The organism is Leptolyngbya sp. PL-A3, from assembly GCF_039962325.1.
Lineage (GTDB): Bacteria > Cyanobacteriota > Cyanobacteriia > Elainellales > Elainellaceae > Vacuolonema.
In genome coordinates this window covers 1-57,671 of record NZ_JAMPLB010000033.1, presented here as the reverse complement: position 1 = coordinate 57,671, position 57,671 = coordinate 1, and the positions used below count along the sequence as shown (strand labels likewise).

The 57,671-nt window shown below is 47.0% G+C and carries 48 protein-coding genes and 3 pseudogenes (1 of these 51 running past the window's edge); 21 read left to right on the top strand and 30 right to left on the bottom strand.

What is annotated here, in order from left to right:
* Both NDI52_RS21940 and NDI52_RS21935 read right to left on the bottom strand, forming a co-directional pair.
* Positions 1–974, bottom strand: the beginning of a protein-coding gene (locus NDI52_RS21940) for an AAA family ATPase (RefSeq protein WP_348256518.1). It extends 5,143 nt beyond the left edge of the window; only the first 974 of its 6,117 coding nucleotides appear in the window; the start codon lies at positions 972–974; its stop codon lies beyond the left edge, outside the window.
* Between the two features lie 575 nt (positions 975–1,549).
* Positions 1,550–1,813 (bottom strand): pentapeptide repeat-containing protein, encoded by a 264-nt coding sequence (locus tag NDI52_RS21935; protein ID WP_242035579.1) that lies wholly within the window; start codon positions 1,811–1,813, stop codon positions 1,550–1,552.
* A gap of 268 nt (positions 1,814–2,081) precedes the next feature.
* Here NDI52_RS21935 and NDI52_RS21930 point away from each other — a divergent pair, with 268 nt between their 5' ends.
* The 6 genes from NDI52_RS21930 (at position 2,082) to NDI52_RS21905 (ending at position 9,533) form a co-directional block, all read left to right on the top strand.
* Positions 2,082–2,381: an RNA-binding protein gene (locus NDI52_RS21930; RefSeq protein WP_190774374.1), complete on the top strand. Its 300-nt coding sequence runs from the start codon at positions 2,082–2,084 to the stop codon at positions 2,379–2,381.
* A gap of 171 nt (positions 2,382–2,552) precedes the next feature.
* Positions 2,553–2,747 carry a 30S ribosomal protein S21 gene (gene rpsU, locus NDI52_RS21925; protein ID WP_190774375.1) on the top strand — a complete coding sequence of 65 codons (195 nt, stop codon included), beginning with the start codon at positions 2,553–2,555 and terminating at the stop codon, positions 2,745–2,747.
* Positions 2,748–2,913: 166 nt separating this feature from the next.
* Positions 2,914–3,222, top strand: a complete 309-nt coding sequence (locus NDI52_RS21920; protein ID WP_190774380.1) for a pentapeptide repeat-containing protein — start codon at positions 2,914–2,916, stop codon at positions 3,220–3,222.
* Between the two features lie 431 nt (positions 3,223–3,653).
* Positions 3,654–4,514 carry a fatty acid desaturase gene (locus tag NDI52_RS21915; RefSeq protein ID WP_190774376.1) on the top strand — a complete coding sequence of 287 codons (861 nt, stop codon included), beginning with the start codon at positions 3,654–3,656 and terminating at the stop codon, positions 4,512–4,514.
* A 1,724-nt stretch (positions 4,515–6,238) separates the two neighbouring features.
* Positions 6,239–6,487 carry a helix-turn-helix domain-containing protein gene (locus NDI52_RS21910; RefSeq protein WP_190773870.1) on the top strand — a complete coding sequence of 83 codons (249 nt, stop codon included), beginning with the start codon at positions 6,239–6,241 and terminating at the stop codon, positions 6,485–6,487.
* A complete protein-coding gene (locus NDI52_RS21905) occupies positions 6,480–9,533 on the top strand; it encodes an ATP-binding protein (RefSeq protein WP_190773871.1) in 3,054 nt (1,017 codons plus the stop codon). The genes NDI52_RS21910 and NDI52_RS21905 overlap by 8 nt, the downstream gene beginning before the upstream one ends.
* Before the next feature lie 377 nt (positions 9,534–9,910).
* Here NDI52_RS21905 and NDI52_RS21900 read toward each other — a convergent pair whose 3' ends face one another.
* The 6 genes from NDI52_RS21900 to NDI52_RS21875 all read right to left on the bottom strand — a co-directional run bounded on the left by NDI52_RS21900 (position 9,911) and on the right by NDI52_RS21875 (position 14,007).
* Positions 9,911–10,309 (bottom strand): hypothetical protein, encoded by a 399-nt coding sequence (locus tag NDI52_RS21900; RefSeq protein ID WP_190775306.1) that lies wholly within the window; start codon positions 10,307–10,309, stop codon positions 9,911–9,913.
* 136 nt (positions 10,310–10,445) lie between these two features.
* Positions 10,446–11,150, bottom strand: coding sequence for a Crp/Fnr family transcriptional regulator (locus tag NDI52_RS21895; protein ID WP_190775305.1), 705 nt, complete (start codon positions 11,148–11,150; stop codon positions 10,446–10,448).
* Positions 11,151–11,204: 54 nt separating this feature from the next.
* Entirely contained in the window at positions 11,205–11,906 is a 702-nt protein-coding gene (locus NDI52_RS21890; protein WP_190775304.1) for a Crp/Fnr family transcriptional regulator, read from the bottom strand.
* 85 nt (positions 11,907–11,991) lie between these two features.
* Entirely contained in the window at positions 11,992–12,417 is a 426-nt protein-coding gene (locus tag NDI52_RS21885; protein ID WP_190775303.1) for a response regulator, read from the bottom strand.
* Between the two features lie 380 nt (positions 12,418–12,797).
* A complete protein-coding gene (locus tag NDI52_RS21880) occupies positions 12,798–13,211 on the bottom strand; it encodes a hypothetical protein (RefSeq protein ID WP_190775302.1) in 414 nt (137 codons plus the stop codon).
* Positions 13,212–13,293: 82 nt separating this feature from the next.
* Positions 13,294–14,007, bottom strand: a complete 714-nt coding sequence (locus tag NDI52_RS21875; RefSeq protein WP_190775301.1) for a Crp/Fnr family transcriptional regulator — start codon at positions 14,005–14,007, stop codon at positions 13,294–13,296.
* Positions 14,008–14,332: 325 nt separating this feature from the next.
* Between NDI52_RS21875 and NDI52_RS21870 the strand changes: the two genes are divergently transcribed.
* Positions 14,333–15,235, top strand: coding sequence for a protein-glutamate O-methyltransferase CheR (locus NDI52_RS21870; protein ID WP_190775300.1), 903 nt, complete (start codon positions 14,333–14,335; stop codon positions 15,233–15,235).
* A gap of 317 nt (positions 15,236–15,552) precedes the next feature.
* A complete protein-coding gene (locus tag NDI52_RS21865; RefSeq protein WP_190775299.1) occupies positions 15,553–16,533 on the top strand; it encodes an aldo/keto reductase in 981 nt (326 codons plus the stop codon).
* A gap of 239 nt (positions 16,534–16,772) precedes the next feature.
* Here the strand turns inward: NDI52_RS21865 and NDI52_RS21860 are convergent, their stop codons facing one another.
* Positions 16,773–17,057: an HNH endonuclease gene (locus NDI52_RS21860; protein WP_190775298.1), complete on the bottom strand. Its 285-nt coding sequence runs from the start codon at positions 17,055–17,057 to the stop codon at positions 16,773–16,775.
* Between the two features lie 465 nt (positions 17,058–17,522).
* Between NDI52_RS21860 and NDI52_RS21855 the strand changes: the two genes are divergently transcribed.
* The 3 genes from NDI52_RS21855 to NDI52_RS21845 are packed head-to-tail and all read left to right on the top strand — an operon-like array spanning position 17,523 to position 19,284.
* Complete coding sequence (locus NDI52_RS21855; RefSeq protein ID WP_190775297.1) at positions 17,523–18,848, top strand: NAD(P)/FAD-dependent oxidoreductase; 1,326 nt, start codon at positions 17,523–17,525, stop codon at positions 18,846–18,848.
* Between the two features lie 50 nt (positions 18,849–18,898).
* Positions 18,899–19,120 (top strand): hypothetical protein, encoded by a 222-nt coding sequence (locus NDI52_RS21850; RefSeq protein WP_190775296.1) that lies wholly within the window; start codon positions 18,899–18,901, stop codon positions 19,118–19,120.
* A gap of 20 nt (positions 19,121–19,140) precedes the next feature.
* Positions 19,141–19,284 carry a hypothetical protein gene (locus NDI52_RS21845; protein WP_190775295.1) on the top strand — a complete coding sequence of 48 codons (144 nt, stop codon included), beginning with the start codon at positions 19,141–19,143 and terminating at the stop codon, positions 19,282–19,284.
* A 126-nt stretch (positions 19,285–19,410) separates the two neighbouring features.
* Here NDI52_RS21845 and NDI52_RS21840 read toward each other — a convergent pair whose 3' ends face one another.
* From NDI52_RS21840 to NDI52_RS21820, 5 genes and pseudogenes are all read right to left on the bottom strand, one after another.
* Entirely contained in the window at positions 19,411–21,783 is a 2,373-nt protein-coding gene (locus tag NDI52_RS21840; protein WP_348256517.1) for a DUF3604 domain-containing protein, read from the bottom strand.
* A 21-nt stretch (positions 21,784–21,804) separates the two neighbouring features.
* Positions 21,805–22,671, bottom strand: a complete 867-nt coding sequence (gene cysW / locus NDI52_RS21835; protein WP_190775293.1) for a sulfate ABC transporter permease subunit CysW — start codon at positions 22,669–22,671, stop codon at positions 21,805–21,807.
* Positions 22,661–23,527: a sulfate ABC transporter permease subunit CysT gene (cysT, locus tag NDI52_RS21830; RefSeq protein WP_347279993.1), complete on the bottom strand. Its 867-nt coding sequence runs from the start codon at positions 23,525–23,527 to the stop codon at positions 22,661–22,663. The genes cysW and cysT overlap by 11 nt, the downstream gene beginning before the upstream one ends.
* A 4-nt stretch (positions 23,528–23,531) precedes the next feature.
* On the bottom strand, positions 23,532–24,665 hold the full coding sequence (locus NDI52_RS21825) for a sulfate ABC transporter substrate-binding protein (RefSeq protein WP_242035572.1): 1,134 nt from the start codon (positions 24,663–24,665) through the stop codon (positions 23,532–23,534).
* Between the two features lie 767 nt (positions 24,666–25,432).
* Positions 25,433–25,615: pseudogene (locus tag NDI52_RS21820) on the bottom strand (biotin/lipoyl-binding protein); the annotation flags it as partial.
* A gap of 15 nt (positions 25,616–25,630) precedes the next feature.
* Between NDI52_RS21820 and NDI52_RS21815 the strand changes: the two are divergent.
* The gene (locus NDI52_RS21815) at positions 25,631–25,690 is read left to right on the top strand and encodes a hypothetical protein (protein WP_347279994.1); all 60 of its coding nucleotides are present in this window, start codon (positions 25,631–25,633) and stop codon (positions 25,688–25,690) included.
* 628 nt (positions 25,691–26,318) lie between these two features.
* Here NDI52_RS21815 and NDI52_RS21810 read toward each other — a convergent pair.
* Both NDI52_RS21810 and nudC read right to left on the bottom strand, forming a co-directional pair.
* Positions 26,319–27,551 (bottom strand): aminotransferase class V-fold PLP-dependent enzyme, encoded by a 1,233-nt coding sequence (locus NDI52_RS21810; protein WP_190775292.1) that lies wholly within the window; start codon positions 27,549–27,551, stop codon positions 26,319–26,321.
* A gap of 180 nt (positions 27,552–27,731) precedes the next feature.
* Positions 27,732–28,547, bottom strand: a complete 816-nt coding sequence (gene nudC / locus NDI52_RS21805) for an NAD(+) diphosphatase (protein ID WP_190775291.1) — start codon at positions 28,545–28,547, stop codon at positions 27,732–27,734.
* A gap of 162 nt (positions 28,548–28,709) precedes the next feature.
* On the opposite strand from nudC, the gene NDI52_RS21800 reads away from it, so the two are divergent.
* A complete protein-coding gene (locus tag NDI52_RS21800) occupies positions 28,710–29,105 on the top strand; it encodes a barstar family protein (RefSeq protein ID WP_190775290.1) in 396 nt (131 codons plus the stop codon).
* On the opposite strand, the gene NDI52_RS21795 is transcribed toward NDI52_RS21800, so the two are convergent.
* The 9 genes from NDI52_RS21795 to NDI52_RS21755 form a co-directional block, all read right to left on the bottom strand.
* The gene (locus NDI52_RS21795; RefSeq protein ID WP_190775289.1) at positions 29,106–30,509 is read right to left on the bottom strand and encodes a cytochrome P450; all 1,404 of its coding nucleotides are present in this window, start codon (positions 30,507–30,509) and stop codon (positions 29,106–29,108) included.
* Positions 30,510–30,800: 291 nt separating this feature from the next.
* A complete protein-coding gene (locus tag NDI52_RS21790; protein WP_190775288.1) occupies positions 30,801–31,103 on the bottom strand; it encodes a hypothetical protein in 303 nt (100 codons plus the stop codon).
* A 281-nt stretch (positions 31,104–31,384) separates the two neighbouring features.
* Positions 31,385–34,177: a hybrid sensor histidine kinase/response regulator gene (locus NDI52_RS21785; protein WP_199307568.1), complete on the bottom strand. Its 2,793-nt coding sequence runs from the start codon at positions 34,175–34,177 to the stop codon at positions 31,385–31,387.
* A 358-nt stretch (positions 34,178–34,535) separates the two neighbouring features.
* The gene (locus tag NDI52_RS21780; protein WP_199307569.1) at positions 34,536–40,793 is read right to left on the bottom strand and encodes a non-ribosomal peptide synthetase; all 6,258 of its coding nucleotides are present in this window, start codon (positions 40,791–40,793) and stop codon (positions 34,536–34,538) included.
* 467 nt (positions 40,794–41,260) lie between these two features.
* Positions 41,261–42,571, bottom strand: a complete 1,311-nt coding sequence (locus tag NDI52_RS21775; protein WP_190775287.1) for a response regulator — start codon at positions 42,569–42,571, stop codon at positions 41,261–41,263.
* 451 nt (positions 42,572–43,022) lie between these two features.
* The gene (locus NDI52_RS21770; protein WP_190789186.1) at positions 43,023–43,841 is read right to left on the bottom strand and encodes an ABC transporter ATP-binding protein; all 819 of its coding nucleotides are present in this window, start codon (positions 43,839–43,841) and stop codon (positions 43,023–43,025) included.
* Positions 43,831–44,886 carry an ABC transporter substrate-binding protein gene (locus tag NDI52_RS21765; protein WP_190775285.1) on the bottom strand — a complete coding sequence of 352 codons (1,056 nt, stop codon included), beginning with the start codon at positions 44,884–44,886 and terminating at the stop codon, positions 43,831–43,833. Before NDI52_RS21765 ends, NDI52_RS21770 begins: the two co-directional genes overlap by 11 nt.
* Before the next feature lie 171 nt (positions 44,887–45,057).
* A complete protein-coding gene (locus NDI52_RS21760) occupies positions 45,058–45,894 on the bottom strand; it encodes an ABC transporter permease subunit (RefSeq protein WP_190775284.1) in 837 nt (278 codons plus the stop codon).
* Between the two features lie 482 nt (positions 45,895–46,376).
* On the bottom strand, positions 46,377–46,718 hold the full coding sequence (locus NDI52_RS21755; protein WP_347279995.1) for a flavin reductase: 342 nt from the start codon (positions 46,716–46,718) through the stop codon (positions 46,377–46,379).
* A 177-nt stretch (positions 46,719–46,895) separates the two neighbouring features.
* On the opposite strand from NDI52_RS21755, the gene nudK reads away from it, so the two are divergent.
* The 3 genes from nudK to NDI52_RS21740 all read left to right on the top strand — a co-directional run bounded on the left by nudK (position 46,896) and on the right by NDI52_RS21740 (position 50,815).
* Positions 46,896–47,477 (top strand): GDP-mannose pyrophosphatase NudK, encoded by a 582-nt coding sequence (gene nudK / locus NDI52_RS21750; RefSeq protein WP_190775282.1) that lies wholly within the window; start codon positions 46,896–46,898, stop codon positions 47,475–47,477.
* A 541-nt stretch (positions 47,478–48,018) separates the two neighbouring features.
* Positions 48,019–48,519: a crossover junction endodeoxyribonuclease RuvC gene (locus NDI52_RS21745; protein ID WP_190775281.1), complete on the top strand. Its 501-nt coding sequence runs from the start codon at positions 48,019–48,021 to the stop codon at positions 48,517–48,519.
* Between the two features lie 484 nt (positions 48,520–49,003).
* A complete protein-coding gene (locus NDI52_RS21740) occupies positions 49,004–50,815 on the top strand; it encodes an ABC transporter ATP-binding protein (protein ID WP_242035574.1) in 1,812 nt (603 codons plus the stop codon).
* Between the two features lie 226 nt (positions 50,816–51,041).
* Here the strand turns inward: NDI52_RS21740 and NDI52_RS21735 are convergent, their stop codons facing one another.
* The 5 genes and pseudogenes from NDI52_RS21735 to NDI52_RS21715 form a co-directional block, all read right to left on the bottom strand.
* Positions 51,042–52,001 carry a hypothetical protein gene (locus NDI52_RS21735; RefSeq protein WP_190775279.1) on the bottom strand — a complete coding sequence of 320 codons (960 nt, stop codon included), beginning with the start codon at positions 51,999–52,001 and terminating at the stop codon, positions 51,042–51,044.
* Positions 52,002–52,121: 120 nt separating this feature from the next.
* Positions 52,122–52,484: a hypothetical protein gene (locus tag NDI52_RS21730; protein WP_190775278.1), complete on the bottom strand. Its 363-nt coding sequence runs from the start codon at positions 52,482–52,484 to the stop codon at positions 52,122–52,124.
* A gap of 176 nt (positions 52,485–52,660) precedes the next feature.
* Complete coding sequence (locus NDI52_RS21725; RefSeq protein ID WP_190775277.1) at positions 52,661–53,041, bottom strand: hypothetical protein; 381 nt, start codon at positions 53,039–53,041, stop codon at positions 52,661–52,663.
* Between the two features lie 108 nt (positions 53,042–53,149).
* A pseudogene (locus NDI52_RS21720) lies at positions 53,150–53,251 on the bottom strand (DUF1634 domain-containing protein); the annotation flags it as partial.
* A gap of 203 nt (positions 53,252–53,454) precedes the next feature.
* Positions 53,455–53,991, bottom strand: coding sequence for a hypothetical protein (locus tag NDI52_RS21715; RefSeq protein ID WP_190775276.1), 537 nt, complete (start codon positions 53,989–53,991; stop codon positions 53,455–53,457).
* Positions 53,992–54,699: 708 nt separating this feature from the next.
* Between NDI52_RS21715 and NDI52_RS21710 the strand changes: the two genes are divergently transcribed.
* The 5 genes and pseudogenes from NDI52_RS21710 to NDI52_RS21690 form a co-directional block, all read left to right on the top strand.
* Entirely contained in the window at positions 54,700–54,852 is a 153-nt protein-coding gene (locus NDI52_RS21710) for a hypothetical protein (RefSeq protein ID WP_190789187.1), read from the top strand.
* Positions 54,853–55,157: 305 nt separating this feature from the next.
* Positions 55,158–55,322 carry a hypothetical protein gene (locus tag NDI52_RS21705; protein ID WP_190775275.1) on the top strand — a complete coding sequence of 55 codons (165 nt, stop codon included), beginning with the start codon at positions 55,158–55,160 and terminating at the stop codon, positions 55,320–55,322.
* Positions 55,323–55,579: 257 nt separating this feature from the next.
* A complete protein-coding gene (locus tag NDI52_RS21700; protein ID WP_242035575.1) occupies positions 55,580–56,107 on the top strand; it encodes a DoxX family protein in 528 nt (175 codons plus the stop codon).
* A 578-nt stretch (positions 56,108–56,685) separates the two neighbouring features.
* Entirely contained in the window at positions 56,686–57,144 is a 459-nt protein-coding gene (locus NDI52_RS21695; RefSeq protein ID WP_190775274.1) for a hypothetical protein, read from the top strand.
* A gap of 405 nt (positions 57,145–57,549) precedes the next feature.
* A pseudogene (locus tag NDI52_RS21690) lies at positions 57,550–57,671 on the top strand (photosystem II q(b) protein); the annotation flags it as partial.

The following is a 57,671-nucleotide window of genomic DNA, read 5'->3' as shown; positions in this document are numbered from 1 at the left end:
TCCCGTCTACCAGTTCTGACATGATCGAATGTTGTCATGAGTAAACGAGCTTGTCGATCGCGCCCATACAACTTGTCCGGAATCGAAAACTGGCTAAATGAATCAAGCTCTCCAATACTGAAGTGTGAAATTGTACTTGAGGATTGCAGCATCTCTAGACAAATTTCTAAGTCAGCCTTCAGCCCTAGTGCACTTTGATAACGGTCTTCAGCTGTCTTAGCGAGTAATTTCATAACAATTGCAGACACCGCCTCTGGAATGTCTGGCCGAACCAGATCAGGTGGGATAGGCGTCTTAGCAATGTGGCAATGAATAATTTCCAGGGCATCCGTTGCTTGGAATGGCAACTGCCCAGTTAACATCTCATAAAATACTACGCCAAGGGAATAGAGGTCTGTGCGGGAGTCAATTGAGCGGTTCATTCTCCCAGTCTGTTCTGGAGAGATATAGGAGAGCGTGCCTTCAAAAATATTGATAGTACTAGCAGGTGAATCTTCTCTTGATAGATAGGCCGAGATACCAAAATCAATCAACCTGATTTCACCTGTTTTATTAACGAGAATGGTATATGTTTTAATATCTTTATGAATAATATCTTGCTGATGAAGTTGCACTAGAACAGAAGATAGGCGGATCGCAATTTGTAAAAAATTGTTTAGGTTAAATTGTTGTGCTGCGATCGCCTCAGCCAGTGATACTCCATCAAAGCCAGAGAGAATAAGAGCTAACCCGTTCAGATCGCTTTCTAGAGCAATCGGTTTAACAACTTCTTCGATTGCCAAGCCCTGCAGAATTTCATATTCGTGTCTAAGACCAGCCAGTTGCTCAACGGTTGGATATTCAGCTTTCAGCGTTTTAATAATGACCGATGTTGGTTTCAGGCTATCTTTCGATGCCTTAGCTCGGTAAATACAGGTGGCAGGCCCTTCATAAAGAACTTCAAGCAAAGTGTAGCCAGCGATCATAGTACTCATTTGCTTTCCTGTGCTTGTCCTATGGGTGGACGAGCAATACTCGACCTCATATTTATCTTAGGTATTAACAAGAAGTTTGATGTGTAGTTGGGTCCAACTTGAAGCAATCCTTGAGGAAGCTATCCTTTTTTTGAGAAGAGCAACAGTTTTAGATGTAGATGTTTATGATCAGTTACATCTCTTTTAAAGACTAAACTTTTATACAAAGTTTTTCTATATATTGTTACTGAAAATCTGATTGCAGTACTCATACTTTAGAGAACTAATTTCCCGTGAGTTTTGTGTATAAAACCTAACAATAGTGTTCTAAATACATGGATGGGGTGTGGTGAAAGAGGCATGAATTGCCTCTTTCACCACACCCCATCCATGTGCTGGAAACATGACCCACTAAACCATAGGAGATTTACCTTTTAAATTTCTTTAGCAAAAAGCAAGAACTCTTGAAATAATGCTGACACAGGGGAATTGGTATCAAATCGTAGCTTATTGAATAGGGGGATGAAATGAAATGCCAAAGTAGCGGTTGGCGCTCCATTTCATCCCCCTATTCAGCACCTGAATCGTTATTCCACTCAATCGTGAATTGTTCCATCGGGCATCTTTGCCCCCTTTAAGTTAGCAGAGCTTAAATCGACTCCCTCCAAATTTGCCCAACTTAAGTCCGCTCCCCTTAAATCTGCCCAGTCTAAGTTTGCCTCACGTAGGTCTGCCCAACGTAAGTTTGCATGGCGTAAATTGGCTCTTAAAAAATTTGCCCCCTTCAGGTCAACGCAACTAAGGTGTGCTGAGCAAAGGTCGATATTACAAAAATCACGTTTCCCTGCTGCTAACAGCATTTGGAATTCAGTTATATCCATATGCCTATTCTGGCTTATTTCTTCTAATTATCTGATTATAGTGTTCCTTAATGATTTATGAATGATTTATGGAATCGGCTGTGGGCGTTGAGCCTGGCTGTTTCTGCCTTAACTTCATAACCTATATAAGATTGCAATATATCTAATTTATGTTAGGGTATAGGCAAGTCTTACTTTCGGCCGTGTAATTCGTCTCACAAGCGTTTCTCCGAATCTAATTCTCTACACCTAGTTTTGGAGAAAACGGATGTCAGTCTACGTTGGGAACTTATCCTACCAAGTTACACAAGATGATTTGACGCAGGCGTTTGCCGAGTATGGAACCGTCAAGCGTGTTCAACTGCCCATGGATCGCGAAACCGGAAAGATGCGCGGCTTTGCGTTTGTTGAAATGGGAACCGATGCTGAAGAAACCGTCGCCATTGAAGCACTGGATGGTGCTGAGTGGATGGGGCGTGACCTTAAGGTCAACAAAGCAAAACCTCGTGAGGAAAGAAGTCCTTCCGGTGGTAACTGGTCGAACAAGAAAACTTCATCCTGGCATTAATCAGATTGTCACTCCTGAGATTCTGAGGTTTTTTGAAACGTTTATTTTGTTAGCTTCAGATTAGCTATGTAAATGATTTCATTTCTACCTCTAAAGGTTGTTAAAGGGCTGCTGCGCGGTAGTTGTAGCCCTTTTTATCTCACTCTAATTATCTAATTTCAAGGAGACTAGATGGCTCAAATCATTCCGGGTGAGAACGAAGGAATTGAGTCAGCATTGCGTCGATTCAAGCGAGTTGTTTCCAACGCAGGCATCTTCCCAGACATGCGAAAAAATCGCCACTTCGAAACACCGCTTCAAAAGCAGAAGCGTAAGGCGTTAGCTAAACATAAGCAACGTAAAAGTAGAAGAAAGTTTCATTATTGAGTGCTAAATGTTGAGGTGCGATCGCATCTCCCACTCTGAACCTCTTGCAAGACATGGAATCAGCATTAAAGAGGCCTTTTGTCTAAGCCATTTAACGCTTGCCTGTTATTTGTATTCTGAAGTTTGTCCTATCACCTATACGGTTCTCCAAATGCTCTTAATAGCAATGAATACCAACGAACTCTGTAGCCGCTATGCAGCTGGGCAACGGGACTTTAGGAATCTGAATCTGATGGCAGCCAATCTGAGAAACTTAAACCTGGTTGGTGTCAACTTCAGTGGTGCTAATTTAACCAAGGCGAATCTTACACGAACAAATTTGAGCCACGCAAATTTGACAGGTGCAGTTTTGACAGGTGCAATTTTGAATGAGACAAATTTGGCTAAAGCTAATTTGACAGATGCTAATCTCACCGATACAAACTTAGCTGAAGCTAATCTGCAAGGTTCCTTCAAAAGGCAGCCCAAAAGTTGATAGTTATTGAAATTTATCTACGTAGGTAGGCAAAATTACTAAAGAATAGAATATTGTGCCGCCTACACAGTGGGCGGCATAATATTTTGAATTATTTTGAATTTAAGAATGAATTGAGTTACTTACACACCTATACCAGTTCTTTGTAATACGGCACAGAATAAAGAGCATCCGTAATAAAATCCGTTCAAAGAATTGATTTTCGTGGAGTGAGTGTTTTGCCTAAGACATGTGCAGGCAGGATGTTCACTCTACAAAGTCGATCTTGTGCAAATTCAAATAGGATTGGTGTCACATCTAACTAATGTTAGAAGCTGATTCATCCTTTGTAAAGATTGCACTGCTAAGACATTATCGAGTACGGTTTCAGGGGAAAAACACACTCCTGAAGAATACTCCGGTAAACTAAAAATGTGTTCGATAGGAATTTCATGACTTCTAATATGCTTCAAGCTGACCTTAAAGAGAGGCAATCGCTCGTATTAAATTGGACGAGCGTCACGTTTTTTGCCGCCATTCATGTCCTTGCTCTATTAGCGCCCTGGTTCTTCTCTTGGTCAGCTTTGGGAGTAGCCCTCTTCCTTCACTGGTTACTTGGCAGTATTGGTATTTGTTTGGGCTATCATCGCTTACTGACCCATCGCAGTTTTCAGGTACCTAAAGGCTTGGAATATGCGATCGCCATTATAGGTGCCCTTGCCCTGGAAGGTGGCCCGATCTTCTGGGTCGCAGGACATCGCAGGCACCACTTATATGCTGAAGATATTGATAAAGATCCCTACTCAGCAAAGCGTGGTTTCTGGTGGAGCCACATGGCCTGGCTGTTTTACAAACGGCCAGAGTTCTTTGAATATGAGCACTACCGACAATTTGCACCGGATTTAGCACGGGATCCATTCTATCGTTGGTTAGGCCGCTATTTCCTACTCCTCCAAATTCCCTTAGGAATTGTGCTGTATCTACTGGGGGGATGGTCGTTTGTGGTCTACGGAATCTTTGTAAAAGCGGTTCTTGTCTGGCATAGCACCTGGCTTATTAACTCGGCAACCCACATCATGGGCTACCGCACCCATCATTCGGATGACAACTCCGCTAACCTCTGGTGGGCCGCACTGCTGACTTATGGCGAGGGATGGCACAACAATCATCATGCCTATCCCAATGTGGCACAAGCTGGTTGGAAATGGTGGGAGATTGATATGACCTGGTGGGTAATTCTCGCCCTCAAAAATCTGGGTTTAGCTCAAAAAGTTGTTCTTCCACCAGCAGCCCATCCCAATAAAGCAAACTAAAGGTGAATGGCACTGAAATAAGCGAAATCTGAGTACCCAGAGCCCCGGTTCTTTAGAAAAACCGGGGCTCTGAATCTTTTACGTCAGTGCCAATCAACCTTTAGATTGAAAGGGTGTCGTGCAAAGCGTGGCACCCTTTTATTAATTGCAGGCTCCCTATGGGAGAGGGGAGAGATCGTTAACGTTATTTAACTTCAGTTCGGGATAAGCTGAGGTGCTCATTTTGGCGTGCACTTTGCGCACGCCAAAATGAGTGTTTTCGAGTGCCGCGCATTGCGCGGCACTCGAAAACACCCTTAACCCGAACTCAGGTTATTTAGAACTTGATTTATAAAAAATTTTACTGAAACATACACGGAAATGTGCACAAAAGAAACACTGTATGCAACTCATATTGAACAGATATAAACAGAATTCGGCACTACCGTGACGAATAGAAATCCATTACGGGTTGAAGGAGTAGTGCGATCGCCCCTACGAGTACAAACGATAGTGTGATTCACAAAAAAGTTAGATTTAACTGTATAGTAATGCCCTACAAGAAAAATTACTTTTACTTATATTTCTCACTTTAGAGCGGAGAAATAGCAGAATTATAGTAGATGCGAAAATACCAATTTATTTATGGCTTTGAGATGAATCATTAGACCTGTTTTATCGCAATGTGCAAGTGCGTTAAGTACAGCAACGGTAGTGTGGGGTACGAAATGCCCCACACTACCCTACTTAATCAGCACGCACGGCCCTATAGGCCTGTAGATGGTTATTCTGAAAGTGCAAACTACTCTTTCCACAATCATCTACAGGTTCAGGATAGAACTGGTTTTTAAGAGTCATTACTAGTATCGTCAAGATTACGGCAACAGCTAGAACTCATGCACATTTGATCTTTTTGCAATGCGTTCTTAAGAGAAGCTATCTGTGTTTTCATGCTCTGTAGCAATACCTTGATCTGGCGTAGTAATCTAGCCCGCTCCTCAACTAATGATTCAAAATGTTCAGGTTCTTCCATAGCTTCTCCAATGTTGGGTAACACACAAAAGGCTGCTTGATGAGATTTACATTCCTGGTACGAGTTTCACTATTTCTCAGCGATCACAAGTGCCAAGAACTTTGGAGACCCACCCTACCAGTGATGACTCACGCCCTTAGCCTAAAAGTCCAGGCTCATCTTTTCCTCTAACTTTTGAGGCATATCAAGTGGAGGTACAAAATTATTGGTAGTGCCTCAATCCTTTGTAATGCTTCATCTCGCTTGGATTTTGGATGTAGTAGGCAATCATTAAAGACTCCTATCTTTTCAGTATGAATTGCGGATCTTTTCGATATCAATACTCTAGACAGTTTTTCTGAAACCCTTGATTTTGCGTGCGCGAAGCGCACGCAAAATCAAGGGTTTCAGAAAAACTGTCCGAACTAATGCGATATGAATTGTCTGCCTTTCGGCTCTAAAGAGGTCGTTAAGTGACTGCGACTTTATGGCCTTACGTTCTCTGCTTAGAACAGTTTAGTTTTTGAAAAACCTCGCGCCGTGCGGCTTTTCAAAAACTAAATGTCCTGGTTCTGATGCTGGGCTCTGGCAAAGCGAGCAGGCCAGCGTTTCGTCTTAGATGGGGCTTGTATAAAAAGCAAGATTTCTCTTTGGCAAGCAACAAAATCTTCCTTAGGGGGGGAGGTGGGGTTATCCCTTATGTCCTAATGTGATTCAAGCGTTCGCAATCACTATGTCTTCCCTAAAAACCTTACCCATCTCAGATGTCATTCACCAGCTTCGACAGCACTTTAACTTATCTCAGGAAAAATTTGCGGCGAAGTTAGGTGTCTCCTTTAAAACGGTGAATCGCTGGGAGAACGGGCGTAGTGTACCCTCACCCATGGCCATGAAATTAATTGAAGAGTTGTTGGAATCAACGGAGGGATCGAAAAAATCCTGGTTGACGCAGGACTCCCTGGAGGGAGAACGGGATGTCTGAAAAGTCGTCTCGTATAAGCCTAAACGATGTTTTGATTACGGAGGTATTACATCAAAGGTTGCCCCGCACCCCAAATCTACAAGCTGAGACCCAAGCCCTTCATCTAGTAGCTCGGCAACTGGCCGAACAGTCCCAAGCCCTGCTTAACACGCTGGTGACTGTAGCAAAAGACCTATGCCAAGCCGGAACTGCCGGAGTTAGCCTGCTAGAAGTGACTCCCGACGGGAAGGAAATCTTTCGCTGGAATGCGATCGCCGGAGCCTTAGCTGACCATGTGGGAGCGTCCACGCCGAAGAACTTTAGCCCCTGTGGTACCTGTTTAGACCGCCAGGCACCTCAGCTTTATTCGTACCCTGAGCGGTACTTCACCTACCTTCAGAACGCGAAACCCGCTATTGTTGAAGGTCTGGTCATTCCGCTGATGGGTACGGCTCAGCCCCTGGGCACCATTTGGGTCGTATCCCACGATGAAACACGGCAGTTTGATCCAGAAGATGTGCGGATCATGACCAGTCTCGCTGATTTTACCGCAGCGGCTCTGCAAAGTATTCACCTGCGTCAAACAGCTGAGGTTGCGTTGCAGCGAGAGCAAGCAGCTCGTCAGGAAGCGGAGGCCAACCGTCAGGCATTTAACGAATCGGCACAACGGGCCATCGAGATTCTGGAAAGTATTACGGATGCCTTTGTCTGTGTGGATCATGAGTGGCGAGTTACCTACGTCAATCATGAAGCTGCTCAACTGAACGACCTGCAAGCCGAGGAACTGATTGGGAAAACTCAGCAGGAAATGGGACCCTGGGCGATCGCCACCGTCATTGAGGAAACCCATCGTCGCATTACCGCAGAATCAGGAGCGATCCGTTTTGAAGGGTTTGATCAACCCTCCAAACGATGGTTAGAGATTCATGCTTATCCCTGTAAGGTGGGATGCAGCATTTATTTTCGAGACATCACAGAGCGCAAACGCGACAAAGCCAAGCGTCAGCAAGTAGAAGCTGCTTTGTACGAGAGCGAATCTCGCTTTCGTTTGATTGTTGAAAGTGCGAAAGATTATGCCATCTTTACCCTCGATCTCGACGGCGTAATCACCAGCTGGAACCCTGGAGCTGAACGCTTATTGGGTTACAAAGAGGCAGAAATCATCGGTCAGCCCGGCTACACCATTTTTACCCCCGAAGACAGAAAAAATGGCCAGGACAAGAAAGAGTTAGAAATTGCGCTGACCCAGGGACGGGCTGAAGATGACCGCTGGCACCTGCGCAAAGATGGTAGCCGCTTTTTTGCCAGCGGTTATATGATGCAACTGCACGATGAAGCCGGCAACCTTCAGGGGTTAGTGAAGATTCTACGCGATATAACCGAGACCCATCAGGCTGCTGAGCGAGAGCAGTTTTTGTCTCAGGCAAGTGCCGTATTAGCTGGAACCCTGGATTACAAAAACACGTTGTTTAACATTGCACAACTGGCTGTGCCATTTCTGGCCGACTTTTGTTTCTTTGATATCCTCAACAATTATCAGCAAATTGAACGAGTAGCCTGGCATCACGGGGATCCGGCAAAGCGGGACTGGTTTGAGGAATTGCAGCGCTATACCCCTCCCGCAGACCAGGGGAGCCATCCCATTACCCATGTTCTGGCTACAGGCAAGGCTAACCTTGTTCCTCTTGTTACTGAGGAATGGAAGCAAACCGTTACGCTGAATGCCGAGCATCTGCAATTGATCCAGGAGTGTCAGGTGCGATCGCTCATCACCGTGCCGCTCATTGCCCACGGGCGAACCCTTGGAGCGTTAACTGTTTGCTTAACCGCAGATTCCAATCGCTACTACACGACAACGGAGCTGGATCTGGTAGAAGAGTTGGGGCACCGCGCTGCGCTTGCCCTGGATAACGCTCGGCTGTACCAGCAAGCGCAGGAAGCCAATCGGATGAAGGATGAATTTATGGCGGTGCTCTCCCATGAGTTGCGATCGCCCCTCAACCCGATTCTGGGCTGGATTCAGCTGATTCAGAAAGGGACGCTGAATGCCGAGAAAACTGCCAAAGCCTGGGCAACCATTGAGCGCAATGCCAGGCTACAAGCCCAACTGATTGAAGATCTGCTCGATATCTCCCGCATTTTACGAGGCAAACTCAAGCTGAATGTGGAGCAGGTGAATTTGGCAGCAACCGTTCATGCCGCAATTGAAACAGTACAGTTGGCGGCTCAGGCCAAATCTATTGTGATAGAGTCAATGCTCGATGCCCATGTCGGCTTGGTTTTGGGAGATACGACGCGATTACAGCAAGTGGTTTGGAATCTCCTCTCCAATGCGATCAAGTTTACGCCGGAACGAGGACGAGTCGAGATCCGGCTGGAGCAAATGGCTAGCCAGGTCCAGATTACGGTGAGTGACACCGGTATTGGTATTTCCTCCAACTTTTTACCGCATGTGTTCGATTACTTCCGGCAATCGGACAGTGCTACCACACGCCGCTTTGGGGGCCTGGGATTAGGGTTGGCGATTGTACGTCAATTGGTGGAAGCTCATGGTGGAACGGTATGGGCAGAAAGCCCCGGCGAGGGCCAGGGAGCAACGTTTACGGTCAGGTTGCCGCTAACGCTGGGTCAAGAAAGCTGGCAGCAAGACGTCCAGGGTTCAGGAGAGCCATTCAATTTACAAGGCATTCGCATCTTATTGATTGATAACGAGCTAGATGCCTTGGAGTATTCGGCGTTTGTGCTGGAGCAAGCAGGAGCAACTGTCATCTCAGCGACGTCTGCGACTGAAGCGTTGGAGTTATTTGCCCAAACTCAACCCAATGTGCTGGTGAGTGATATTGGGATGCCCGATCAGGATGGCTATATGCTGATACAGCAGGTGCGATCGCTCCCGCCCGAACAGGGAGGACAGGTTCCGGCGATCGCCCTCACCGCTTATGCGGGGGAGAATAACCGTCAACAGGCGATCACGGCAGGGTTTCAGCGGCATCTTGCCAAACCTGTTAGCCCGGAAGTATTCGTTGAGACGGTTGTTGCTCTGGTTAAGCCAAACCAATTTCCATAATCTCAGCTTGCTGCAAACTGAAATGCCTATCAGCAATTTTCAGTATGGGCATCAAAGCCAAGAGTTCACGCCCTACGGGCGTGAACTCTTGGCTTTGATGCCCGAAGACCGCGCGCCAAAAGCGCGCGGTCTTCGGGCCTGATTTCAAAATGAGAATTGCTGAGTGCCTATTTTTTTGTGCGCTTGGCGTATGCAAAAATAGTAAGCTCAAACCTTTGTAGGGGAGGTTGCATGTATCACATGCAACCTCCCCTACAAGGATTCTTGAATGCGTAGGTCTTACAGAGCTTTGCACATTGATTCAGTATGGTGGTGTGGGGGACGAAGTGCCCCACACCACCATACTGAATACACTTGCACATTGCTATAAAACGGTATTAGACTCGGCAAAGCTTTTGAATCATCAGTTTCAACTGTTGTCCATCCTCCAGATAAGACACATACGCATGATCACCCAGGTGAACATCCTGTCCTTCAAGATCTGCACCGTACTGCTCAGCGATGATCAAAATGGGCGTGAGGCCGTCTAGATCCGTGTACTGACGAATGTTTCGACCGATCGCCATCACTTCATCAAGCGATTGCTCTGTTTGATTCAGCAAAATCAAGTTAAAACGTTCTTGTCCTCCTCGTAGGCGTTGTATGGCATCCGTTTCGTCGATAGCAACGATGACTTGATAGCCCCAACGTTGCAGGTTATCCTTCAGCAGCGGGCGCGTGTCGTCATCCGGTTCAACGACGAAAATACGAGATGATGGTATACGTGGCGAGTTCATAGTTTCAGGTCAGCAGCGCAGTGTATTGTCAGGCAGGGTGCGTTTCACTTCGACGGTCGGTTGTTATGGAGAGGGCGCAGACCCCCTTCATAACAACCGACCACAAGCTTAGACCACTACTGTAAGACACAATGGGTTACCCTTTGTTATTTCCAAGCAAGCGATCATACTCTGCTCGGATTCGATGAAAGCATTCACAGGCTGAAGCTTCTAGTCCTGCCTGATTGAGAATCTTGATGTCTCCCCGACAATATTGAATCAGTTTACGCTCCTGCAACTTCTGGGCCGTTTGTGTCACCCCGGCTCGCCGCACCCCCAGCATGGTGGACATAAACTCCTGAGTTAGAGGCAGATGATCCGATTGAAGTCGGTCTTGCGCTTCAAGCAGCCAGCGTGGCAGACGTTGCTCTAGTGTGTGAAGCGAGTTGCATGCGGCTATTTGAGAGACTTGCGCCAGAAACGCTTGCGTGTAGCGTAACAACACATCATGCAGCTCCTCATTGCTCCGGAACTCCTGCCGCATGATCTGGGCATCAATTCTCATAGCTCTGCCTGCAGCCTGGACAGAGTGCTCTGTTTGGTCCATGACATGGTTGCCCAGGATAGCTGTAATCCCCAGCAGTTCCCGGTTGCCCACCATTCCCACCTCGGCTGTGGCACCATCTTGCATGGTCAGGGTGACAGAAAAAAGGCAATCGATTGGGAAATAGAGGTAAACCAGAGCATCACCAGGGCTATGGAGAATCGCACCCTGCTTAAAATCAAGCAGAGTAAGATGGGGAGCAAGGCGATCGCGCGATTCCTGAGAGAGCGCAGCCAATATTCGATTGCCGGGCATCATAAGAGCTTCCACGTTTTTGAGAGAGGCCCTCCATAGAACAAATCTCAAAATGAGTTAAGTGTCGTTTCCCAGTAAGCGGTCATATTCTGCTTTGATTCGTTTAAAGCATTCACAGGCTGACGCTTCTAACCCAGCCTGGTTGAGAATCTGGACATTTCCCCGACGATACTGGATCAGTTTTCGTTCTTGTAGCTTTTGAGCCGCTTGCGTGACGCCTGCCCGCCGCACCCCCAGCATGGTTGCGATAAATTCCTGGGTTAGAGCCAAATGATTAGAATGAACCCGCTCTTGAGTTTCTAGTAACCAGTGTGGCAGACGTTGTTCTAGCGTGTGGAGGGAGTTGCAAGCTGCCGTTTGAGTAACTTGTGCCAAGAATGCCTGCGTATATCGTAACATTACATCATGTAATTCACCATGACGCTCAAACTCCTGCCGCACGATCCGGGCATCAATTTTCATTGCTCTGCCTGCAACCTGGACGACGTATTCGGTTTGGGTCGTTGCACTACCACCTAGGATGGCATTGATCCCCAGCACTTCCCGGTTGCCGACCATGCCAACTTCCGCGGTTGACCCGTCTTGCATGGTCAGGGTGATCGAGATGAGGCAGTTAATCGGAAAATAAACATAGACTAACGGCTCTCCCGGTCGGTGGAGAACGAGGCCTTGTTCCAGGTTGACATGAACAAGGTGAGGCTCAAGTCTCTGGAGTACAGCAGGAGACAGGCTAGCCAGTATTTGATTTTCAGCAGTCATACGAGCCTCAGAAAAATAACTAGAGAGGCTCTTCGTAGAACACATCTCACGGCCCCAAGTCTAATAAGAAGTAAGAATACGTTTACTAATAAGGGCTCATCGCCAATTCTTGAGTCTGCCTGGTCAGGCAAGCGACTGTTTCAAGTAATTCGTCAATATTGAAGGGTTTAGACAAGTGACGACAAAACCCAGCAGCGAGGGCCTGGTCACGCTCGCTCTTGTTGGCACATACCGTCAGGGCGATCGCCGGGATCGGAGTACCACGTTCGGTTTCAAGAGCTTTCACCTTGCTCATGAGGGAATATCCATCTTCGCCGGGTAAGACAAGCTCACTGATGAGAAGATCAGGGCAGCTTTTTTGCATAATTTCAAGGCAGTCGCTGGCGCAAGTTGCTGCGATCGCCTCAACTCCATACCCTTCAAGCAGAACTGTCAGTAACTCGCTGGAATCAGCGTTACCGTCTACCACAAGCACCCGCAGACCTTTCCTCAATGAGGTTGAATTGTACATATCAGGAAAAGCCCTCCATACGAAGACAACACAATGGAGGTAGATAAAGATCTACGTTCCTGCACATTTAAGGACAGACGATCCATTCTGACCTTTTCACCATAAGTCGGTCTTAAGACTGAGGTCGGTACGGTTACGTACCTTGGACACAAAATATAGCTGCATCTATTGCCAAACTTCTTCTGCATGAATCAATGCGCGGCTTTGCCGGACAACGATTGATGCGGGAAGTTTGATGAAGAGATGTTGGGTGGAAGACTACAAACTCCCTTTCAACAGTAACACCACCTGAGGTCGGGTTAGGGGCTTTTTCGAGGGGCATGCATTGCATGCCCCTCGAAAAAGCCCCTTTTGGCTTATTTCAGATTGAGGTGAATACCCTATGGGACCGGACAGAGCAGGTATAGTAGCTCCTTCAGCTGTTGCCCATCCTCCAGGTAGGCGACATACTCGTAGTCTCCCATCTGAACATCCTGTCCTTCCAAGTCGTCTCCATAGCACTCTGCCATCACGACAACCGGGATGGAAGGTGGCAACCCTGCATGCTGACAGATATCCCGTCCTATGGCTACAAGTTCTGCAACGGAGTGTCCAACTTGATTCATGAGCAGAAGATCAAACGGTTCGCCTTTTCCCTGGACACGTTGCATGGCGTCCGTTTCACTCAGTGCCACAATTAAGGTGTACCCCCAACTGTGAAGGTTATCCATGAGAGAGGGACGCACTTTGTCATCTGGCTCCACCAGCAGAATAGTGGGTTGTATTAGCGCATCCTCGATCATTTCCCGTTTCATTCTCTTCTAAAGGGCATTAAAAAGATTGTTTGTCCTGTGTCACGCACGAAAAACAGTCTTTTCAGCTAAAGCTTAAGCACGTTTAGGATACTTTCTTATCCGGGGCTCCCAGCAAACGCTTATATTCATCTTTAACGGTATGAAAACACTCACAGGCAAAGGCTTCTAACCCAGGTTGATCCAAAATATGGATGTGGCCCCGATTGTAGTGAATTAACTTCCTCTCCTGAAGCTTTTGAGCTGTTTGAGTGACTCCAGCACGGCGTACCCCTAGCATGTCAGCCATAAACTCTTGCGTCAGTTCCAGTTCGTCTGTCTCAACCCGACTATGCACCTCCAACAGCCAGCGAGCTAACCGCTGATCTATCTTATGGAGACTATTGCAGGCCGTGGTTTGTGAAATTTGAGCCAGCAGGGCCTGGGTGTAGCGCAGCATTACAGCGCGTAGTTCCTTATTATGATCGAACTCTTCCCGCAGGATCTGAGCATCGATCTTCATAGCGCTACCTGGAATTTGCACAATGTAGGTCGTTTGGGTGGTTTCCCTGCCCCCCATAAAGGCATTCACACCAATGACTTCTTGTTTACCCACTAGCCCTGTTTCAGCTGTTGTGCCATCTCGCATCGTAATGGTGATTGACAGAACACAATCGAGCGGAAAATAAAGGTTTTCAATCTCATCCCCTGGATTGTGCAGACGCTCGCCGCGCTCCAAGGAAATCCGTTTCAGGGCTGGCCTGAGCTTTTCAGACAGGTTTGGAGGAAAGGCATTAAGCAAGTCATTCTGGGGAGCCATAGCACGGATTGCAAGCTATGGCCGCAGTCTACCGGATAATACGTAAAAGGGTCTCATACACAAGTCATAAAGTTACTCAAGTCTAGGGTGTACTTTCAAAGCCCCGTTTCTGAGTGGAGTTAGGGTAGGGGATGTAGAACTGCAGTTCTACATCCCCTACCCTAACTCCACTCAGAATTACCTCAAAGCTTTTCGGAAAGGCGGTTTCACGCATCGCTTGAGCGCTCTTATGTACGGAACAGGACAGACCGCTTCATTGAATAACGTCTATTTATAGAGAAGGGAATTGATTGGGTTAAGTAGGTGTCTGGCTGAGTTCTGTTTCATGCTTGATTTCCCTTCTGCTAATACTTCTACACCATTGCTAGAAGCCACTGAATTAGAGCATTTGCTAGGTCATCTCAAGCAAGCCTCGCAAATTGACCTGACGGGCTATAAGCGTTCTAGCCTCCTGCGGCGAACTCAAATGCGGATGCAGCGCATTGGCGTGAAGAATTATCAGAACTATCTTGATCACTTGCAGCAGCAACCGGATGAAGTTCAGCATCTTTTAGATACTATTCTGATTAACTACACGTATTTCTTTCGGGACCCCTTTGTTTGGAATTACTTAGCCAATCACCTCATTCCGCAGATTGTTGCGAATAAAGCACCAGATCAGCTAATCCGGGTTTGGAGTGCAGGGTGTGCGTCCGGCGAGGAGACGTATTCGCTGGCAATGATGCTAATAGAAATACTGGGGGTAGAACAATTTCAGCAACGGGTACGAATTTGGGGAACTGATGCGGATCCAGATGCTATTCTGCAAGCCCGTCAGGGTTACTATCTGGATCACGGGATAGAAGCAGTTCCGGAAGTTCTAAGAGAGAAGTATTTTGAGCGTAGGGGCGATCGCCACTACTGGCGGTCAGATTTCCGTCGCTCTATTACCTTTCAGCTCCACAACTTAATTCAAGAACCTCCCCTACCCAACATTGATTTGCTCGTCTGCCGCAATACACTTATGTATTTCACGCCGGAAACCCAACTCCGGACACTGATTCGCTTTCATTTCGGTTTGGAGCAGAGCGGTTATCTTCTGTTGGGACAGTCGGAGAACCTGGTAACGTGTTCTCACGCTGCGTTATTTACCTCAATTGATAAGCAAGTCAACGTATTTACAAAAGTGCTAGATGCTCATCGGGATAGACGTTTACTCCCCTTGGCTTTTACTCCTTTAAGTCTGTAGTCATATTTCAAACCTGCGGATATATGGAAAAGGCGCACGAAGTGCGCCTTTTCCATATATCCATAGACCCAGATTGAATAGCCTGAGTTCGGGTTAAGGACGTTTTCAAGTGCCGCGCAACGCGCGGCACTTGAGGTGCTCATTTTGGCGTGCGCGAAGCGCACGCCAAAATGAGCACCTCAGCTTATCCCAAACTGAGGTTGAATACTGACTGCAAAGGTGATTTAGAGAATGGCAGACCTGCAGTCGGCAATCCAAAGACACGAAGTTCTGTCGGGCGGCTACAGTGTTGATATTCTCTTCGGGCAGCATCCTTTATGAAATACATCCGGCTGGGCAGCACTGGACTGAAGGTTTCCCGCATTTGCTTAGGGACGATGACCTATGGCAACCCCAAATGGCGCGAATGGGTTTTGTCAGAAGATGAAAGCCGACCTTTTATTGTGCGATCGCTAGAAGCTGGCATCAATTTCTTTGACACGGCAGACATCTATTCTAAAGGTGAGAGTGAAGCCGTTCTAGGACGCGCGCTAAAGGATTTTGCCAAACGCGAGCAAGTGGTGATCGCAACGAAGGTCTTTAACCGCATGAGTAATGACCCAAATGATCGCGGCCTATCGCGCAAACATATCTTTGATAGTATCGATGCTTCTTTGCAACGGTTACAAACCGATTATGTAGACCTCTACCAGATTCATCGTTGGGATAATGAAACGCCTATTGCGGAAACGCTGGAAGCTCTACACGATCTGGTGAAAGCAGGCAAAGTCCGATATATCGGAGCATCCAGCATGTATGCCTGGCAATTTGCGAAAGCGTTGTATCTGGCAGATTTGCACGGCTGGACTCGCTTTGTTTCAATGCAAAATCACTACAACCTGGTCTACCGGGAGGAAGAACGAGAGATGCTGCCACTGTGCCGGGAAGAAGGGATTGGAGTAATTCCCTGGAGCCCACTGGCACGAGGATTTTTGGCAGGCAATCGGCAGAAGGAAACCAAGGGAGACACCGTTCGAGCAAAGACCGATGATTTTGCCCATCAGCTTTACTATCAAGATTCTGATTTTCAGGTTGTCGATCGCGTGGTTGAGCTAGCCCAACAGCGTGGCGTGGCTCCCGCTCAAATTGCTCTAGCATGGCTGCTCCATCAACCTACAGTCACGGCTCCTATTATCGGAGCGAGCAAGATGAATCACTTAGAAGATGCCTTGTCAGCCTTGAAAATTGAGTTAACTGAAGCAGAATGTCAACGGCTAGAGGAGCCATACCAACCCCATCCGGTGTTGGGGCATCGCTGATTTCTGGCTTATTTCTGCTAAAGAAAGACATTAATGTAGTGATGCGGTGTAACGTACCGCATTACTGCATAGTATGGTTCTTTAATGAGAGATTACAGTATTGTGGCGATCGCTCTACCCACGCACTCAAAGCAGCCTTTCTAAAGCAATTGGGTGAGTTGAAGCCGCGAAACTCACAACTTCAGTTCACCGCGACAGATTGCCAATCTGGAACTGGTTTCAACTGCTTTCGACGAGTTTTACCGCTTTCGGTCGATTTTGACTCGTTTATTAGGGTCTTGCTTGTGAACCCAGGCTAAGAATTTTTGCAGCTGCGGGTCTTGTTGTAGCTTTTTCAGCGTGTTTAAGTGCAACGCCAAGTGGGAATTGTCGTAAAAAGTATGGATTTGACGGTGGCAGGCAGCGCAGATTTGAATGGTAGGGCTAGGGTCGAGACCCTTACGTTTGGTCTTTTGACGGGGAATCAGGTGGTGCTCTGTGAGAGTAGGCATCTCTCGGTGGCAGAGTTCGCAGGCTTGCGGCATCGCTTAGAAATAGGTAAGTAAGGGAATAAGTTTAAATAGATGAGGCAGTTTAGAATAAACGCTCATTCTTTATTGAATAGTGGTTATTTGTCCCTAAAAGTCTAAACCGTTGAATTTATCAATTCTAGAAAATGAGACACTCCATTCGTTTTTTCATTTCCTACACCAAATTTTTTAAGCACGCACTAAGTTATTCCTTTGGGATGAATCTTTTCTAAAGCGAATAGATTACGGATATTGTGTGTAAATATTGGGCGGAGGCTCGCATACACTAAAAGTAACAGCAACTGACCCAGAGGTTAATTCTGGCACAGAAAAATCATATTTCTATTGTTAACATCATGTGGGATAACAGTTTCCAAATCGATTTAAGAGTTTTGTAAAAGCTGTTACAAAGTAAGAGATGAATTGTCTGTAAAAACTAAATTTGCTCTCAATAATCCTATTGATAGATGGATGCCTGAAATGGAACAGTTGGTGACCTCAAATGCAGACCGTAATTCCGCTCCTCACCGCGTTGTGATTGTTGGAGGTGGATTTGGTGGCTTATATGCTGCTAAGGCACTGGGGCGTTCTAAGCAGATTGAGATTACGTTGATCGACAAACGCAACTTCCATCTTTTTCAACCGTTACTTTACCAGGTTGCCACAGGAAAACTTGCACCTGGAGACATTTCATCTCCCCTACGGGCGATCCTCAGCCATTATCGGAATGTCAAAGTGCTGATGGACGAAGTAATAGACATTAAACCTGAGCAGCATCAGGTCGTTTTACCAACCAGAACCTTGCCTTATGACACCTTAATTGTCGCAACAGGTGTCAGTCACCATTATTTTGGTCAGGATCAATGGGCAGAGGTAGCACCTGGGCTCAAGACCGTTGAAGATGCGATCGAAATGCGGCGACGGATTTTTCGAGCATTTGAGTTTGCTGAAAAAGAAACTGACCCAGAAAAGCGTCAGGCCTGGTTAACATTTGTCGTCGTGGGGGCGGGTCCTACCGGTGTAGAGCTAGCTGGAGCCTTGGGAGATTTAGCGCACCACGCGTTAAAACATGACTTTCGCAGCATTGATACAAGGGAAACTCGAATCTTCCTGCTGGAAGGTGTTGATCGGGTTTTACCGCCTTACCCACCTGATCTTTCAGCCGTTGCTGCAAAATCTTTAGAAGATTTGGGAGTTACGGTTCAAACTCAGTCTTTGGTCACAGGAATTACAGAGGATGCGGTTACGGTTCGCCAGGGCGAACAAACGGAAACAATCCCAACAAAAACAGTGCTCTGGGCCGCAGGTGTTCGCGCTTCAGGTATGGGTAAAGTGTTAGCCGAGCGGGCAGGTGCAACGCTCGATCGCGTAGGACGAGTGATCGTCAATCCTGATTTAAGCGTGCCAGGACAACCTGATATTTTTGTGGTCGGTGATTTGGCCAATTACGCTCATCAGGGTGACCAACCTTTACCGGGGATAGCCCCTGTCGCTATGCAGGAGGGTGCTTATGTTGCTAAGTTGATTCGGCGTCGTTTGCGAGGGCAAGAACCCCTTCCCTTCCACTATTCTAATGTCGGTAGCTTAGCGGTGATTGGGCAGAATGCTGCTGTGGTTAACCTGGGCTGGTTAAAACTCTCTGGGTTTATAGCTTGGCTAATTTGGGTATTTGCCCACATTTACTACTTAATTGAGTTTGACAATAAGTTAATTGTCATGATCCAGTGGTTCTGGAATTACTTCAGCCGTAAAGGGGGCTCCCGCCTAATTACGCAGGAGGAAGTCACATTGGTTCATTCGGAGTGATGGGTTTTTCTGCCGCTTGACAGCAGGAAAATTACGCTTCTGAGCTTCCTATGCTGTTTTGCCTGACATGCGCGATCGCAGATCTGGACGTATATGTAATCGATCACGCCATATTGAAGGGGCAGCACCGCAAGGAGTCTGCCTGGTTTAGTGTGAGTGATTCGTTACCGCTGATTTCGGCCAGTGCAGAATGGGTTGCCCGTGCTACGATCGCTGCTCTCCGGCGAGGCGATGCGGAAGTGATTGTGCCGTCTGATGGGGCAGAACAGTAATGGGTTGCCGCAGCTCCCAAATGACTGACGATTGGGTGAAAGGTGATTTTGATAATAAAGCACGCCCCAGTATTTCTGCCTGGTTAAATACCCATCCGGCAGTCAAGTGGGGAGCGATCGCCATGCTAGATGTCGTCGCATTGAGTGCGACGCAACTTCTTTAACCTCCATTGGAAGCAAGTGAACTATCCGGGTAATTGCCTTCGCAAGCGGCTAGGGTGCATGTTGAATGGCGTGGGGTGCTTCGCATCCCACACCATTTAATGTAGATTGATTTCTGCTGTGCAGTGCTAGGACGAAAAGCCTTCAAATGTGATGAATAATGGGCTTGTCCAAACTTTTGAATCATCAACCTGGCGACCTGATAGATAGATAGGGACAAAGCCATGGGGCCGAGATTGTGGCTCCAGAGTAAACTGGCCGCTGACATCGCGGGGCATTGGCTCGTTACTCACACGCTCTGCTGCCACAAAGAGTTCTGCACCACCCAATTCCTGGCGCAGGCTCCCTTGTGTCAGCAATTCCTGTCCCGTAAATTCCCAGGTGAATTCCGGACAGTGGATATAGGGATTTGGCTTCAGCGGGCTACCCACCTTCGTATAGCTGCCAATTTGGAGATGCAGGTGAAAACGCGCGTGGAGCAAATCTGATAGTTCTAATTCAATCGCATCGCTATCTCCGTAAGTATCTGAACGGAACTCCAGTTTTAACGGGCTGGCTCGTCTCACATATTCCTCTGGATGCTCCAGCCCGTAGGCTTGGTAGCTTTGCACAAGAGTATTGGAGTACTCTAAGACACCGTGCCATTCTGCCCAACGATAGCGGTCTTTAATCCGCGCACCGCCCCAGCGAAGCCGAATGCGGTTGGGCGAGTAGCCTGACTCTGCTTGAAGATTTCGGCTCCACAGCAAGCCTGTATCGGTATACGCGGCGATTTCATCCCAACCGCTACTGCCTAGAAATCGATACTGAATGTCGACAGAACCGGATGCTGTAAACTCATCCCCTTGAATATGGGAACCAGACCAGAGCAACCCAACCAGGCGATCGCCCGTCGTCGCCCAGGTATGTCGGGAACGTAGGGCCTGATTGACGGCAGATTTTGTCAGAGATGGAGCAATCACCCCCGTTAGTCCTCCGTTCACACCAAACACAGCCGTACCAGGCACACCGCCCCCACATCGTCCTCGATGTTCATCCCCGTTGGCAGACACCCCAACCTTATAACCCCGACGAATCGCATCTTGATAAAACCAGGGGAAATGCCCCCATGCAGAACCAATCTCAATCAACCTTTCTAAACGGGGATGATGCCAGTCCAGAATGGCGCGACGTCCGCCCACGTGGGGAATGAGCAAATGTTGGTCGGGATCATGAATATAAGCTGCAAATAACCGATCCACAGGCCAGGCACCGGGGACTAACTCCTGCCCTTTCATATCCTCATTCCACTCAAACGATCGCACCTGCCTCCCCTGCTCATCGTGAGGGAATTTCACATCATTGCCCAGGAAGATGACGTTGCGATCGCCCCCCGCCGCTGAATTTCCGCACCACTCTGTGCCGGGATAGCAGAGAAATTGGCCTTCCTCGGTAATCTCCCGGCATTGTTTAACATCATCCTGCCAGCGTTCCTTTGTGATGTTAAAGTCATTCGCGGTGTAACCCAGAATGTCTAATCCCGCAACATCTCGGCCGTAGGCAAAGTTGTATTCTGTACTATTGGTTCCAACCGTGTTGTTGGAATGCACATGCAGATCCGCAAAAAACGCCCGTGGGTAATCCAGATCAAGTTCGACAGTGACGGGTGTGAGATGGCTTTGCAAATCACTTCCCACCAGGGTTGCCTGGAATAATGTTTCTGCGATCGTGTCCAGAGTTAGGTCTGTTTTGGTCACGGCCCATCCCTGTTCGGGTAGGGTAAGCGATCGCTCAACAACCGCTCCAGAAGCGCTCTTTTGGGCTAACTTCAGAGTTTGGCCCAGGTTCCAGCAGGTATTGCCCCAACGGTCTTCGGCTCGAATTCTCAAGGGGAAAGATGTTCCCGCCTTCACCAAGCGAGGGCTAACAATCGTCAGTTTCTCAGGCGCACCCGGAACAATATCCAGCACTACATCTCCGGGAATGGCGGCAAAGCGAGACGTGCCAACGGGGTCAATGTAAGCCCGAAATCGGAACCCCTCTTCCACAAAGGTTTGGATGCGAGTTCCTGGGCCTCCAGCACGGCGATCGCCTAGACGAATGAGAATGCGATCGCCCGGTTTTAGATAACCATCGACAATATCGACAATGATCGCCTTCTGGAAAGGACGTTCATGCCCCTTCTGGTCAAAACGAACCTTGAGGGACTGTACCGTTGCTGGGCTTTCCCCGGGCAGAGTGGGCCGTGCCTGATACTCTGCCGATAAATAGTTGGCCGCCGCTGGGTCTTCTGTTTGAAACAACCCCCAGTCGGAATAGAACTTGAAGGTCACTTTAATCCAGGCACCATCGGCAATACCAGAAGCGCCAACTTCATAGTCAAGGAGAATTTCTTGCCAGCTCCCCGCTTCAAGGGTGTGAGCAGAACAGCGCAACTGCCCCAGAAAAGGGAGTGTGCTGACGTACTCCAAATATCCCTGGGGGTGAGCATAGTCTCCCAGGCAGTTTAGGGTTTCGTCCACAGTATTGATCCTCAGGTGAGATTAGTGTTTGGATGACGTTTTTACTTTGTCAGTCATCCGTAAGAGTTCTTGAACAAAAAGGGTCAGCAATGCCAGAAGTGCAAGCAGCGAAGCACAGGCAAAGGCCGCAACCGTTTGATACTCGGTATAAACCTGTTCAATGTGTAGTGTGAGCGTATTGGTTTCCCCAATTAACTTCCCGGAGATAACAGAAACCGCTCCAAATTCCCCGATCGCCCGAGACGTACAGAGAATGACTCCATAAAACACAGCCCAACGGATCGAAGGAAAGGTAACACGCCAAAAGGTCTGCCAGGCATTGGCTCCCAGGGTTTGCGCGGCTTCTTCCGCTTCTATACCCATGGCTTGAAAAACAGGTAACACTTCCCGCGCCACAAAAGGTAACGTCACAAATAACGTTGTGAGTATCATCCCAGGTAACGCAAAAATTACTTTTAGGTTGATAGCTTCAACCCAGCTTCCAAAAAGACCAACTGTAGGGCTGTAAAGCAGGATAAACATTAACCCCACGACCACTGGTGAAATGGCAAGGGGTAGATCCAGCAATCCAATCAACAACACCTTTCCTGGGAATGGGTAGCGTGCCAGAATCCAGGCGATCGCAATCCCAAAAAAGGTGTTGATGGGAACTGAGGCAAGCGCAATAGTTAGTGTGAGGGCGATCGCATGTTGTGCCTCAGGCGTTGTAATACCTTGCCAATAAGCTGTCACACCACTGGCAAAGGCCTGATAAAACACCGTTAGCAGGGGAAAGAGAACGACGATGGCTAAAAAAGACAATCCCAAGCTAATCAGCAGGTAACGCCCCCAGGGAATCTGGGGTAAGCGCAGAGTGATCTGCCTGGTTTGCGACAACTTAATGGTCATATCGTCGAGTCCACCATTGCAGCAGATTTGTACAGACCAGAATGACGAGTGAAACAAGCAGCAGCACAATGGCAATGCCCGTTGCTCCACTGTAGTCATACTCCTCTAAACGACGATAGATATAAACTGAACTGATCATCGTTTCGTAAGGAATATTGCCCGAAATTAATACAACGACTCCATACTCACCAACTCCCCGCGCAAAGGCCAGCGTAAAGCCTGTGAGAATTGCCGGAAGCAATTGGGGGAAGATGACCCGGCAGAAAACTTGGCGATCGCTGGCTCCTAACGTATGGGCGGCCTCCTCCACTTCGGGCTCAATGTCCATCAGAACGGGCTGTACAGTCCGTACCACAAAAGGTAGCGTCACGAAAACCTTAGCAAACACCACCCCTATGACAGATGAGGTCAAATTAATGGGTTGAACCCCTAATTGTTGCAGCCCATCCCCCAGAGCTGTTCCCGGATTCAGGTATTGCCCCAATATGCCATCTGGCCCATACAGAGAGAGCAGCGCAATTCCCGCCACTACCGCAGGCATGGCAAAGGGCAAATCAATCAACCCATCCGCAAACCGTTTACCCGGAAACTCATAGCGCACCAGAATCCAGGCAAGAATGACCCCAAACACGCTGTTGATCAGGGCAGCGAGAATAGCTGCTGAGAAAGATAACGTGTAGGCATCGATAGCAACGGGGGCCGTAATGACTTGCCACAACTCCTGCCAGGGACGCTTAGACGCTTGTAGAAAAATAACGCCTAACGGTAATAGCAGAATAAAGCTGAGGTAAGTGAGTACCAGCCCCGAAAATAATGCTCGACCTGCAATTTTGGGTGCAGATGTTGTGCGCATCATCATGTTACGGTTTGTTGGCGGCTTGAGCGGCGTCAAACAATCCCCCATCAGCAAACAATTTTGCGTTGACGGCTGACCATCCACCAAAGTCTGCAACAGTGTAGAGCTTATCTACTGGCTTATATTGACTAGACTTTGTCGCAGCAGCCTGCGAATCGATGGGGCGGTAGCCAGCCTGGGCAAAGATTTCTTGCCCTTTTGGGCTGAATAAGAACTGGGTAAAGGCCTCCGCAACTTCCCGAGTGCCGTTCTTATCAACCACTTTGTCGATAATAGTTACGGGGAAATCAACCTGAATATTCTGGGTTGGAACAACATAGGGATAATCATCTGGAATAGCATCATTTGTGAAAATGATTTCGTTTTCAAAAGTGACTAGAACATCACCAATCTGGTTCTTCACAAATGCGTCAGTGGCTTCCCGCCCACTGCTTACGAGTGTTTTGATATTCTTTGCGAAGCCAGCTAAATATTCGTTTGCAGCGGCTTCACCTTCTGCCTTTTCTACGGCACCGTAGCCCGCTAAAATTCCCCACCGGGCATTTCCGGATGTTTGAGGATTAATCGCTACAATCGATACGCCATCTTTAGCCAGGTCTTTCCAGCTGTTGATCTGCTTTGGATTACCAGGGCGTGTAACCAGGACCATGACCGTGCTGGCAGGAGAAGCCTGATTGGGTAAGCGCTTGCTCCAATCGGCTGAAACAAACCCTTTTTCAACCAGTGGGTCAACGTTACTCTGAATGTTCTGGGCGAGAATGTCAGCTTCTAACCCCCCTAAAACAGCACGGGTTTGAGCTCCCGAAGCTCCGTAAGATTCCTTGAATGTTACCTTTTGACCCGTTTTCTCTTGCCACTCCGTCTGAAATGCTGGAATGATCTTCGAGTAGAGCGGTTTTGCTACTCCATAGGACACCAGTGTTAACTCAACAGCGGCCGGCGCACCCGTAGTCTGGGGCTCAGATGATGTATTTTGTTCGGCCTGTTCAGACTGCTGAGATTGTGTACAAGCAGTCACTAAAAGACCTGCTGTAAACAGTGAAGCATACAGCACAGAGCGCCTTTTCATAATGATCCTGTCGATGAAGAAAGTTTTAGAGGTTCTCATGTGTATCACATTTAAACCTGCTTGAAACAAGATACACCGAAAACCCTACCGACAAACGTGTGTTTTGAAATATTTTAAGGTTATTGGGCGTGTGGCTGCTGTATCTGAAACTTCCCGAAAGATGAAAAATCACGAGGGCCAGGAGAAGGTGGCACTCGAAAACTCTCCCCTTTTTTAAGTAGAAATTTGGGGAGAAGTTTCAAATTGTTTGTGACAAAGAGTTGCTGAAAAGCTCTTCACGAAGGGCTTTTTTCAGAAAGCTAGGCTTTCGACTTCTTCAATTGTTAGCCAAATTACATCTGTAGCTCGCATGGAGTATGGCACGGATGGAATTCGATTTCAAGTGTTTTGGCAAAAAATGGCGGGTTTTATGAGGTAATGCTGACTTAGACTTAATTTGTCGTCAGATAAAAGAGTAAAACTGGTTAATATAAAGCGTGGAAGGCGATCGCGCCAATTCACGATGCTTGGATCGAGATAAATCTAAAAAGAACCTTAAGCGGTACGATTAATGAGTTCGCTCGGTTTAAACTTTTACTTATATCAAACGGGGCGAGTTCTATAAAAGCCCTGACTATAAGCCGGCCTGTGTTCGGTCTAATGCCTGCCAACTTTTTGAGGCAGGCATTTTGCCGTTGTGAACGTGTCCTCAACTGCGGTCCGTGTTGGTGTTTTAATCTGTGGATAGGGTGTGGTGCCTGCTCCTATATCGTCTCTTCCAAATCTTGGTAGAAGGTTTAACGACAATACCAGCGGACGTTGAACCTGCTGTTTTTGCGACGTTGCCTCAATTCGAATAGCTTGGCTAAGTTCGCTTCTTGCTGGGCTAGCTGAGCGCGAGTCTGCGTTAACTGACCCTGAAGGTTAGAGTCATCCATGTAAGCAACAATTTGGCATTGCTGCACGCGATCGCCCTCCTTCACCAACAACTGTTTCAAATACCCCAATGTCTTCGGGCTTCCGGATAATCGTTTCGGGGGGCCAGTAACCGCGAGATTGCTGAATCCCTTTTCATCTCAGAACGAACCTTAAAAACCATATCACGCATATCTTGAGCCCGTTGAATGTGCGCGATCGCCCCCAAGCCGCCATGTTTGCCAGCACCTTTCTGCCGCTACTGGGTAACAGTTAGAGAACTCAATCCCAATCCTTTGTGGGTCCAGTGAATTAGCAGCGGGAGGGTAAGAGGGGGCGCGATCGCTATGCTCTTCGTCTACTTTCCGGTTGTTTGAGGTGTAGAGCGGGGTTTTGCACTTTTGCCTTTGACATCGTGCTCAATGACAATTTGTTCCACCCTCCAACCGCTACTGTTGAGGAGCACAGTCATTCTCGTGGGCGAGTTAACCAGGTACTTCTGCGGCTCAACTCAGTTCTCGTAAGGCGGTGTCTTCTGCAAGGGTTAACTCGACTTGCAACGGAGCAGGCATTTTATGGCAGGGGTGATTAATGCTCTAACTATTTTATATCTTTCTATGACGACCTACTTACTAAGATTAGGTACAGCAGCAATTCTCAGCATGGGCATCAAAGCCAAGAGTTCACGCCCTACGGGCGTGAACTCTTGGCTTTGATGCCCGAAAACCGCGCGCCAAAGGCGCGCGGTTTTCGGGCCTGATTTCAAAATGAGAATTGCTGTACTTAATCTGATGGAAAACGCTGTAGTTTTCAGAGATTTGATAGAAGCTAAAGCAATCTGGATCTCGATATTAAGACCTTCAAGGCATCTGCCAATCTCTCATAATGCTCAAAAGAATTATAGATTTGAGCAGAAATTCTTAAGAGCTTTTGGGATGGTTCTGGCCAGTCCATTATAGGAACTTCGATGTGGAATTCTCTAAATAATATCTCTTGCAAAGAAATAGTCTTTTCATTAAAAGCATAAGTATCTGCTAGTTTTGAAGGTAGGGGTATTGAGGCCATTGACCCAATTAACGTGTCTGGAGTTGGTACGGGTATTTCTAAAAAACGACATAGCATTTCTCTGACCTTTAAAGCCAAAGAATGGTTTTTTTGCATTAATTCTGCCCATCCTCCGGGCAGTAAGGAGCCCATAAACTTAATAGCTTCTGGCACACATAAATATGCAGTTGGATCATGAGTGCCAAGCCAATCAAACTCTAGACGAAAACGAGATCGATCTGTTCTGGGTGAATTAGCACCATGGCTAATAGATAGAGGACGCATGATTGTTTGTCTATCAGGTGCGATATAAAGGAATGCTGCACCCTTAGGTGCACACATCCATTTGTGACAATTTCCTGTGTAGTAAGTAGGCTTAATTTCATCAAGTTTTAACGGTAGAAGACCTGGAGCGTGAGCGCCATCGATCAAGCTGTCTATACCCCGTTGTGATAACTCGGCCACAAGTTGCTGAACTGGAAAAATTAATCCGGTCTGACTTGTTACATGATCCATCAATACCAAGCGAGTCTTCTTAGAAATTTTTTCCAAGATGGGTTGGATGATCTGATCACTTGACTCTAAGGGAAATGGAATATCGGCAACGATTAGGTTTACTCCCGATTGACTAGCAATAAAATCAGCAACATTGCGGCAAGCATTATATTCATGGTTTGTCAGCAATAGCTCATCACCGGCCTGAAATTTGATAGAACGCAAAACAGTATTGACCCCTGCTGTTGCATTGGGAACAAACGTCAAATTATCAGGAAGAGTACCGACAAAAGAAGCAAGCTCGCTGACTGCATTATCTAGTAGCCCCTCTAAATCATGGGCAAAAAACTTGACCGGCTCAGCTTCTAAACGCTGACGAATCTCAGTTTGTAAATTAAGAACAGGAATTGGACAAGCTCCAAATGAACCATGATTTAAATAAACGATTTCTGGATCTAGCAACCAATGTTTAGAATACTGGCTAACATCATTTAAAAGATGATTACTAGCAATCTTTTTCATGGTATGAAAGTCTCGTAAAAATATTTCTCAAGAATAATGGCTTTCTTGCGAATGAGCCACGATAACAATTCCAAATGTTTTTGAAAAATAGATGGGTACAGGCTACTTCTCAAAAACATTCTACAAATTATACAGGAATACAATAGTGCCCTTGGTGAATTAACATTTAAAGCAAACTAATTAGGGTTGGCCAACAAACCAGTCAATCAACTTGCGTGCAATACTAATGCTAGGCGGAATGATGGGAAGGTTGTATTTATGAAACCACGCAGCCACTTCTAGCTCCTGAGGGTCAATCTCAATTTCCCCATTTTCATACTCTGCGGTAAAGCCAACCATCAATGAATTGGGAAAGGGCCAGGGCTGTGAACCAAAATAGCACAGGTTCTTGATGGTAATCCCAACTTCTTCGTGCACTTCCCGCTTGATCGTGTCTTCCAAAGATTCTCCAGGTTCAACAAACCCAGCCACTAATCCATACATGCCTGCTGGAAAGTGAGGGGCGCGCGCTAATAAAAGTTCTTCCCCCCTGGCAATGAGCACGATCACCGCTGGCGACAGGCGCGGATAGTTGACTAACCCACAGTTGGGACAACGCTTGGCACGTTCGTCAGGCAGTTGAGTCATGCGAGCTGCACAATGCCCGCAAAACTGATGTGTTCGATCCCACTCTACAATCTGTACCGCACGACCACTCAGCGCAAATAGGTCATCATCGAGTATCCCAGACAACTCCCGCAATCCTTTCAGGATCATACCCTCAGGAATCTGGGCTTCCATGGGCAACTCCGCTGAATAACAGGGTTGGTTATCCAATGTACCGAGAAACTGAATGCGAACAGGTTCTAGTCCAATATCTGCCAGACTCATCAGGGAAGGAATGGGCTCCTGCCGCTGGCTTTGAACCAATAGCTTGCTACCACTAAACGCAAACCACCAACTGGGTTCAGTCTGCTCACTGGGAGGAGTAATACCTGGAGTGAAAATTCGAATCATAGTGGCGATAGTGCACAGTAGGTTAAAATTCAAACAATGAAGTATCCAGCTAACCTTCACTCAGATGACGCCAAGTCACTTCCATCATCAATTTAGGCATGGTTAGCAGACAATTAATAACTGTACTCTGGAAAATGATCTCATCGCCTTTCTGGAGAACTCGTGAAGCCAGAGTATGTCATTGATGGTCGTCGCACGACAACGCTAGAAGCTTTCTATCAAGAGATTGGACAAGTTCTGCTGGGAGGAAAGGCTTGGGACGAGAATTTGGATGCCCTTCCTCTCGTTCTGCGAGGTGATTACGGGCAATTGCCTGAAACGTTTCGGCTTGTGTGGCAAGAGGCCAGCTATGCTCAGTCAGCACTGGGCTATAACGAAACCGTTCGCCAGCTCCTGCAACGGCTACGAGATTGCCCCCCAACAGTCTTAATTAAGACGGCTTGGGCACTCCGGGCAGCACTGCGAGGGCAGGGGCCAACGGTATATGACTGGTTAGTAGAAATTATTCAAAGCCAGCCGAACGTGGAATTGGTACTGAATGAATTGGATGAACTGTGATTAGAGCGCTGCATGGCTAGACTGAGAAACAGTGCGACGCATGCTAGCTACTTTTATCTGGAAGCGATCTGAGGGGGCAACTGTTAGCCCCCGACGCATTGGGCGGATAGGTTTGGCGTTGACCAACGTCATTTCCAGGTTGGATATCAGTTGGAACAGTACCAACTTCATCTCAAACAGTGCAAAAGCCGACCCAATGCAGCGGCGATCGCCCCCACCAAACGGCAGATATTCATAGGGCGAGTATTGCCGTTCCAAAAAACGCTCAGGTCTAAACTGCTTCGGCTCCGGGTAGACGGCATCGCGGTGATGTGCCAGGTAGATAGACGGGATCACCACCGTACCCTCTTCTAACTCGTAGCCTGCAATTTTCATCGGTTGCTTGACTATCCGTGGAAATGCACCGATTGCAATCGGATATAAGCGTAAGGTTTCCTGACAGATGGCGCTCAGGTATGGGAGCCGAGCGATCGCAACTGGATCTGCATCCCCATCTACCCCATCCAGCTCTGCCAGCAGCTTAGCTCGCACGTCCGGCAGGTAGGCGATCCAGTACAAGGCCCACGCTAATGCAGAGGCCGTTGTTTCATGGCCTGCAAACAGCAACGTAATCAGCTCGTCTCGTAACTCGGCATCGCTCAGAGGTTGGCCTTCGGAATCACGGGCTGCCATCAACAACGCCAGGATATCGGTTCGATTGGCATCAGGATAAGCACGGCGCTCAGCGATCTCAGCATAGATCAGCTCATTCACCTGCTGCCGCAGTCGTAGAAAACGTCCCCAGGGGCTCCATTCCCCCCAGTCTTTCTGCAAAATTGGGTAGAACAGAAACATTGCACCCACTGGAGAACCAAACCCATCCAGCATCTGCGTGAGCTTCTGGCGCAACTGCTCATATCGCAGTCCCTCCTGGAGCCCAAACACAGCTTGCAAGATCACCTGTAAGGAAATGGCTTGCATGGCAGGCCGCACTGCAAAGATACTACCCGTATTCCATTGGCTCATTGTTTGAGTCGTAATGGACTGGATCACCTCAGCATAGGAACGCATGCGATCGCCATGGAAAGGCGGCATCAACAGTTGCCGTTGCCGTTGATGCGCTGCCCCTTCTAGCAGTACAATTCCGTGATCCCCTAGCAATTCTCTTAAAATCTGGTTCCCTCTCCCGGCACTTAGTTGCTCTGGTTTCGCCGTAAAAATTGCTTCCAGCGCTTCAGGGCTACTGAAATAAACCAGGGCAGGTTGGAAGTCGGGCTGGGATACGCGGTAATCGTCCCCGTACGCCTGATGGCGCGCTTCTAGGGTCTCAATCGGTTGAAACAGGAAGCGAAAGCCCCATAGACGACGCAGCCATGAAGGAGTTTTTGCAGGGCCGTTTAGCAATCGAGGAGAAGTGTTGACCATAATCCAGCAAATCTACATTTGGGACGTGCTTTAGGGCGATCGCCACCTCCTGAGTGTAGCAGGGCTAATCGCAGTCGGGTATCGAAAGCAAGATGAGTCTGAGTTGAGGAGGTTTCCAGTCATGAAATTACCTTCGTAATGCGGGGAAGTTCTTATCTGGAAATCTCCTAAGGAGATTTCCAGATAAGAACTTCCCCATTATTTGGAAAAAAGGCGCGGCGAAGCCGCGCCTTTTTTCCAAATAATGGGGATATTGTTTCCCAGAAATCTCCTAAGGAATATGCGATCGCCTCAGAGCCCCTGCACGAAATGCCTTCTTAAATGGTCAGGTAAAGCCTCAATTTTGGGATTTGCCCACTCAGGAAGTTCACCACGGCTCATCAGCATATCTACATCCACGTCCTGCCATGCAGCCGCCAGTAGGGGGAGCAATTGAGCTAATTCGTGGGCTGTAATCTTATCGGTCGGAGCAAATCTATACTTTTGTGGGTTTGGTTGTTCTGAGAAAATACCTGAAACCATCATTAAAACTGAGGGAGTATAGGGTTTTCCAATCGTACACAACAGTTCCGAAAAATCCAAATGGTGAATCAATAGACCTCCTGTATGAATCGGTTTTTGGGGGCGTGAATTGTTGAGCGGCGGAGCCGCTCAACAATTCACGCAGAAGGTCTAATATCTACGAAAACCTGTTTTCAAGGTTGTTTTCCATTCGCTTTGCGTTTAGAAAACAACCTTGAAAACAGGCTCTCCAAAACTCATAAAACAACGCCCAAAAAAGCCTTCAAGTCTCCTTCTAGGGGCAGTTTGAACCGTTGATTCGTGCATCTAGTGCATGGAAAATCAACTCTTAGTGGACCTTTTCAAACTGCCTCTCAGGTTGCAGCAATATAGGGCTGAATTAGGTTGGCGATCGCCTCATCCTCAAACTCCTCAGCCAATTGCAAAACCTTATCGGCAAACGCTCTATACCTGACATCACGCTCCTTAAGAAGGTTCGCTTCGGATTGGATATCTATCACATAGCCTGCCTGCGCGGCCCTATACAGATTGGTCAATTCTGCAGAGGATGGAATGGTCATCTCCGTAGAAGCCCCGCTAGCGCTCGGGGTAACCCCTTCATCTGCGTTAGCCTGGTAAGTCCATTGCAGTTGTAAGTGGTGTTCCAGTTGGTCGAGTAGTTCGGCGGCAGAGACGGGTTTGGGAAGGAAGTCGTCATAACCCGCGGCCAGGCTCTGCTGCCGATCAATGTTAGATACGCTGGCTGAAGATGCAATGATCGGCATATGGCGGAATGCTTCAGACTCGCGTAACAGTCGGGTCATCTCAAACCCATTCATAACCGGCATTGCCAGGTCAGCGATGATGAGATCAGGTTGAAACTCTTTGGTTTTATCCAGTCCCTCTTGCCCATTGCTCGCCTCTATCAAACTAAAACCAAGTGGTTCTAGTAGATTGACAACAACAGAACGATTTTCCCAGCGATCGTCAACAATCAAAATCTTACGCTGTTGGCCAACATATCCTTTGATTTTACCAATACTCGTTATGATATTGGATTCGATCCAATCCTCTGCCAATGGGCAAATGATCTCAAATTCAAATACGCTTCCGGCATTCAGTTTACTCTGTACCTGAATGCGGCTATTCATCAGTTCTACAATGGTTTGGCTGATAGCCAGTCCTAAGCCAGTTCCCTCAGTTTGTAGCTTTGCTTTTTCCGTTTGCTCAAAGGGTAGAAAAATCCGCTCCAAATGTTCAGAGGCAATGCCAGTGCCGGTATCCTGTACTATGAAATGAAGTTTTACAGTGGTCGGATCGGTAAAATTGGAGACGGCTTCAACCGCAAACGTAACGCTCCCCCTTGAGGTAAACTTAATCGCGTTACCGAGTAGATTAATCAAAACTTGCCGCAATCGCTTCTCGTCGGTTTTAATGCCAAGGGGCAAGTTCTCTGAAGGTTGATAGATAAACTTCAGTTTCTTTTGTTCTGCCTTAATTCGGCAGATTTCAACAACGCCCTGTAAAAAGGCAGGTAAATGAATAGAAACCGGAATCAGCTCTAGTTTTCTGGCTTCAATTTTTGAAATGTCCAACACATCATTAATCAGTGTTAATAGGTGGGAACCACACTGATAAATGATTTGAACATTATGGCGATCCTTCTCTACAACATTTTGTGAACACTGAAGAATTTGGGCATAGCCCAAAATACCGTTCAAAGGCGTTCTTAATTCATGACTGATATTGGCTAAAAATTCACTCTTAGCATGGTTCGCCGTATCAGCCGCTTCCTTGGCTTCTCTTAGTTCAGCAGTACGCTCTTCAACCCGATGTTCCAGTTCTTCGTTCGTCTTCTCCAACGCGGTGAAGGACTGTTGTAACTGCCCTGCCATCTGGTTAAAGGATTGGGACAGCTCGTCGAGCTCTTGAATCTGGCTGGCTTCAGTCACCTGTTGCATGTTTCCAGAGGCGATCGCCCGGCTCGCTCTATTCAACCGTGCAATAGGGCGAGTAATCCAACGTGCCGTTAACATCCCCATAGCGCTAGCGACACCTAGCGCTACGAAGCAGAGGAAGATGGTCGTGTGATTGTTTGCATTAATTTGTTCCATGAAGTCAGCCTCTGGAACGGTGACAATCACCAGCCAATCCAACCCCAGTTCATTCTGCAAAGGCGTTACTTTAATAAACTCCTTGTTCTTGCCAAAGTCAAACTGTATCTCCTGGCTGTCCTGGATGTTGGAGAAATTGCCAAACTTCTCCTGCAAGTGTTGAGCGGTTGCCTGAATTAACGGATCTGTACTATCTAGAACATTGAGCGGTTGCGCTTTACCCTCCTTCATCGTGAAGGGGTCTTGCTCAATAGAGTGAGCAATTAATGTCCCATCCCGTTCGATAATAAAAACTTTCCCCGATGGGCTAACCTTCAAGGTACTCAAAAAGTCGCTCACTTTATCCAGGAAAAGCTCAATGAGAAAAACACCTTTGAGTTTCTTGGAAGTGTCATAAATTGGTTGGCTTAAAGCCACGGCAACTACAGGGTCATTGGCCCAGATATAAGCGTCTCCCCAGACTGCTTTCCCTGCTGCGACAGGTTGCTTGTACCATATTTCTTCTCGGGGATTCCAGTTATCGTAAACTTTAACGACTTCGGAGCGATTTCCTAAATTGTCGGTGGCATAAGTCAAATTTCTACCACCCGTTTTAGCAGAAATCTCATCGATCGTAATTCCCTGGTCTTTCAGGAATGCACCGGCCCCAGCAAACTCACCCGTTGAGAGGGCGTAGCCAATATAGCTAATATCATCAAATGTCGTGGCCTGCTTCCAGAAATAGTGCCCTGCTCTAGCGTGGTCTTGTAGACTCATCTGGCCCAACTCAATAGCATCCAGATCCGTTTTGAGAACCTGTTGAGGAGTGGTTAGAAATTCGTCGAGGTGCTGTTCAACCAATCGTGAGTTCTTGTCAATGAGTTGCCCAGCAAGCTGATTGACGGCCTTCTGGCCATTTCTAAAGGAGAGCCACCCTGTTAAGCCTACTGCTGCAAAAATTTGGAGCAGAAACGGTACAACTAGAACGAGGTAGAGCGGTAATTTCTTAGAAGCTTTTGCAGCAGGAGTTGCCATAGTTTTGACTTGCAGGGACACACAGGGAGATCGGGTCATTGTTTAGATTTCCCAGATTTAGGAGCCCATTCACAACCTCTTTGCATTCCGCAAGAAAAGGGGGTGTATAGCTCTACTTGGATCTTTCACCTTTCTAGAACCAAAACCCAGAAGGGTAATTTTTCGTCACTCTGCAACAGAAAAATTACCCTTCCGCGAGCTGGAGAGGGGCTGCATCCCCCTGCTCAACTGAAGTTATCAAGTACTAAGGATTCACAAATAAACAACCTGCGGTTCTTTTTGTGGAAGGCGCAGCAAAGCTGTCACTTCTACAAAAAGAACCGCAGGTTATTCAATGCATGATCCTAAAGTTCGTTTTTCATGGGTAGAATGCACGAAAAAACGAACTTTAGAACAACTATGACTGAGGGCTGAAGTCTTGAGGGGAGGGGAGGAAACCGCTGTTGATGAAATAGGAGAAGTAAGTTGTCAACAGCTTCTCATCAATTTGGGGGTAAAAAATTTCCGAATTCGCTAATCCATTCATCACATTCTGGCAATTGAACAGAAGGCTATTCGTTTGGAAGTAGAGTTCGGGAACCGTCATCCCCTGATCGGCCTGCTCTGATAGGAATGTGAGGTAAGGATACAGGGCATTATCTGGGGTTGAGCGAATGCGAGCGATCGCCTCCACAATCCATTCTGCATAAGGTAGCAATCGCAGCGGGTATCCCCGTTCCCGTAGCCAATTCATTAAGTGCTGCCACGAAATTGTCGAAGGATTTGACAGATTAAAGGCATTGCCAACAACGGTACATGCTTGTTTCGAGAGATGGACGATCGTCTGACTCACAAAATCAACGGGCACAATGTCAACGGGCATGTTCCAGTCTGGCGCAATGCCCAACTGTAAGCAGCCTTTGATCATGCTGCGAAGAAAATCGCTATGGTTGCAAACCCCTGTCTGAGTGTGGCCCTCAATCCAGGCGGGACGATAAATAGCAGCAGGAATGCCACGTGCCTGGGCCGCCCGAATTAGGTTTTCAGAAACCCACTTGGTTTGAGTGTAACCGTAAAGACCCGCAGTGCGATCGGGTAAATCCTGTTCCTGAATCCACCCGTCTGCATAGGCAGCAGGGGCATAAACGCCGAGAGACGACAGGAAGTGTACGGCCTTCACTTGAGTCTGGCTGGCGAAGCGCAGCATTTCCTTGGTGCCCTCAACATTGGCTGTTTTGAGAACGGAATAGGGATAGACAAAATTCACCCAGCTTGCATTGTGATAAATCACATCAATGGACGCAGCCAGATCTGAAAACTGCTGCTCCGATAACCCAAAGCGAGGTAATGATAGGTCCCCAACAACAGGAATGATGCGAGTGCTCCGTTCACCCTTCCAGAGCGAATAGAATTCCAAACTCCGTTGTAGTCGTTGCGCGGCATCCGTTGCCTGATCGGCCCGCATTAAGCAGTAAACCGTCGCCTGAGTTTGCTCCAAAATCTCATGCAGCAAATAAGCCCCTAAAAAGCCTGTCGCACCTGTTAACAATACGTTTCGGGGTTCCAGGTGATGGGCGATTGGTAGACCCGTTGGGTCAATGCTGGAGTCCAGCACCGATTCGGCATGAAGATTGAGTGGGAGGGCGATCGCTCTCTCCCCTTCCCCTACACCTGCTTGTAAATCCGCTATCACGAGAGCCAGTTCAGCAATGGTAGGAGCCAGGAAAATCGTCCGGAGGGCTAACTCCACACCAAAGGTTTGATGGATCTGGAAGAGGATTTGAGCAGCCAGTAGGGAATGGCCTCCCAATTCAAAGAAGCTGTCATGAACACCGACCTGTTGGATGCCCAGAGTTTGCCTCCAGATTGCGGCCAGTTGGTGTTCTGTAGCAGTGCGGGGGGCCACAAAGGCTTCATGTAGATCTGGGCGATCGCAAGTGGGGGTCGGTAGAGCGCGGCGATCGGCCTTGCCATTGGGTGTGATGGGCAGAGCATCCATCATCACAAAGGCGCTGGGAACCATGAATTCCGGGAGTTTGCGTTTGAGAAAGGCCCGCAACTCTGGGACGAGGTGTGTTGTGCCTTTCAGGTGACGCGACACAACATAGGCGACCAGGCGTTGGTTCTCCTGATCCTCCCGTGCAATTACAATATTTTCACGCACGTTGGGGTGCTGGCTCAGAGCCGTTTCAATCTCACCCAGTTCAATCCGGAAACCCCGAATCTTGACTTGATGATCCAGTCGTCCCAGATACTCGATCGTGCCGTCTGGTAAATAACGGGCTAGATCCCCCGTTTTGTAAAGACGGATTGGGCGTTTGGCTTTGGCATCCCAACAGGCATCGCCCACCTGTATCTCCACAAACCGTTCCGCTGTCAGGTCTGGACGATTCCAGTAGGCTCGGGCCAGGCCGTCCCCACCGATGTACAGTTCTCCTGGAACTCCCACGGGTACTGGAATCCATTTTTCTCCCCGCTGTGCCAGGAGATGAATTTGCGTGTTGGCAACAGGCCGCCCAATTGGAACCAAGGTCCCTTCATCCTTAACTCGATGCAAGGTTGAATAAATTGTGGTTTCAGTCGGCCCATACATATTCCATAGCGTATGGCAGCGATCTAACAGGCACTTTGCCAGGTCACGGCTAAGAGCTTCTCCACAACAGACAATTCTCAGGTTCGGGCTACCTTGCCATCCTGCTGCTAATAACAGCCGCCAAGTAGCCGGAGTGGCCTGCATAAAGGTAGCCTGCGATCGCTCCAGAGCTTTGACCAGTTGTGCCGCATCCGAGGCCACACAACGGCTCACCATGACGCTGCGTGCTCCCACCACTAGCGGCAGATAGAGTTCTACTGCCGCAATATCAAACGAGACGGTTGTGACTGCCAGCAGCACATCATGCTCGGTCAATCCCGGCTCCTGGCGCATAAATGTCAGTAAATTCACGATGGAGTGATGCTCAATCTGAACACCTTTGGGTTTGCCTGTGGAGCCTGAGGTGTAGAGGACGTAAGCTAAATTGTCGGGCTGTACGGAGCTGAGAGGATTCTCTGGGCTGGCTGTGGCGATCGCTTCCCAATCACTATCTACACAAACCGTCTTAGCAGAATGGTCAGGTAGTTTCTCGAGTAGAGATTGCTGCGTCAACAGCACTTTGACCTGAGCATCCTCCAGCATGAACGCAATCCGTTCCTGAGGATAAGCTGGATCAAGCGGTACATAAGCACCGCCTGCTTTGAGAATCGCAAGTAGCCCAACGATGAGATCCAGCGATCGCTCCATACAAACACCCACCAGCACATTGGGCTGCACTCCCAGGCTTTGCAGATGATGGGCCAGTTGATTTGCCCGCTGATTAAGCATGCGGTAGGTGAGCACCTGATCATGAAGCTCAGCGGTGTTCGCAGATGTTTGGATGGCGATCGCATCGGGGTTCCGTTCGGCCTGCGCTTCAATAAGCTGGTGCAAGCAAACGTTTGGGTAATTGGCGCGGGTATCGTTCCAGGTATTAATCTGCCGTTGTTCCGCGTCGGTTAACAATGCCATCTCAACGATCGATTGGTCCGGGTTCGCCACAATCGTTTCCAGCAACATTTGGAAGTTTGCCAGGATACGGGCGATCGTGGCCCCGTTAAATAGATCGGTACTGTATTCAAAGAAGCCTGTGAGCCCTGTAGGAGTTTCCGTCAGCTCCAGCAGTAGATCAAATTTGGCTGTTTGGTTATCGAGTGGCAGATGCGACAGCGTGAGAGCGGGAACGTCCCAAACGGTGGTAGGTGTGTTCTGTAAATTGAATAGAACCTGTACCAGAGGGTTTTGATTTAAATCACGATCAGGATGCAGCGCTTGCACCAACTGCTCGAAGGGAAATTCTTGATGGGCGTAAGCATCCAGAGTGACTGCTCGAACCCGCTGCATGAGCTCGCGGAAGCTGGGTGCACCGGATACATCCGTACGTAACACCAGGGTGTTTACAAAGAAACCGATGAGCTTCTCTAATTCTGAGTAAGAGCGATTTGCAACGAGTGATCCAACCGGTAAATCTTCTTGCCCCGTGTAATGCAACAGTAGTGTTTGAAAGGCTGAGAGTAAGGTGACGAATAGCGTGACACCGGATTGGCGGCTGAGGTCTTTGAGTTGTTGGGTCAGGGATTGCGATAGGGTAAAAAATTGCCGTGCACCCTGATAAGTTGGGGTCGCGGGGCGGGGGCGATCGCCGGGTAATTGCAATAATGGCAGATCCTTTAACTGTTGCTGCCAATAGGCGAGCTGATCCGCCTGTCTTTCACGCTGTAACCCCTGGCGCTGCCAGACCGCGAAGTCTGCATATTGAATGGGTAAGGCTGAAAGGGCGGGTTCCTGCTGCAACGTAAAAGCTTGGTAGAACGTTGCCAATTCTTCCAGCAAAACGGCGATCGACCAACCATCCGTCACAATGTGGTGCAGATTAACCAGTAGAACATGCTCCGTTTCACCGATTTGAAACAGCGTTGCCCGTAACAGCAGATCCTCAGCCAGATTGAAGGGGATTTGGGCTTCCTTCAACAGGAAGGCTTGCAACTCCTGTTCGACATCCGATGAGTTCAGCAACGTCAAATTCACCACGGGCAAGGGAAACGCTGGGGCTGGCTGAATGACCTGCACAGGTTTTCCGGCCACACTTCTGAAAACCGTGCGAACAGATTCGTGTCGTTCCACGATCGCCTGAAAACTAGCCTGCATTGCTGCTACATTCAGGCATCCCTGCAAGCAAAATGCTTCAGGAACGTTATAGAAGGGGTGGTTCGGCATCAACTGATCCAGAAACCATAGTGACTCCTGCATAGAGGAGAGTGGCAACTGGCTGTCTCTGGAAATGGGTTGGATGGGTATAAGTGCTTTCCCTGTTAGATCCTGAGCTGTTTCAAGTTGCTCAGCCAACTGGGCAATGGTTGGAGATTCGAACAGACAGCGCAGGGGTAGCTCGATATGGAGGCGATCGCGAATCCGTGAAACGACCTGAATTGCCCGTAGGGAGTGACCTCCCAAATCCAAAAATGAATGGTGAATACCAACCTGTTTGAGCCCTAAAACTTCTTCCCAAATCTCAGCCAGTAGGGCTTGCATGGGGGTTTCTGGCGCTGCAACGGTTAAGTCTGCTGTCAGGTCAGGAATGGGTAGACGTTGACGATCAACCTTTCCGCTAGGGGTGAGGGGCAGGTGGTCGAGGCAGGCGATCGCCCCCGGCACCATGTAAGCAGGAAGTTGGGCCTGTAAGAATTGACGTAACTCCCTGACCAGTTGGGATTGTACGACCGTCTCCTGTGGCACGACATAACCCACCAACTGCTGGTCGCCTGTAGCGTCCACATAAACTCCCACCACAGCCGCCCGTACCGCTGGATGTTGTTCTAAAACGGCTTCAATTTCACCTGGCTCAATGCGATAGCCACGAATTTTAACCTGCTGATCCAACCGCCCTAGATACTCAAGGTTGCCGTCTGGCAGATATCGCGCCAAGTCTCCTGTTTTGTAGAGACGCTCCTTCAATACCGTTGAGGTAATGAAACGTTCTGCTGTGACATCGGAGCGGTGTAAATAGCCGTGTGCCAAGCACATCCCGCCGATATAAATTTCTCCTGGCTCACCCACAGCTACAGGTTGGTGTTGGGCATCCAGTAAATGAATTTGAGTATTTGAGATGGGTTTGCCGATGGGGGGTAAAAGTGCCCAATCTGAAGGTGACCCCGTGAGGTGGAAAGCCGTAACGACATGGCTTTCGGAGGGACCGTAGTGGTTATGAAGGGAACAGTGGGGAAGTTGCCCGAACCAGTGGGCAATCGCAGGGGTAATCCGCAATTGTTCACCTGCCGTAATCACTTCTCGTAGAGAGCTAGGTGCGATACCCACACCTTGAGCCACTTCGGCTAGTTGTTGAAGAGCAACAAAAGGCAGAAATAGTCGTTCAATTTTCATCTGTTCAAGCGATCGCAACAGGTTCAGCGGATCTCGTCGCATCTCTTCTGTAACGAGAACGAGGGTGCCGCCTACAGCCAGCGTCGAAAAGATCTCTTGAAAGGAAACATCAAAGCTAATCGGTGAGAACTGTAAGGTTTTTCCAGTGGTGACAATAGAATGCTCAGCTTGCCAGGAAATTAAGTTCAGCAGAGGCCGATGGGGCATTGCGACCCCTTTGGGCTTGCCTGTTGAGCCTGAAGTATAAATCACATAGGCCAGATGTTCTGGCGTGACAGGAGTATGTGGTTTTGTAGTGCTTTGACGCGCGATTGCCGCATTTTCTTCTAAGCAAACGACTACCGCTTTTGGAGCAGGGAAGCAACCCAACAAGTGGCTTTGCGTCAGCAGCACAGAAACACCTGCGTTGCCCAGCATAAAAGCCAACCGCTCTGTTGGATATGCTGGATCGAGAGGGACGTAGGCACCCCCGGCCTTCAAAACACCGAGAATTGCAATGATCATTTCGAGCGATCGCTCAAAACAAACTCCCACCAAAACGTCAGGCCCTACGCCTAATCCCTGCAAATAGTGGGCTAACTGATTGGCCTGCTCATCTAAGGCTTGATAGGTCAATGATTGTCCTGAAAACTCTAAGGCAATTGCTTGGGGCGATCGCATTGCCTGTACTTCAAAACGTTGATGAACAGAGGTAATTTCAAGACTAAACGGATGTATTTTCACGGTAGAATTCTCCTTTCTTCAACACAAACGCAAATTTAAGCAAAGTAGCCTCAGGGTTTTAGCAGCTTAAATAAAACCCAGAAACAAGATATTCAAATGAAAAAGCTTGCAAAAGAGCTTGGAACTTGGCTCAACTATCTACTTTTCTAAGCAAATTTAATTAATGGACTCATCTCAACTTAGACCGCCAATACGACGTAAAAACGACAGCCTAAGCTGATTTTTTTCTAATTCCTATGGATTAAACTTTAGAATTGCTGCCAACAATAACCGTGGAACCACGGATTTCTGGGTAGTACTGAATATGGGTCAGTCTACTTCGAGAAAAGTGGTCAAATGGAAAGAGGTGTGTAATCCTAAAAAATACGAATTTAGGAGTTTGGGTTATATGAAATTACGGTATTTTCTAGTCCAGTGAGGTATTAGAGAGGAGCATGAGACTTCGTCCTACACTCCTCTCTAATACCTCACTGGATTGAAAAGGATGAAACATTTTTAGGGATAGAAATAATAAATTCTGCACCCTTTCCTTTTTCGGAGTAGCAAGTCAGTTTTCCAGAATGTTTTTCGGTAATGACCTGATAACTAATTGCCAAACCTAGCCCTGTTCCCTTGCCAACAGGTTTGGTGGTAAAGAAGGGATCAAAGAGCCTGGGGTGAGCTGCTTCATCAATGCCCATCCCATTATCAGAGATGTGGATGTTAATCTTCCCATCCTGAGTTATGTCTGTTTGAATCTTAATGCAGGGAGAAACCTGTTCATTTTTTATGTCTCTTGCTTCTTCTAGTGCATCAATTGCATTACTAAGGATATTCATAAACACTTGATTGAGCTGCCCTGGATAGCATTCCACTCGAGGAAGTGCACTGTAGTCTCGAACTACTTCAATTGCCTTACAATCTGCTTTTGCTTTTAAGCGATGTTGGAGGATCGTCAGCGTGCTATCAATTCCTTCATGAATATCAACTGCTTTAATCTCGGCTTCATCAAATCTAGAAAAGATTCTGAGGGATTGAACAATCTCGCAAATCCGGGCAGTCCCCATGTGCATTGATTGAAAGATTTTAAATAAGTCAGTTTTAAGAAACTCTAAATCTATAGCATCAATTTCTTGCTCAACCTCTACTGAAGGATGCGGGCAGAATTCCTGATAAAGCTGCACCAATCGCAGCAAATCTTTAGCATATTGATGGGCAGGACCAATATTGCCATGAATAAAATTGATGGGGTTATTAATTTCGTGGGCAATTCCTGCGACCATTTGCCCTAAGCTAGACATCTTTTCATTCTGAACAAGCTGAGTTTGAGTTCTTTGTAGCTCTTGTAAAGTTTCTTGTAGGGTTTCCTCCGCTTGTTTGCGTTCAGAAATTTCATTCATCAATTGAACTTCAGTATTTCTTAAGGCAAGATGAACATTGATCCGGGCTAATGTCTCTTCAAGCTGAATAGGCTTTGTTATATAGTCCACTGCGCCAAGTTGTAATCCTTTTACCCTGTCCGCTACATCTGATAGCGCCGTCATAAAGATAATTGGGATTTTTTGGCTTACTGGATTCTCCTTAAGGCGTTGACAGGTTTCAAATCCATCAATTCCTGGCATCATCACATCCAGGAGAATTAAGTCAGGGGAAACCTTATGCACCTTTTCCAAGGCACTTTCACCACTTTTTGCAACTGAAATTTTGAAACCAGCTTTATCTAAATAATCTACCAACACTTTAATATTGGTAGGAATATCATCAACGATTAGAATAGAGTTTTGCTGGGAATGCGGCATTTCGAACCTAATCAGTCTTCAACAGGAAGAGGTAGTTTGGACAACCTGGAACATCTCCTCGTTGTGGGCACTACCTTACACATTTTATAATTCCCAGAAAATCTCAAATCTCACGTCTAGTTTTTTGCGGTTCAGGGTAAATCTTCGGAACCGGCTTCTTCGTAACAGCAGGACTTACACAAGTTTGCTAGATGCGGAGCGTCAATGTAAGGCGTGGATGTAGAACCTGCTATGTTCTACATCAATGCGTGAGCCTTGAATAAAAATTGAAAAGATACTACATGAAAAATAAAAGCTGTGTGAAAGCTGCTTGGCACCTGTAATACAGCAACTTCTTTCACCTGTGGAGAGATGTTCGGATTGCATTGCTGTATGTCCCAATCAAATTGGAAAAGGCATTTTTTCGTGCACGAGGTGCACGAAAAAATGCCTCAAGCAGATTCTTAGCGGCTTAAGCAACCTCAAGGGCTGCGAGGTCAGAATCTCGAATGCTGGCAACCAGATGTTCACGCATGCGAACAAATTCTCTAGAGGAACGCAGATTAGATGTTAGCTCTTTGTCAAATTGCCCTACGAAGGGATTAGCGATCGCCTTTACAATACGCCCCGGGTTTGCATGCATAACAACAATATGAGTTGCCAGCAGTAACGCTTCTTCTACATCGTGAGTGATGAAAAAGATTGTCTTTTGCGTGCGTTCCCAAATGGTTTTAACCTGTAGTTGCATGGACTCACGGGTCAGGGCATCCAAGGCTCCAAACGGTTCGTCCATCAAAATTAACGTTGGGTCAGCAGCCAGGGTGCGGGCAATCGCTGCCCGTTGCATCATTCCCCCCGAAAGTTGATGAGGCAAGCGATGACCTGCATGGGTCAACCCTACCATGTCCAGAAAGTAGGAAACTCGCTGTTTGCGTTCCAATCTAGAAACGCCACGCATCTTAGGGCCAAATTCTACATTTTTGGCGATCGTGGCCCAGGGGAATAAGTTAGGCCGTTGAAACACGACACCCACATCTGCATCCGGCTGCGTATGAGGGTGTCCTGCAATTAACACAGACCCACTGGTAGGACGTTGATACCCGGCTAAAATTCGCAGCAATGAAGTCTTACCACACCCGGAGGAACCCAGGACACAGACAAAATCCCCTGTTTGCAAATCCAGGTTGACCTTGTGCAGCACCTCTGTCGGTTGACCCCCAGTATTAAAGGTGAGACCAATGTTGACCAGTTGAGCGATCGCCTGATCCGGCACATGAAGGCTATTTGACATAGAGAATTTGCTTTTGATAGGTTTCCTGGTCTGGGGCAGAGGGAATGGCTTTTTGAGACACCATGAAGTCTGCGGAAGCTTTCAGCAGCTTAGCCAAATCACCGGGTTTGTCAGTTGTTCCAAAGTATTGAGCATCCTCCTTTTCTTTGGAATTCAGCCAGATAAACTGGCTCATTTGAACCTTAGCTTCTTCAGGAGTAACGCCGAGTTCGGGAGCGATCGCCTTAGCGGCCCCATCGGGATCCTGGCGATAAACTTGAACTGCCTCATCCAAGATCTCGGTATATTGCTTCACCACATCTGGGTACTGCTGGACAAACTCCTGGCGCACAATTGAGACATCAAAGGTTGCGGCTCCACGTTTTGCCAAATCGGCGGATGTTGCCAGAACTGTTCCACCATCTTTTTGAATTTTGCTGAGGCTAGGTTCCCAGACATACCCGCCATCGATGTCGCCCCGCTGCCAGGCTGCCAGCATATCGGGAGCTTGCATGTCTAATACAGTTAATTCATTTTGATCGATGCCCTCTAGTTTGAGTAATGACAGCAGCGAATAGTGACTAGTCGAACTAAAGGGAGTAGCAATTTTCTTACCCCGTATATCAGCGATGGTTTTGATGTCATTTTTGACAACTAAAGCCTCGCCCGTACCAATCAAATCCGTTAGATAAAAAATGTTGTAAGGAATGCTACGGGATAACCCTACCGCTGCTGCCACAGAACCCAGGATACCAAAGTCAATACCACCTGCTGCCATAGCTGTGTTTACATCTCGCCCTGAATCACACCGCAAATACTCAACTTTGACACCAGGGAAAGCCTGGTCAGTCAACTTGAGCGCTTTGGCTAATAAATCGGAGCAGGCATACACTTGATATCCAAATCGGATTCTTTCAGGCTGTTGCCCATTGCTTGCAGGCGATGCTGTGGATGCGGTTGAAGAACCGGAAGCTGTTTCAGATGGTTTGGAGGAACAGCTAGAGGCTATCAGCGGCAGGCTCATGCCGACCAACCCTAACATTACATCACGTCGTTTTAATCGCATTTCTTTTTTCCTTTTTGAACATACGTTACTGAGAGCTGGTAGCAATCTTTGTGGGATAGGTCTCTTAGTCAGTCGAACAAGGGAGACGATGTATTCACAAACTATTCATCCGCAATCCAAAGTTCATTCTTTGCGAACTCCACCAACAAAACTGAATCTTCCAAATACGTTCTAAGATTCGTGCCCAATCCAGGGAACTTGTATTTTCTGGATCCAGCGAATTGATGCGTCAATAAGAACAGCGATGATTCCCATGATGATGATGCCGACGAAGATGACATCACTTCGTAAAAACTTACTAGCATCCAACACCATCCAACCCACCCCTGAAATAGCAGCTACCATTTCAGCAGCTACCAATGTTGAATAGGCAACACCGATCGCTGTTCTTAACCCAGTAAATAGTTCTGGAAGAATGGATGGAAGAACGACGTAAAACAATATCTGCCATCCTGATGCACCCAGAGATCGCGCTCCGTTCATCCGATCTTGAGGAATTCGTTGCACTCCTGAGACAATAGAAATAAACAAAGGAGCAAACGCGGCTAGATACAGTAATGCGATCTTAGAACCATCCTCAATGCCAAGCCAGATGACGAGCAGTGTGTAATAGGCTAGTGGTGGCAGAGGACGATAAAACTCAATCCAGGGATCAAGTGCGGCACGAGCATAGTCTGATAAACCACAGATCATGCCTAAAGGAATTGCTGTAATGAGTGCTAACGCTAATGCTATGCCTAAGCGGTACATGCTGGCGTAAATGTGAAACAGCAGAGAGCTACCCTTGTACCCATCTCGCAGAATCTCTAAAAATGCTGCCCAAACAGAAGTAGGAGATGGGAGAAATAGGGGATCAACCCAACGCAACGACGTGACCAGCCACCAGATCAGTAACCCAGTAACAACCGAGGCTAATGCTATCAATTTTTCGGTTGCTATTCGGTGGTTTTGTGGTGTAACAACCGAGCGATCGCCCGGCTTAAAATTTGGCTTGGCTTGAATCGTCATAATGGGGAAATAGGCTTATTAGAACCAGCAAATGTCAGTGAAATAGAGAGGTAACAAGCTGCTTGAAAGGGTGCGATCGCCGCCTAATTCTCTGCTGACTACCCTCTTGCCCACAAACACCGTTAGAAGACGCTAGCACCACCAATTCAGCTCCCCTGTTAACTCAGTTACTTCCTTCAAAGTTCTTAACTTTACAGCCCTGTATGAATTAGATATTCTGCGTCGATCGTTGCATAGCGAAGCCATGCAACGATTGGTACCCTCCAAAAACGATTGCTGCAGAAAATCTATTGGTTAAATACGAAGGGAATAAGGTCAAAAAGCTCACACCTTATCCCTACTAGAAGGATTGTTTTTCGTGTGAGAAGCGCACGAAAAACAATCCTTAAAACAGGCTCTACTATTCGGTGTCCTAAGTTCGCCTATGTTTGGTGGTGTGAAATGCTTTGCACTCCACACCACCAAACATAGATTGGTTTCCTCTAAGAATATGCACTACCAGGGAAGAAGAGCTCACCAACCTTAGTGTACTCTACAGGCCCGCCTAAACGCGTGACAGGTTTCATTTCCACAGTATCTACCAATCCTAACTCTGATCGATAAAGATCTTCGCGAATATGAAATCTGAGGACGCGTCCTAAAACCATTACATTAGTTGTACCCTCAACGGGGACAATTTGAGTGACTTTGCATTCCATTGCAACAGGTGCATGAGCGAGGCGTAGAGGTTTTACATCCATGGATGGTAGGGTTTCTAACTGAGCCTTCTCAAATTCACTAACCCATAGAAATTTCGGTTGTGCCTCGGAGAAGTATGGGTTGATAAACTAACACTAAGTAGTGTAAATCAAGTTGTGTTTAGAGATAGAGACTCCCCTATCTCCAAATACAGTCGTATCTAAGCCGCCGAATATTAGAGGTAACGTAAGTTCTTGCTAAAAACGTACTTCGTGCCTATCGTGAGGGTATACTGTTGGCTCTAATTGAGTGTCCTAAGTCTAATGAATACCAACATTAAAAACATCAAGACTGAAATTCTTTCGGCAAATTGGTACACACTTCGTAAACTCACCTTCGACTTTCAAAAGAAAGATGGAACCTGGCTAAACCAGAGCCGTGAGGTATACGATCGGGGTAATGGTGCAACAATACTGCTTTATAACAAGCATCAGGCGAGCGTTATTCTGACTAGACAATTTCGGCTCCCCACCTATGTCAATGGTAACGCATCTGGTATGTTAATCGAAGCTTGTGCAGGATTGTTGGATCAAGACCACGCAGAGGCTTGTATCAAGCGAGAAGTCGAAGAAGAAACAGGATACCGAATTCACTTCGTTAGGAAAATCTTTGAAGCTTACATGTCTCCAGGTTCTGTTACCGAACTTCTTTATTTCTTTGTAGCCGAGTATTCTGCAGACCAAAAAATAAATGTGGGTGGTGGGATTGAGGAAGAAGATATCGAAGTGATGGAGATTCAATTCGAAGACGCCTTGGCCATGATTGAGCAGGGTGAGATTAAAGACGGAAAGACGATCATGCTCCTCCAATACGCTAAGATTCACAATCTTCTAGAACAGGGATAAACCCATAATTTTAATTGTGGATCCACACTGTTCTGGAACTGACGACGGTTCCTACGCCGGCCGAAGCAAAAAGAATTACGTAAGAATTCTTTCATGTATTTATGGTTTTGTATAAGTCAATAATTGAAGTAAGGAATGTAAAAGAACTTTCAGTCTTAACCGATGTGTAATTGCGTTTAGTCTAGTACTCTGTCAAGGAGTTTTTGAGGGATTTATGATCCCTCAAAAACTCTTTAAACTCAATGTTCAAGTATGGGGTTACCCCGCACTTGAACATTGACAGATCACTAGATTATTCGTTTAAAAACAGTTGAACTGAAACCCTTGGTTTCAGTTCAACTGTTTTTAAGATTAGCTGTTTGAGATCAAGAATTCGGGGAAGAAAATCATGTACATACTCAATAAGGCTTCAAACATGGTGAATCGTAAGTTTTGGCGCATGTTTGCTGGGCACCTGCGATGCCAGTATAGTGAATGGTTGCAGTATGATACAAGATCAAGCGTACTTTAATTAGGATTCTTGGCTTAGCTTGTGCAAAGCATGAAAACTATTCCATCTGATCTGTCTACATCTGTCATTCTTGGCATTGACCCCGCAATTGCCAGCATTGGGTTTGGGGTTATTCGGGGAGAACAGGCGATCGATTATGGAGTTATTACTACTCCTGCTAGCAGTTCTATGTATGATCGGTTGTGCCAAATACGAACGGATGTTCAGGAGCTATGCACTATCTTTCAGCCGGAGGTTGCTGCTATTGAGATGCCTTTCTTTGGTCGTGAGAACACTAATGCAAGCAAGGTGTTACGAGCATTAGGTGTGATTGAACTGGCTCTAGGCGACTACGGATTGATAGACCTAATTTTTTTGCACCAATCCCAGGTAAAGTCTAGTGTTGCCCAATATGGGGCTTCTAAGGCGGATATCAAGTCAGCAGTGATGCATATTTTTAACCTCCCTGCTCCCCCCTCACCTGATGATAGTGCGGACGGATTGGCGATCGCATATGCAGCTCAGTGTGGCTTAAGGGCGAATGTCAAATAAAAATGTATCTTTTAGTTTTGGCTGCCTTCGTCATCGCTGTCTGTCCATTCTGCAGTTCTACGTTAGGGCCTCCTGCGAGTGGTTGCTCAACATGCCGCAGCTTCACCCATAGATAAAACAATCTGCTGCCTGATGAACCCAAGCGGCTGGGTGATCGGTAACCAGATAGATGCGGACATAAAGCGTGTAGGAGAAATTAAGAGGAACCTCTCGCAGGAGTAGCTTGATAATATGCCTTTGTCTCGCTGGGGGGTGGCTAAACGAGCTATCTAGAAGGTGCCTTATTTCCAGTTGATACAGAGCATGATGCTGTTCAATTGTGTTATCTCGATAAATAACATCTGCGTTAGCATTTCCTCAGTCCCAAAAGCTTTGTAATCCAATTTCCGTCCACTAGAACTGAATCGCAGAGCAAATTACCCCGATTTCTGTAAAAGTTCCCGCTATGCAAGTAAACACCGCAGAAAAAACGTCTGCAATCAGCATGAGCCAGGTCCTGCGGCGTAGTGCCAGTCTAGTGTTGCAGGCCGCCCCGCGAGAGATCATTAACCTACTGCTGCTCAACCTGGTGTTAGGTATAGGGCCTTCAATCGCCCTCTATTTTGGCAAAGTCGTCATTGATGAAGTGATCCGTTTACTAGGGGCCAACAGTGCCGGGAACTCCATCAATATTTTGCTGAACAATCAGCTGCTGCTGACGGCAATTGCTATCACTATTCTTCTCAACATCCTTATAGACTCCCTTCAGCCGATTCAGACCAGCGTGTTTACCGCCCTCCGGGATCGCGTTAAAGGTTATGCTCAGAGTCAAATGATTGAGAAGGTAGCCACGTTCAACGATATTGCGCTGTTTGAGAACTCAGAGTGGCTGAATCTCATCACGCTGACTGAGGAAAAGAGCCTGTTCAAACTACAGGAAATTACTTTTAAGCTGGTAGAAGTTGTCACGGGAATCATGCGATTTGTGCCGTCGGTGCTGCTGTCTGCGGCGATCGCCTGGTGGATTCCTCTGATGCTGATTGTAGGGTTCATCCCCACGATGTACTTTGATATCAAACATCACCAACAAAGTTGGAGTGTTGAAGAAACCCAGGCCAACCTTTCTCGGCAGATGCAGATTCATGCCAAGGTTTTGACGGAAGACATCTATGCTAAAGAACTGAGATTGTTTTCGTTGCAATCCGTTTTGCTTCAGCGGTGGCGCAATTTATTTGAGGAAACGTTTGCCAAGATGCAAGGGGTGCGGCGATCGGGAGCCATTCAAACGATGGTCTGGTCTTTGGTTAGCGGTATTGCCGCAGCGATTCCCTACGTATTTATTATTCTGAAGGTGCTGGAGCGGCGCTATACCTTTGGTGATCTGGCTCTATTTACCGGATTAATCCTGGAAATGCGCCAGAGTGTCTTTCTTCTGGTGTATGCGTTTTCGGGAACTTATGATGCATCGATTGGGGCGCGCCCCTTTTTTGAATTGCTCGATCTGCGACCCCAAATTCTCAGCGGTACTGCTCCTGTCCCTACATCCAATCGCCTGTCATCTCCCTCCAGCGGAATTCACACCCAGAATCTGAGTTTTACCTATCCTGGCAGTGACAAGCCCACGCTACAGGACATCAACCTGACAGTCGCCCCCGGAGAAATGGTTGCCCTGGTAGGTGAAAACGGAGCCGGAAAAACGACTCTAGCCAAGCTACTTTGCCGTCTCTACGATCCCACGCAGGGCACTATCTTCTGGGGCGATCGCAACTACCGCGATCTAAATCTGGACGAATTGCGATCGAAAATTGCAGTAGTGATGCAGGATTATGCCCGTTTCCCGGCAACACTACGCGAAAATGTGGGCTGGGGCAATTCCCAAATGGATTGCGATCGCGCCATTCAATCCGTACTGGAGGAAGCCGGAATTTCCTACCTGCCCCACAAGCTGCCTCATGGTCTTGATACGCCCCTGGGCAAACAGTTGGAGGATGGCGTGGATCTCTCCGGTGGGCAGTGGCAACGGGTATCGATCGCCCGATCGCTGCTGCGCTCTCGGGCAGAACTACTCATCTTTGACGAACCAACAGCAGCCCTAGATCCCAAAAATGAACACCAGATTTATCAAATCTTTCGCACGATTGCCCAAGGCAGAATGACAATTGTTGTTAGTCATCGCCTCGCCCTCGCCAAACTCGCCGATCGTATTGTTGTGTTAGAACAGGGCAAAATTCTCGAAACTGGAACCCATGCACAACTGATGGCCAATGGCGATCGCTACTATGAGATGTTTACCCGGCAAGCCAGCAGTTACCATTAAAAATGGTTGAGTGATGTTAAATGCATCGTTCTTGTATGGTTTCTATAAAATTCTAAGTTTGGCTGAAATGAGAAAAGAATCTGAGTAATGATCAACCATTACAAAAGCTAGAATTAAACCTGAGATATTGGCTAAAAAGACTTGTACACAAAAGGTCCATCCATCTACTCGAAGATTTACAGCAATATGCTAAATGGATGGCAGTAATAAATGAGATCTTGATAGTTCAGCCAGTTTGTTCTCCAAGTTTTTCTATTGATTTCTTCCGCCTCGGTGAACCTAAGCGGGATTGATAATGCCGATGATAGATCGAACGACTCCAGGGCCCATGAAAGTTCTTATAAACAAACCAGGTATTGCCTACCAATTCCAGCAGAGCAATCAATACCCAAACCGTTAACGTGACCATGATCGGCAGGCTAAGGTCAGGGAAACTGTTTTGTAATTCGATGATGCCAAAAAGTAACAAAAAGAGAAGCGAAACTCCGAGAAGAAAAGACAATCGAACGATTGCCAGAATAAATCGTCCCACCTCCAAAATACGGTGATAGAGCATCAAAAATTCCTCAAGAATTTCGTTCGTATTGTTAAGAACCAGCAGAATTTGTTGCAGGTGTAGACGGGCAGCTAAGGGAAGCTGCTTCTGTTTTTCAGCCCATACCTGTCTAAATTCTGTTAATAGGTTTTCCAAAATTACAGTTTTTTCATCCTTCGCAAGGGATGATTCAATAGGAAAATCCTGCATTTGCAGAGGAACGAGATAATTAATCACCTCCATCAACATTTCGTCAAACGCATTTAATTCGGATGGAAGTGTTTGAGTCAAATGGATCAGTTGTTCAATTTGCGTTTGCAGAGCACGATATTCATCCAGGCGTCGTTGGGAAATTAACTGGCTGCTGACGGTTAAAAAAACAATCAAAACCCCTAATAATGCCGCTAAGGATTGTGAGACAGCAGAGAGGAACTCGATCGCCGCTATTCGATTAACTGTCAGCCACGGAGCAGGATGCAGGATGTTAAAGATCAGTGTCCCTGTAAACAAACTTCCCATAATCCATAGCTGATAGCGAACTAAAGCCACAGCAGCGATCCGCACCAGAGGCACATTGCTCAGTTGAATTAGGCGTTGAAGTTTCGGCAGGGTTTCAGGAGTTTGAAATGATCGTGCTTTCTGAGGTGGCATGACAGAAGGATCGGGTTAAACCGGAGTTTGAAATTAGGGTCTTTGGACAAACGTGAGAGATTTCTTGTTTAAAATCTCGCACATTCCAATTTAATGCTGGAGCAAATCACTCTTCAACGGCTAAATCAGTCCTGGTCCTTTATAGCGTAGGTCGTGTTCTGCTGTTAGTTTTCCTGTTCCGTCTTCCTGTAATTCTTCCAGTTCATGTCTCCGTTGAAACGCTTCTGCTTCGGTTTGTTGCTGTAAATCTCCGGGTTTGTTGATATACATCTCAAGCTCTATAGCATAGTTATTTAATAAACCTTCTCGGTCTACTGTATAACCATTCGATGTCTGAATTGCTGCAGAATCAGTCTGCTTAGATTGATGAGAGGAGCGTTTGAAATTCTGACCTTCCCGTTGCTTCCGAGCAGCTACTTCGGCAGGAGTGATTCCACGATCGTATCCAGAATTTAAATTGTCATTATTGTTCGGTTGACTCATACTACTCTCCTAATTCATTAACTTTAGTGATGAAGATTTGTGATAGATACTGTGCTATCGTTGAGCTAAACAACAAGTTAATTGGCCTTATGGCCTGCGTTTAGTAAAATCTAGTTTTCAGACCGGGCAATGTATTGGAATTTCCGCTTGAGCGTGAACTAAAAAGTCAATAGATTTTATCCGTCCTGTGTACAAGCTTGGCTCAGCAACGAACGTCCGTTTTTAAACACCTCTAATGTTCCCTGCTGCTGGTGGTCTCCCTGCCCGCTAAGTACCTGATATACATAGCCGCTACTCCTAAATTCATATACTTGAGCGGCTCCTGTATTTTCCATGGTTCCTCCGTCCAAACTCAAATCTCCTAAGGGCCCTGTACCTCGGTAAAGCAGTTCACCTGAGCCATAACGTCTCCAAACATTCACAGTGTAGGCACTTTGGCATCTCAAGGTGAACAATAAACCAGCCGTGGAGTCTGCCGAAGCGGGTAAGGCAAGATGAGCTAAAACACAAGTCGTTAAACCCAGCAGCACCGTGGATTGTTTCAGTAATGGTTTCATAGGTTTCTCTGCTTCTGAAATCCTTTCAAATCACTCTGTTGTTAGAAAACCGTAAACTAAAATCGCCAACACAATTAATGTGACGATGTTGAGTCGATCGTGCTGTTACTAAAACGCAAATACTAAAAATGCAACTCGTGCAACCGGAGTCAAAATTAGCAGCAGAACACCGAGTTGAATAATGCTCCGCCCTCGTAGCGCTAATACTTCATGGAGAACCGATGCCGATTAAGCTAGAGAGCTTCCCTGCGACAGCATTACAGCAAACCCGCTAAAAACATGTTGAACCTCATCTTTGATAGTGCCAGAGCTGTGCTCATGGCCATGACTACCAAATAGAAACAGTCATTCACGATAGTATTATGCAAGTGATTGCAGCGAATTTTAGATTATTCACGGTTTTATTGAGCGTTCTATGCTCTCAAATGCTGAGAAAAATGATTTTCGTCCAGTCCCAATCGGTGAAATAGACGTTCGTACTCTCTCATGCACTGCTTCAATTGGATTAACTCTTCAAGGAGTTGTTCAACTTGAATTGATTTTCTTGTTGAGTCTAGATGACCTGACGCTTCAGGCGTTACCTTGATCATTTTATTGCTGTTGGATAAAACATAGTCACTTGCTTCTAATGATAAGTTGAACGCATAGAAAAACGTTTTCAGCGTACTCTTATCAACTTTGACTTCACAGCTTAACAACCGACTGACAGTACGCTCATCCAAATGCGATCGCTCACCTAACTGCTCATAGGTGTATCGCTCACCAAATCCGTTGCATAATGCTCCAGCTTGCATCAGCTTTTGCCATCCCTGATGCGACAGAATTACCCCTCGGTTACGGCTACGCTTTGCGGATGAGAGATAGGACTGTGGTTGTTCTGCACTGTTCTGTTGGCGATATACATCCATTGAAGTAATGGAAGCAAGTTGAGCATGTGGAGTCTGAATCATTGTTTTCACCTCAGTTTTTCTTATTGGTTTCGCCTGGCTTAACAGGTGGCATTGCCGGTGAGATCATGAGCCGTCGTCATGATCATTGCTCGCTGATGCCTCCGAGGAAAAGTACGCTGCTTGCAATCAACGCCTACTCCTCTAAAAACTGCGTTAAATAAACATTGCCTTGCAATTGGGCCGCTTTGCTACCCTTATTAGCATGAGCCCAATATACGCAATTGTCTCTTGTTTTTCGTCCACTCAGAGTTGGAACTTTTGCACCATAATAGGATCGGTTGCTCATTCCATCTCAACATTGAAGTTTGGATGCAACTCAAGTTGAGCCCAAACTCAAACCTGAGTACAGCTCACAAACTCATAAACCCACGCTTAATTTCAATAATCACTGCTTGGGTACGATCGGGTAGAAAGTGAGATTATCTCAACTCACTGAAGCTGCAGGGTAGACAACAGGTTGACCACCAGGCCAAAGTTTGACGGGTGAAACAGTATCTGCCTAGCTAGAAGGGAAGGTAACACAATATGTTCTGCATGAAGGAGTTGGGACTTGGGCCCAAGGTCAGGGAAAGGTTCTTGTTGCGATCGCTTCTCCGCAGCCTCCCTGATCTCATCTAGCGATCGCAGCTATTTTCTCTGGTAATTCTGCTGTAGAGGATAGAGGAATGTGATGGGAGTATTATGAGCGAAAGGCAACCGAGTAAGACCATGAACTGCAAGTCTCTTCCCCTGGCCGAATATGTATGGAGCCTTACTCCGAGTATTCTTTCGTCTTCCCTGACGCAGTCTTGCCCTCATTCTCCCCTTGTTCTTCTTGACCGCCACAATTCCACCAGCACTGTCCTGGTAAAACGCATTTAGAGGCTTGGTACCCATTCTGCAGATGTGGCATGGCCCCTGCGGTACCTTCACCTCAACCGATTTCATGGAAACATGATTCTCTCCTGTTAACCCGCTCTGGCATTCAGAGCGGTTTTTTTATGGGCCCTCAGACCCTTCAATCTCATCGGAGTGAACCGGTATTAGCAAGTTTAGGAATGCCCAGTAGCTTTTTCCCAACGCGATCGCATTTATCTGGGTGAACACCCTGTATTACAAGACGAGATGCCGGGGTTCTTGGACTCTCCAGTTTTGCAGTGTGCCAAACCAACGTTTTCACCCCAAAGATGGGTTGGATGAATCCCGATCGCTTTTTATGGCTTATCTTTCAGCTTATGACCGCAAAATCCAGCATTTATCCCTATGAGTTAAGGAGCGATCGCCCCTTCTCCCCCATCTCTACTGCAATACAGCCACTAACGTTCTACTGGTGTCAACTGTTCGTTATCTGATTTGGCGATCGCCTTCTACCTTAGGAGATTTCTGGGAAACAATATCCCCATTATTTGGAAAAAAGGCGCGGCGAAGCCGCGCCTTTTTTCCAAATAATGGGGAAGTTCTTATCTGGAAATCTCCTTAAACACCATTGGTCCACTAAAAGTGTGATCGCGCTTTCTGGAATTGAACCGATGATTTGAGAGAATACATCACACCCGTAATCTTGATGTACGTTTTCTCTACCTGCCACGGATCGTTAGTTTCAAATTCGATGAAATCTGATTATCCAATTTTGGTGCGTATTTCAGAACCCAATGGTTCACGGTCGGCAGCTTCTATCATAGAACTAAACAACCTATGGGCTGGAAAAATCATGAACCCGCTTCTTGGCAACTATTCCCCATATATCTACGCCATTCTGCGAATTATTGTAGGATTGTCCTTTGCTTTGCATGGTACTCAGAAACTACTGGGTATTCCTGGGGGTAAACCGCCACTTCCCATCACCTCATTTCTGGGATTTGGTGGTTTGCTTGAGTTGATTTGTGGTTTGCTAATTGCGGTTGGTTTATTTACGAGCTATGCCGCCTTTATTGCTAGTGGTGAAATGGCAGTCGCCTACTTTATGATGCACGCTTCAAAAGGATTGCTCCCGATTGTCAACGGGGGTGAATTAGCCGTTCTCTACTGTTTTCTATTTCTTTATATTGCTGCTCACGGTTCAGGTGTCTGGAGCACAGACACGTCACTCAGAAGAACAAGGTCAAAATCATCTGCTTCGTTTAGGCAGGACAATTAATCGTGCTTTGACAAACGATAAGAGTAGCATGGGATGAAAAACGAGAATTACAGCGCTTGAAAAGCGCTGTAATTCTCGTTTTTGTGAGAGTCGTGCGGAGGCTCTCACAAAAACCATGGTTGGTTCAAGCGCAAAGCGCTATATGTTTAATTGTAATCACCTGCTTACTGAGGGCTATGCTGGATGCCCTTACTTTGATTTAGGGATATAAACAGAGGCGATCGCAAAAAACATCACTCTGCTTTTAAACAAAGGAGACGATGGCTGTTAGTCATGACTCTATTTCCTTTGTGGATAAAGTTAGAAATAGACATCGGAAAGCAGAGAGAAAAGCTTGAGGTTGCTTACACGACCATTCGTTGTTTTTGCGACACAACTAACAGATTTATGAGAATTACTCGTAGATCTTTACAAGTATCCTGACGTGTTCCCTTCTCTGTAGTTGTGCCGTTCTAGAAATGCTGTTGTTCATAAAATCTGTGGAGGCACGGAGTGATTGGACAGCCAGCCAGGATTAACTAGTAGGAGAAAAGAGGAGTTCACGATAAGTTCTTATAAATTCCCAAGAGGAGAGCTTTATGGATTTTCAATCTCCCACGACTTGGCAAGAACTAAAACAGATTGTTGATGCTGGTGTTCTAAATGAGCTTTCTGTTGAATACAAACGTAGCGTAGAACTGACGCAACTTTACGAGAGTGAGCGCAACACAGTCTCGAAAGAAGCAGCGATCCAAAATATTTATACAGAAATAAACCAATCTTGCACAACATTGCCAACCGGGGAAGAAGTTGCCCTGACTAACAATAAATATCCCTACGATCGCCTACTCCAGAATCTTCCAGGCGTAACTCACGTATTGCTGTGGTTTAAAGGATCTGTATCGCCCGAAACTGCAAAAGCTTACTTGCGATCGCTGGGTAAGACGTGCTGCCTATACGAGAATCCGGCTGCTCTCAAATCAATCCCCGAGATTAGCCACTATCAAGTATTTCTGCTCAATACCCCTGTATCGTTTGCGCTGCCAACAGCCGCTTAAGCGGGGTTTCTTCAGCAAAGTTCTCCTACTTCCACCAATCCGAGCCGTATTCTACATATCCTGGTACAGAGCAGACCCTACAAGGAAGAGATATCTCGGGTGCCGCAACCGAGCCGTTGCTATCGAGACATCTCTTCTTTGTAGGAATTTTAATTTTTTGTCTTGTACCGGAGGCAGAGACAGGGATAGCTGGATCCTTCGATCGCCAAAAACTTTCGTGATGTGGCCTGTTGAGGCGAGTGGTCTTATAGAAGCAATGACTTATAGGCTTGTCTGGCGCAAGATGGAGCCAAAAAGCAAATTTTCTAAGAACTTGTTAAAAATGCTTTACAAAACTTAAAGTTCGGGTTACCGTATAAGCATACATACCCAAGACAATTCGTCCTTTACTTGCACTAATTCATCATGACAACAACCCTTCAACGGCGCGAGAGCGCCAATGTGTGGGAGCAGTTCTGTAACTGGGTCACCAGCACCAACAACCGCCTCTATGTAGGCTGGTTCGGCGTTCTGATGATCCCTACCCT

Coding starts and splice junctions, on each gene's coding strand:
- NDI52_RS21850 (WP_190775296.1), top strand. CDS start 18,899: ATGCTGTTTTGCCTGACATGCGCGATCGCAGATCTGGACGTATATGTA.
- NDI52_RS21810 (WP_190775292.1), bottom strand. CDS start 27,551: ATGAAAAAGATTGCTAGTAATCATCTTTTAAATGATGTTAGCCAGTAT.
- NDI52_RS21855 (WP_190775297.1), top strand. CDS start 17,523: ATGGAACAGTTGGTGACCTCAAATGCAGACCGTAATTCCGCTCCTCAC.
- NDI52_RS21895 (WP_190775305.1), bottom strand. CDS start 11,150: ATGATGCCCGGCAATCGAATATTGGCTGCGCTCTCTCAGGAATCGCGC.
- NDI52_RS21725 (WP_190775277.1), bottom strand. CDS start 53,041: ATGAAACCATTACTGAAACAATCCACGGTGCTGCTGGGTTTAACGACT.
- NDI52_RS21900 (WP_190775306.1), bottom strand. CDS start 10,309: ATGAACTCGCCACGTATACCATCATCTCGTATTTTCGTCGTTGAACCG.
- NDI52_RS21930 (WP_190774374.1), top strand. CDS start 2,082: ATGTCAGTCTACGTTGGGAACTTATCCTACCAAGTTACACAAGATGAT.
- NDI52_RS21785 (WP_199307568.1), bottom strand. CDS start 34,177: ATGACCCGATCTCCCTGTGTGTCCCTGCAAGTCAAAACTATGGCAACT.
- NDI52_RS21740 (WP_242035574.1), top strand. CDS start 49,004: ATGAGCCAGGTCCTGCGGCGTAGTGCCAGTCTAGTGTTGCAGGCCGCC.
- NDI52_RS21795 (WP_190775289.1), bottom strand. CDS start 30,509: ATGGTCAACACTTCTCCTCGATTGCTAAACGGCCCTGCAAAAACTCCT.
- NDI52_RS21860 (WP_190775298.1), bottom strand. CDS start 17,057: ATGCCGCAAGCCTGCGAACTCTGCCACCGAGAGATGCCTACTCTCACA.
- NDI52_RS21775 (WP_190775287.1), bottom strand. CDS start 42,571: ATGCCGCATTCCCAGCAAAACTCTATTCTAATCGTTGATGATATTCCT.
- NDI52_RS21705 (WP_190775275.1), top strand. CDS start 55,158: ATGGGTTGGATGAATCCCGATCGCTTTTTATGGCTTATCTTTCAGCTT.
- NDI52_RS21770 (WP_190789186.1), bottom strand. CDS start 43,841: ATGTCAAATAGCCTTCATGTGCCGGATCAGGCGATCGCTCAACTGGTC.
- NDI52_RS21700 (WP_242035575.1), top strand. CDS start 55,580: ATGAAATCTGATTATCCAATTTTGGTGCGTATTTCAGAACCCAATGGT.
- NDI52_RS21915 (WP_190774376.1), top strand. CDS start 3,654: ATGACTTCTAATATGCTTCAAGCTGACCTTAAAGAGAGGCAATCGCTC.
- NDI52_RS21870 (WP_190775300.1), top strand. CDS start 14,333: ATGCTTGATTTCCCTTCTGCTAATACTTCTACACCATTGCTAGAAGCC.
- NDI52_RS21765 (WP_190775285.1), bottom strand. CDS start 44,886: ATGCGATTAAAACGACGTGATGTAATGTTAGGGTTGGTCGGCATGAGC.
- NDI52_RS21730 (WP_190775278.1), bottom strand. CDS start 52,484: ATGAGTCAACCGAACAATAATGACAATTTAAATTCTGGATACGATCGT.
- NDI52_RS21935 (WP_242035579.1), bottom strand. CDS start 1,813: ATGCTGTTAGCAGCAGGGAAACGTGATTTTTGTAATATCGACCTTTGC.
- NDI52_RS21875 (WP_190775301.1), bottom strand. CDS start 14,007: ATGGCTCCCCAGAATGACTTGCTTAATGCCTTTCCTCCAAACCTGTCT.
- NDI52_RS21695 (WP_190775274.1), top strand. CDS start 56,686: ATGGATTTTCAATCTCCCACGACTTGGCAAGAACTAAAACAGATTGTT.
- nudK (WP_190775282.1), top strand. CDS start 46,896: ATGAATACCAACATTAAAAACATCAAGACTGAAATTCTTTCGGCAAAT.
- NDI52_RS21910 (WP_190773870.1), top strand. CDS start 6,239: ATGTCTTCCCTAAAAACCTTACCCATCTCAGATGTCATTCACCAGCTT.
- cysT (WP_347279993.1), bottom strand. CDS start 23,527: ATGATGCGCACAACATCTGCACCCAAAATTGCAGGTCGAGCATTATTT.
- NDI52_RS21920 (WP_190774380.1), top strand. CDS start 2,914: ATGAATACCAACGAACTCTGTAGCCGCTATGCAGCTGGGCAACGGGAC.
- NDI52_RS21745 (WP_190775281.1), top strand. CDS start 48,019: ATGAAAACTATTCCATCTGATCTGTCTACATCTGTCATTCTTGGCATT.
- NDI52_RS21890 (WP_190775304.1), bottom strand. CDS start 11,906: ATGACTGCTGAAAATCAAATACTGGCTAGCCTGTCTCCTGCTGTACTC.
- NDI52_RS21710 (WP_190789187.1), top strand. CDS start 54,700: ATGAACTGCAAGTCTCTTCCCCTGGCCGAATATGTATGGAGCCTTACT.
- NDI52_RS21760 (WP_190775284.1), bottom strand. CDS start 45,894: ATGACGATTCAAGCCAAGCCAAATTTTAAGCCGGGCGATCGCTCGGTT.
- NDI52_RS21905 (WP_190773871.1), top strand. CDS start 6,480: ATGTCTGAAAAGTCGTCTCGTATAAGCCTAAACGATGTTTTGATTACG.
- NDI52_RS21865 (WP_190775299.1), top strand. CDS start 15,553: ATGAAATACATCCGGCTGGGCAGCACTGGACTGAAGGTTTCCCGCATT.
- rpsU (WP_190774375.1), top strand. CDS start 2,553: ATGGCTCAAATCATTCCGGGTGAGAACGAAGGAATTGAGTCAGCATTG.
- cysW (WP_190775293.1), bottom strand. CDS start 22,671: ATGACCATTAAGTTGTCGCAAACCAGGCAGATCACTCTGCGCTTACCC.
- NDI52_RS21845 (WP_190775295.1), top strand. CDS start 19,141: ATGACTGACGATTGGGTGAAAGGTGATTTTGATAATAAAGCACGCCCC.
- NDI52_RS21715 (WP_190775276.1), bottom strand. CDS start 53,991: ATGATTCAGACTCCACATGCTCAACTTGCTTCCATTACTTCAATGGAT.
- NDI52_RS21880 (WP_190775302.1), bottom strand. CDS start 13,211: ATGAAACGGGAAATGATCGAGGATGCGCTAATACAACCCACTATTCTG.
- nudC (WP_190775291.1), bottom strand. CDS start 28,547: ATGATTCGAATTTTCACTCCAGGTATTACTCCTCCCAGTGAGCAGACT.
- NDI52_RS21885 (WP_190775303.1), bottom strand. CDS start 12,417: ATGTACAATTCAACCTCATTGAGGAAAGGTCTGCGGGTGCTTGTGGTA.
- NDI52_RS21735 (WP_190775279.1), bottom strand. CDS start 52,001: ATGCCACCTCAGAAAGCACGATCATTTCAAACTCCTGAAACCCTGCCG.